The sequence below is a fragment of the Streptomyces sp. NPDC052496 genome (assembly GCF_040679095.1).
In the GTDB taxonomy this organism is placed as follows: Bacteria; Actinomycetota; Actinomycetes; order Streptomycetales; family Streptomycetaceae; genus Streptomyces.
The window spans coordinates 1-56,221 of sequence record NZ_JBFAUH010000022.1; the positions used below are offsets into that span (position 1 = coordinate 1).

Below are 56,221 nucleotides of genomic sequence, written 5' to 3' on the forward strand. Positions count from 1 at the left end.
CGTGGGCGCGGCGCGCGGCCGTACCGTCAGGCCCTACCGCCTCACCGGCCCCCGCTCCCCGCCTTCCCGAACCAGTCGAGGCACAGCACCAGCGCGTCGTCCATCGACTCCGCGTCGCGGTATTCGGTCAGGTCGCGCAGGACGGCCCGGGGGACGCTCGCGGCGGGGAGCAGGCTGGTGGCGTGGATGGCGCGGGCGAGGGCGTGCTCGCCGTATTCCTCGCCGGGCGGTGAGACCGCCGCGTACACGCCGTCGCTGACGAACAGCAGCCGGTCGCCGGGGAGCACCTCGAACTCCTGGGCCACGTACTGCGTCTCCTCGAACATGCCGAGCGGCAGCTGCGGTTCCAGGGGGACGCGGTCGATGCTGCGGCCGCGGCGCCGCCACAGCTGCGGGGAGCCGGCGTCCACGACCTCGACCCGGCCGGTCGCGAGGTGGAAGCGGAGCAGCAGCGTGGAGACGTAGGAGGAGCCGCGGTACTGCCCGTAGAGGGCCTGGTCGGCGAGGGCCGCCTGGTCCGCGATGCCGATGCCGGCGCGGCGGGCGTTGCGCAGCGCGTTGACCGCGAGGTGGGAGAGGACCGACGCCTCGACGCCGGTGCCCATGCCGTTGGTGACGGCGAGGGTCAGCTCGTCCGCGTCGGCGGCCCAGTCGTAATTGTCGCCGTGGATCGCGTAGGCCGGCTCCAGCTGGGCGCCGATGGCGTACTCCTCGGCCACGCAGGCCCGCGCGGGCAGCAGCTGCCACTGCATCTCGGCGGCCAGGGTGAGCCGGGTCGTACGGCGGGCCCGCTGGTAGACGTCGGTGTCACGCTCGGCGACGAAGATCTCGTGGCCGAGCAGGTCCGCCGCGTGGGCCAGGTTATCGGCGACCCCGGGCAGATTGCGTGCGGCGGGCAGCCGGACGGTCAGGATGCCCAGGCGTTCGCCGCGGACCGTCACCGGCAGGTGGTGGTCGACGGCATTGCCCTGGTCGGCCTGTCGCTCGTGCCGTTCCTGGCTGCCGAAGGCGCGTCCCTCCGGGGTGTTGGAGATGGACAGTGCGCCCGCGGGGTCCTCGCCGAGCGAGGAGAACGGCCTGAGCACCGTACCGCCGTAGTCCGCGAGGAACAGATCCACGGAGGTGGCTCCGTAGGCCGCGGTGAGCGCTGCGCGCAGCGCGTCCACCAAGGCGTGCGGCGCCGCCGCGCGGACCGCTCTTTCCACATCACAGCTCAGGGTCACGGTCTCTCAAACATTCTTATTCCGGTGGATTTCGACATGGCCGGGCTGACGCGGGCGGCCGGAGGGTGACAGAGTGGTCGTGTGTCCCGTTTCCCCGGCCAGTCGTACCCACGCGAGCAGGTGACCGAGGCGACCCTTGCCGCTTCCGAGCTGCTGGAGGTGCTGTGGGGCCGTGGCCAGGAGACGGCACGCTCGGCGCAGGTCTCGCCGTCCCAGTTGCGGGCTCTTCTGGTGATCGAGGAACACGAGGGTACTAACCTGCGCACACTCGCCGCTGAGCTCGGCTCGCGGCCGCCCGCGGTGAGCCGGCTGTGCGACCGCCTGGAGGCCATGGGCCTGGCCGAGCGATGTCCGAGCGCGACGAGCCGGCGGGAGGTCGAGCTGCGGCTGAGCCTGCGCGGCCGGGCGTTCCTGGAGGAGTACCGGGCGGCCCGTACGGGCGAGGTGGCGGCCATCGTGGCGCGGATGGATCCGGCGCAGGTCGCCGATCTGGCGTCGGGCCTGGCCGCGTTCCGCAGGGCGGCAGCGGTGCACCGCGCGGCCAAGGGCGACCGTCCGGTCCCCGGGCGCCGCTCGCTCGACGCGGACAGCGCGTGAAGTCATGCAGGCCCCGCTTCTCGATCCGAAGTCACTCCGGGCAGAGCCGTGTTGCTCAGTGACGGGGACAAGATTGTTGCCTTTCTGCAATATTGTCAAACGGCAACAATCGCTTCTATTGTTGATCATCCGATCCGGCCGGACAGCCGTCCGTGACCGGCCACCGAACCCGTAACCGTTGAGGATCACCGTGCAGTCACCGCCGAGCCCAGACCGGCCGACGCAGGTCGTGGTGCGGGAGGGCCACCGTGCCGAGGACGCGGTGGTCGTCACCGTCACCGGCCCGCTCGACATCGACACCGTCGCACCCCTGGAGGACGCCCTCCGGGAGGCGGGCGGCAACGGGACCGGAGCGGGCGGAGGTGACACGCGGCCGGTCGTCGTCGACCTGTCCCAGGTGGACTTCGCCGACTCCACGACCGTCAATGTGCTGCTCCAGCGGCACGCCGCGCTCGGCACCCGGCTGCGCCTGGCCGCGCCCTCGCCCGGGCTGCGCCGCCTCTTCGACCTGACCGGCCTCGAAGGGGTGCTCCCGCTGTACGAGACGGTGGGCGAGGCGGCGGCAGCCGACGGTGTGGCGGGCGCGGGGAAGTAGCCGTACGGCGGGCTGCCGGGGCCGCGCGTCTCAGCCGGCCGCGGCGGTCTCCGCGAGTTTCCGGAATTCCCCGAGGTCGTAGTTGGCCAGGGTGGAGTCCAGATTCGTCAGGGCACCCAGCTGCTCCACAAAACCTTCCGGCGAGTACTCTATTTGCAGCGTGACACGGCTTGAGGTGTCACTGAGCCGGTGGAAGGTGACGACGCCCGCGTGATGGACGCCCTCCGTGGTTTTCCAGGCGATGCGGTCCTGCGGTTTCACTTCTGTGAGTTCCGCCACGAAATTCTTGTCCGCGCCCGGCAGCGAGAGCTGCCAGGCGAAATGCGTGTCGTCCAGGCGCTCGACCAGCCGCACGTGGCTCAAGAACTTCGGCCAGTTCGTGACGTCCGACCACAGTGCCCAGCTCACCGCGACGGGAGCCTTGATGTCCACACTCTCCAGCAGCGAGGACGACATGGCGTATTCCTCCTTGATCTCGTGAGCGGTGACGAGCGGACCCCCGTCCCCCCGGCCGCGTACGGCCGTATTCACGGGTGCTCCGCTTTCCCGGCCGGCCGTGTCGCCGGCCGGCCCGAGGTTGCCCTTGTACCCCGTGCCGAACGGGGTATCCGGTCCGTGGGGCAGTGCTTACGAGCGGCCCGCCGGAGCCCGTGATCAGGCCGAAGGGGAACCCTCGGTTCCCTGTACGCCGAGGTGATTGCGCCGTTGCCTGGCGGGCAAGCTGCCTACTTGTACGCCTTATGGTCCAACGGGAAACGAGGTGAGCCCGATGAGCAGCGCCACGGCCCCGCACAGGGTTTCCGCTGCGCCCTCGCTGCTGGTGACGCTGGAGAACGCCCCCGAGGCGGCAGCCGTCGCCCGGGACGCGGCCGGTGACTTCCTGAACAGCCTGGGACCGCCGCCGGGCCGGGACGCCTCCGACGCCGTCGTACTGATCGTCTCCGAGCTGGTCACCAACGCCGTCCGGCACACCCGTACCCGCACCTGCACCCTGAGCCTGGCGGCCGGGCCCGGCACCCTCACGGTGGCCGTGGCCGACGCCAGCCACCGGCCGCCGCGCGAGCGCGACCCGGACGTACGCGGCGAGGGCGGCGGCTTCGGCTGGCCGATGGTCCGCCGCCTCGCCGTCTCCACCTCCGTGGAGATCACCTCCCAGGGCAAGACCGTCACCGCCGTCGTCGCCCGGGAGGGCGAGCGCTCAGCCTGAGCGCGGCGACAGCCGGACGGCCAGGGCGAGCGTGTCGTCGGAGTGCAGGATGACGGTGTGCATGTCCTCGGCGATGGCGCCGGGGATCTCCCCGATGGGCCGGTTCCGGTGCCGCCTGGCGCTCTCCGCGAGCCGCTGCTCGCCCTCCCGGGGATCCCGACGGCTCTCGGTCAGGCCGTCCGTGTACAGGACGAGCAGGTCCCCCTCGTCCAGCTTCGCGTGCAGCAGGCGCTCGCTGCCGGGGAACGGATAGCCGACCCCGCGCCCCCTGACCTCCAGATACTCCTCCCCGCCGGCGGCCCGTACGACCAGGGCCGGAGGATGGCTGCCGTTGGCGAGCAGCAGGTCCCCGCTGACCGGGTCGATCCGCGCCAGCAGCACGGTGGCCATCAGCTCCGGGTCCAGCGGTGCGAGGATCTCGTCCGTCCGGGCCACGATGGACTTCAGCGGATGGCCCTCCAGAGCCAGCGTCCGGACGGCGTGCGTGACGTTCAGCGCACTGCGCGTACTGCGTACCCCGTGCCCGAGCGCGTCGACGACGGTGATGTGGACCGTCCCGTCCGGCAGCGTGAACCAGTCGTAGAAGTCGCCTCCGGTGGGCGCGTCGGTACCGGCCGGCGCGTAGTGCACGGCGAGTTCCAGCCCGTCCACCGCGATCGGCGGCGGGCGCAGCGCGTCCTCCAGCTCACGCAGGATGTGCCCGTGGGCCGTACGCAGCTGCTCGTCGCGCTCCTCCAGCTGCACGTAGAGCGCCAGCACCCCGCTGTTCGTCTCCGCCAGCTCGTGCGTCAGCCGGCGCTGGTCGGCGGCCAGGGAGTCCACCCGGGCCAGGGCGACCCGCAGCTCCTCCTCCAGCAGACGGTTCTCGGTGGCCGGATCGTTCGCCGGGGCGTCCCCGTGGCCGTTGGACGCGCCCGTCGGCAGGGGAGCGGTGGCATGCCCCCGCGTCCGGCCGCTGCCGCCCGTCGTCCCGCCGTCCGGCAGCCGGCCCGAGGGGATCCGGACCTCCGGTGTCCCGGCCGGGAGCGGTACGTGCCAGGTGGCCGCCTCGGGCGACACCTCGGCGGGGAGCAGCAGGGTGGCTCCGGCGGGCGGCGTGAGTACGGGGGCGGGAGTACGCAGGGTGACGGCCAGGAAACCGGACCCGGCGGGCGCGGCGGAGGCGTCGGCCGGGCCGTCCGCCGCCGGTGCGGGGCCCGAGCCGCCGGCGGCGTCCGAAGCGCCCTGGCCAGCGGTGGGCACGGTGTCCCCGCCGCCCGAGCGGGCCGCGGGGAGCCCGGCAGCGGCGGCACCGGTCCGGCCGTCCTGGCCACGGCCGTCAGGGGAAGCGGCCCCGCCGGAAGCACCGTCCGGGGAACCGGAGCCCGGCTCCCCGGCGTCCTGAAGACCGACCGCGCCGTCGGTGGTGCTGACAGGTTCCGCGCCGGACCGGCCGGAGCCACGGGGCCCAGCGTCCGAGGAGGAACGATCCGCCGCACACGTACGGGACGACTCCAGCGTGACTCCGTACCCGGCCCGTATCACCGTGTCCGCCAGCGTGCTCACGGACAGCACGAGGCGCGCGCGGGTCTCGACGGGCAGGGCGTTGGCCGCGCCCAGCCGGCGCACGGCGTGGCGCAGCGGCGGCAGCGCATGGAAGGTGTGACGTCTCACGAGAGTCTCTGGTGAAGGTTGGCGGTCAGTACGGTCGCGTCGTCCCGGCTGCGGCGGTGGCCGTGCACGAGGGCCGTGGCCAGCAGCGGCGCGGGCAGACGCACGAGGAAGGGGTCCGGGCTGTACGCCCAGCGGTGGTCGATGCCGTCGGTGTGCAACAGGGCGGTGTAACGCGGCTCCCACGGGATCTCGCGGACCAGCGGCCGCGGCATCTCCAGCCCCGCCACACCGGGCTGGCCGGTCATGCGGTTCTGGACGTCCTGCCGCGTGAGGGTCAGACACCGCACGTTGCCGATACCGCAGTACTGTGCGCGCCCGGCGTGCAGCCGCAGCAGCCCGACGGCCGCGCCCCGGCTGCGCCGCAGCGCGCGGTGCACGGTGGTCAGCAGCCCGGGCAGCGGCTGGTCCGGCACCCTGGCGAAGGTGCGCAGCGCCAGCTGCGCCGCCTCGGCGGCCTCCGGGCCGTGCCCGAGGCCGTCGACCACGATCGCGGTCAGCCCCTGCTCGGTCTCGGTGACCGCGCAGGCGTCGCCGCTGACCTCTTCCCGCTCGGCGGGCAGACAGACGGCGCCGACCGCCCGGCGGGCGGCGTCCGCGTCCTCGGGCGGCGTGAGCCGGGCGCAGGCCACGGTGCCGCCGGGCTCGTGGGTACGGACGGTGAAGCTGGTCGCTATGCGGTTGACCCCGCCGATACCGGCGCCGAGCGTCTCGGTCGTCGTGTACCCGTCGGCCAGGCAGCGCTGGAACTCCCGCATGCCCGGTCCCCGGTCAGCGGCGATGATCTCCACGCCGGTGCCCAGCGGCAGGGCCTGGACGTACAGCGCCCCGTCGACCGCGTGCTTGGCGAGGTTGCTGCCCAGTTCGGACGCGATCACCGCGGCCTGGTCGGGCAGCGCCCCCTGGAGCCCGCAGCGCTGCGCCACCGACCGCGCGGTCTGCGCGGCCAGGTGCACGGCGCTGTAGTGGTCGACGGGGATGTACGCCGTCGGATGTACGGCGAGGGGCAGGGTCAACGGTCGGCCCACCGCGTCACGGTCACCGTCGTGCCGCCGCCCTCCTGGGTACGGATCTCGAACTCGTCCATCAGGCGCTGCGCGCCGCCCAGCCCGTGCCCGAGACCCGCGCCGGTGGTGTAGCCGTCGGTGAGCGCCGCGTCGATGTCGGCGATGCCGGGGCCGGAGTCCTCGACCGTCAGCCGCAGGCCCACGGCGCCGGGCCGGGTCGGGTACTCGATCCGTATGGTTCCGCCACCTCCGTGGATGTAGGCGTTGCGGGCCAGCTCGCTGGCGGCCGTGACCACCCGTGTCTGGTCGACGATGCTGAAGCCGACCGTGAGGGTGGCGTCCCGCACCGCGTGCCGGATCGCGAGGAGGTCCTGTTCGCTGCGTACGGTGAGCACCGTGGGCTCGGTCGGCAGGCCGGCCTGTTCCCTGCTGTCACCGCTCAGCGTCGTGGTACCGGTGGCGCCGGTACCGCCGAATTCACCAAGTCCCGTCATCTAGAACCTCTCCTGAGGGACGGGGACTCTGATGCCAGCCCAGGGCCGCCATGCCGTGTTCCGTGTTCAGGGCGGTCTCCACTCCGGCCAGGCGCAGTCCCAGTTCGGCCAGGGTCATGGCCACCGGCGGACGCATGCCCGCGACGATCACCCGGGCACCCAGCAGCCGGGCCATCGTGGTCAGTTCCATCAGCGTGCGCGCCACGAAGGAGTCGATGATCTCCAGGCGGGAGATGTCGATGAGCACACCGCGGGCCCGGTCGGCCGTGATGCGGGTCGTCAGCTCCTCGGTGAAGGCGACCACCGTGGCGTCGTCCAGCTCGTTGAGCAGCCCGGTGACCAGGACGTCGCCCAGCCTGAGAATGGGCACGCCGGCCGAGGGCCGGGCCGTCATCGCTTCTCCCGCGCGCCCGTGGACGTATGGGCGGACGCCTCGTCGGTCAGCTTGACGGCGGCGGCCAGCGCGTCGGCGAGGGTGGTGCGGGTCAGGATGGTCGACAGGTCGATGCCGAGCTGGGCGATGGTCTGCGCGATGGACGGCCGGATGCCGCTGATCACACAGTCCGCGCCCATCAGCCGTACCGCGTTGACGGTCTGCATCAGGTGCTGGGCGACCGCGGTGTCCACGGTCGGCACGCCGGTGATGTCGATGATGGCGACCAGCGCCTCGTGCTCCTGGATGGCCGCCAGGAGGTTCTCCATCACCACCTGCGTACGGGTGGTGTCGAGCGTACCGATCAGTGGTACGGCCAGGACCTGGCGCCACAGCCGGACGACCGGCGTGGACACCTCCAGGAGCTGGCGGCTCTGCCGGCGGATGATCTCCTCGCGGCCTTCCACGTACGTCTCGAAGGAGAGCGCCCCGGCGCTGTCGAGCAGCCGGTTTATCAGTACGGCGGTGGTGAACAGCTCCTCGGTGTCCCGGGTCTGCCGCTGCACCGCCTCCAGGAGGGCTTCCTTGAGCGAGAGGATGGCCAGTGAGGTGACGGTCGGCATGGCGCCGTTCCGGGCTCTGCGCATGGAGAGATCGATCACAGCCTGGCGCAGCGGCCGGTCGGTGGCCACCACCCGGTTCGCCGGAACGTCACTCTCCAGGCCCCGCAGGAGGGCGCTCAGCAGCGCGTCCGCCTCCTCCCGCAGTTCGCTCTCGCTGACGATGTCGCGCATCTCGTCCTGCGCCAGCTGCAGCTGCACCCAGCGGTCGGAGACGGAGTCGGTCTCTGCGCGCAGCGCGCCGATGACACGCTCGCGTGCCGCGGCCTCGGTGGAACTCAACCCATGGTCCTTTCTTGGTGGTTGGCAGGAGCACAAGCGCGCGTCGTGTGCTGCTCGTGCGGTGTACATACAACCGCACGCGATCTTCGATTGCCGTCCGGCAAATGTTACCGAGGGCGGGCCAGGGCTTGTAGGCCGGACCACCGCGGCCCTCCCCCCCCCGTCCCTTCCCGAACGATCGTCCACCACCCTTACGAGCAACTGTTTCCCGCAGGCAAGGGTTGAACACCTAAGACTAGGGCAGGTGCACCTGACCGTACGTACTGTGAAGGGTGAAGACGTGACCATGCTTGCCGTGCAGGACAGTGCAGCGGGGACGACGACGGCCGAGCCGGCGGGGGCGGCGCCGCAGACGCCTGAGCTGCCCAAGGTCCCCGATGCGACCAAGGTGGCCCCCCGGGACGCGCGAGCGCTGTCGAAGCTGTTCCTCACCCGGCTGGCCGCCCTGGAGGAGGGGACGGCCGAGTACCAGTACGCGCGCAACACCCTCATCGAGATGAATCTCTCACTCGTGCGGTTCGCCGCCTCCCGCTTCCGCGGCCGGGGCCAGGACCAGGGGCACGCGGAGGACATCATCCAGGTCGGCACCATCGGTCTGATCAAGGCGATCGACCGGTTCGACCTCTCGCGCGAGGTGGAGTTCTCCACCTTCGCCGTTCCGTACATCGTGGGTGAGATCAAGCGTTTCTTCCGCGACTCCACCTGGGCCGTGCACGTCCCCCGCCGGGTGCAGGAGCTGCGGGTCGAGCTGTCCAGGGCGGGGGAGCGGCTCTCGGCCGACCTGGGACGCGAGCCCACCTCCGCCGAGCTGGCCGCCGATCTGAAGATCGGCGAGGACGAGGTCGTCGACGCGATCGCCGCCAGCAACGGCTACACGGCGGGTTCGCTGGACAGCACGGGCGACGGATCCGGCGCGGCCGGCGACAGCCGCGCCATCGCCGACGTCATGGGTGACGACGACCCGGCGATGGAGCTGGTCGAGAACCTGAACACGCTCGCCCCGCTCCTGCACGAGCTGGACGAACGGCGGCGCCGCATCATCGACATGCGCTTCGTCCAGGAGATGACCCAGGCTCAGATCGGTGCCGAGCTGGGCATCTCCCAGATGCACGTCTCGCGGCTGCTCGCCCGGACCCTGGAGCAGCTGCGGAAGGGGATGCTGGACCAGTAGCCGGACGCGGGCGGGCCAGGGTCACCGGCCCGCGCGGTGTGTCCGGCGGCCGGAACCGCCGTGTACGCGTCGTCACAATGGGGGTGAAAAGCCTCATTGTGCACGGTGTACCCACTGCGCACCCGCTCCGAACCGTCGTCACCGCCCTGGAGCGCTTCGGACAGACGTCCGTCCCTTCACCGGCGGACGCCGTGCCCCCGCGCCCCGCGCGACCGGTAGACGACGTACGGACGGAACACGTAACCGACGGGCGCGGTGAAGGCGTGGACGAGGCGGCTGAAGGGCCACAGCGCGAACAGCGCCATGCCCAGCAGGGCGTGGAGCTGGTGGACCAGCGGCGCGTGCGCCATCACCGGCACGTCCGGGCTGAAGGTGAACAGGGAGCGGAACCAGAGCGAGACCCCCTGACGGTAGTCGTAGGGATGATCACTCGTGGTCGTGGCGGTGGCGGCCAGCCCGGCCACCAGCGTGGCGAGGAGCAGCGGGTGCAGGACACGGTCGGTACGCAGTGAGGCGGCGCGTACCGCGGGCACCCGCAGCCGCCGGTGGACCAGCAGGGCCAGCCCCACCGTGGTGACCAGCCCGGCCACGCCGCCGACCGCGAGGGCGTTGGCGTGGTAGAGCCACTCGTGGATGTGCACGCGCTCGGTGAACGTCTCGGGGATGAGCAGACCGGTGAGGTGGCCCACGATGACGAAGAGCAGCCCGTAGTGGAACAGCGGCGAGCCGATGCGCAGCAGCGTGCTCTCGTGCAGCTGGCTGGAGCGGGTGGTGAAGCCGAAGCGGTCGTAGCGGTAGCGCCAGGCGGTGCCCGCGACGAGCAGGGTCACGACGAGGTAGGGCAGCACGCCCCACAGTGCGGTGTGCAGGTGGTTCACCGGCGGGCTCCTCGGGGCTCGGGGCCGGGAAACGGATCCAGGCCCACGGTCTCCACGGGCGGGGGCCCGGTACGGGCCAGCCGGCGGGCGGCGGCCCGGTCGGCGGGGCGCGGCCCGGGCAGGGTGCGGCAGACGGCGTCGAGGACGTCGCCGTACGGGCTGCGGTGGTCCTCCAGGGCGAGGCGCAGCAGCTCCAGGGCGGCCCGGTGCTCGTGCAGCAGACCACGGCCGGCCGTCGGGACGCGGGCGGCGAATTCCAGCATCAGGGGCAGGTGGTCGGGCAGTTCGTCCGGGGCCGGCTGCCAGCCGTCGGCGCGGTACCGCGCCTTGAGCCGGGCGAGGGCGGCGCCGCGCCGCCGGGTGTCGCCGTCGGTGTAGTACGTCAGGTGCAGGGTGCGGCGGGGGCTGCGGTCGAAGGTGGCGACGTACCGCGCGGCGAGGGCCAGCGTGGGCACGTCCTGTACGCGGGCGCAGAAGCGCAGCAGGGAGGCGGCCCGCCCGTCGGTCTCCGGCCGCAGGGCCGTGCGGACGCTCCGGAGCCGGGCGGGCCAGTCGGGTCCGGGGTAGGTGAGCAGCAGGGAAGCGGCCTGGTGGACCAGGGCGGTGTTCATGACTCTCCTCGGGGCGGCGCGGTGGTCATGCCTCTCCCCGCCGGCGGGGGAAGAGGCCGGCGGGGCGGCCGCGGCCGTTCCAGTTCAGGAGGTTCACCCGGTCCCGCAGCGAGGTGCCGGCGTGTTCGGCCGGCGGCGCCGCGGCGGGCGGGGCGTGGAAGCCCTCCGGGTCGTACATGCCCGGCGCCCCCTCGCCGTCCAGACTGCAACCGTCGTCCGTCCCGCCGGGGACACCGGCGGTGTAGCTCGTCGGGATGACGTAGCGCTCCTCGTACTTGGCCACCGCCAGCAGCCGGTACATGGCTTCCAGGGACGCGGTGGTCATACCCGCCGAGGCGGCGATCGCCGGATCCTGCTCCTCGCCGAGATTGGCGCGCCGCATGTGCGCGCGCATCGCGGCCAGCCGGCACAGGGCCGCCTCCACCGGCGCCGTGTCGCCCGCCGTGAACAGGTGGGCCAGGTACTCCTGCGGGATGCGCAGCGCGTCGATGGCGGCGAACAGCTTGGCCGGATCCTCACCGTCGTGCCCGGTCGCGGTCAGCGACTCCACCACCGGCGACAGCGGGGGCACGTACCAGACCATGGGCATCGTGCGGTACTCCGGGTGCAGCGGCAGCGCCACCCGGTACGTGCTGATCAGCGCGTACGTGGGGGAGTCGCGGGCTGCGGTGACCCAGTCGTGCGGGATGCCGGCGGCCTCGGCGGCGCGGGCGACCTCGGGGTCGGCGGGGTCGAGGAAGCAGGAGAGCTGGGCCTCGTACAGGTCCCGCTCGTCGGGGGTGGCGGCGGCCTCGCCGACCCGGTCGGCGTCGTAGAGGACGACACCGAGGTAGCGCAGCCGCCCGACGCATGTCTCGGAGCACACGGTGGGCTCGCCCGCCTCCAGGCGCGGGTAGCACAGCGTGCACTTCTCGGCCTTGCCCGTACGGTGGTTGAAGTACACCTTCTTGTACGGGCAGCCCGTCACGCACATCCGCCAGCCGCGGCAGCGGTCCTGGTCGACCAGGACGACGCCGTCCTCGATGCGCTTGTAGAGGGCCCCGGAAGGGCACACGGCCACGCACGACGGGTTGAGGCAGTGCTCACAGATCCGCGGCAGGTAGAACATGAACGCCTGCTCGTACTCCAGGCGCACCTGTTCGTTCATCTTCTTCAGCACGGGATCACCGGCGAGGTGCGCCGGCCCGCCACCGAGGTCGTCGTCCCAGTTGGGGCCGCCGGTGACGGCGGTGGGCCGGCCGTCGGTCAGGGAGCGGGGCGGCGCGGTCGGCACGTCGTCGCCGAGCGGCGCGCTGGTCAGGATGTCGTAGTCGTACGTCCACGGCTGGTAGTACGCGTCCAGCGTGGGCAGCCGGGGGTTGGCGAACAGCCGGGCCAGGCGGCGGGCCCGGCCGCCGCTGCGCGGCACGAGGCGGCCGTGCTTGCGCTGCCAGCCGCCCTGCCAGGTGTCCTGGTCCTCGTAGCCGCGCGGATAGCCCTGTCCCGGCCGGGTCTCGACGTTGTTGAACCACACGTACTCGGTGCCGGAACGGTTCGTCCAGGTCTGTTTGCAGGTGACCGAGCAGGTGTGGCACCCGATGCACTTGTCGAGGTTCATGACCATCGCGATCTGTGCCATGACGCGCATCAGTAGCTGACCTCCTGGGAGCGGCGGCGGATGGTGGTGACCGCGTCCCGCTGGTTGCCGGTGGGACCGTAGTAATTGGGGGCGAAGGACAGCTGGGCGTGGCCGCCGATGAGGTGGGTCGGCTTGATCAGCAGCCGGGTCAGCGCGTTGTGGACACCGCCGCGCCGTCCGGTGGTCTGCGACAGCGGCACGTTCACCAGCCGTTCCTGCACGTGGTACATGAACACCGTGCCGGGCGGCATCCGGTGCGAGACGACCGCCCGGGCCACGACCACACCGTTGGCGTTGACCGCCTCGATCCAGTCGTTGTCCGCCACCCCGACGGCCTCGGCGTCCGCCACGCTCAGCCAGATCACCGGACCGCCGCGGGCCAGGGTCTGCATCAGCAGGTTCTCCTGGTACTCGGAGTGGATGGACCACTTGGAGTGCGGCGTCACGTAGCGCACCGTCACCGAGCGCCCCTCGGACGCCCCGGACCGCGGCAGTTCGCCGAGCGCGGCCAGGTCCAGCGGCGGCCGGTAGACGGGCAGCTGCTCGCCGAACTCGGCGATCCACTCGTGGTCGAGGTAGAAGTGCTGGCGGCCGGTGAGCGTGTGCCAGGGCTTGCGGTGCTCGGTGTTGACGGTGAACGGCGCGTACCGGCGCTCGGGGCCCTCCTTGCCCGACCACTCGAAGCTCGCCGACACCTGCACCGGGCGGGCCTGGGTGTCGGAGAAGACGATGCGCCGCTCGGCGACCGAGGCGGCCAGCTCCGCCAGGCCGCTGTCCGCCCCGCAGCGGTCGGCGAGCGCGCGGAAGCCCTCGGCGGCCAGCCGGCCGTTGGTGGTGCCGGAGAGGGCGAGGATCGCCTCGCACAGCTTCACGTCCGTGTCGAGCAGCGGACGGCCGCGCGCCGCGCCGCCCGCCGCCGTACCGCAGCGCTTGCCGAGCCAGTCCTCCTCCGGGCCGGCCTGGACGGTGACGCCCTTGACGGTCATGCCCTGCTCCCGCGGCAGCGGGCCGAGGGCCGCCAGCCGGTCGGCGAGCGCGGTGTAGTCCCGCTCCACGAGCGTGTACCGCGGCGCCGTCGGCCCCGGCGGCGGCGCCTCTCCGGCTGCCGTGTCGTGCTGGAGGGCGGTGGCCACCAGGTCACAGGCGCCGTCCAGGCGACCGGCGGCCAGCCGGCTCACCTCCCGGGCCAGCCCGTGGAAGATCTCGAAGTCGGTACGGGCCTGCCAGGGCGGGCTGATCGCGGGCGAGAAGGCGTGCACGTACGGGTGCATGTCCGTGCTGGACAGGTCGTGCTTCTCGTACCAGGTCGCGGCCGGCAGCACGAGATCGGCGAACAAGGTGGTGGACGTCATACGGAAGTCCAGCGCCAGCAGCAGGTCGAGCTTGCCGCGCGGCGCCTCCGCACGCCAGGTCACGTCCCGCGGACGCGTCTCCGGAGGCACTTCCTCGGCGCTCGCGTTGTCGTCCGCGCCCAGCAGGTGGCCCAGGAAGTACTCGTTGCCCTTGGCCGAGGAGCCGATCAGGTTGGCCCGCCACACCGTCAGCACCCGTGGCCAGTTGGCCGGCGCGTCCGGGTCCTCGCAGGCGAAACCGAGCCGGCCGGCGGCCAGCTCGTCCGCGACCCACCGGCCGGGCTCCGCTTCCGCGCCCTCCTGGCGGACGCGCCGGCCCAGGTCCAGCGGGTTGGCGTCGAAGGTGGGGTACGACGGCATCCAGCCCCGGCGGGCCGAGCGGGCCACCAGGTCGGCGGTGTGCTGCCCGGCGAACAGGCCCCGGCCGGCCGGGGAGACGAGCGCGTCGGCCGGGGCCCGGTCGTGCCGCCACTGGCCGGTGTGCAGGTACCAGTACGGCGTACCGGCCATCTGCCGCGACGGACGGACCCAGTCGGCGGCCGTGGACAGCTGCTGCCAGCCCGCGTACGGGCGCACCTTCTCCTGGCCCACGTAATGCGCCCAGCCACCGCCGTTGACGCCCTGACACCCCGTGAGCAGCAACAGGGACAGAAAGGACCGGTAGATCGTGTCCGAATGGAACCAGTGGTTGGTGCCCGCGCCCATCACGATCATGCAGCGGCCCCGGGTCTGCTCCGCCGTGCGCGCGAACTCCCGCGCCGCCCGCACCGCGGCCCGCGCCGGCACCGAGGTGAGGGTCTCCTGCCAGGCCGGGGTGCACGGCACGGCCGCGTCCTCGTACGAGCCGGGCCACTGCCCGCCCAGACCGGCACGCCCCACCCCGTACTGGGCCAGCAGCAGATCGAAGACCGTGGTCACCAGCCGCCCGCCGACCCGCAGCGTCGGCACCTCCCGCTCCAGCGTGCCCCGTTCCTGGTCGAAGCGCGGCAGCACCACCCGCGCGGGGACCGCGTCCGGCCGCCCGTACAGGCTCAGCTGCGGATCGACCTCCCCCAGATCCAGGTTCCAGCGCCCCGCGCCGCCCGCGCGCCAGCGGTCGCCCAGCGTCCCGCCCGGCGCGACCGCGTCACCGGTGACCGCGTCGACGAGGACGGGCATCCACCGCCGGGCCTCGGCGTCGGCCTCCGCGGCGAGCCCGGTGTCCTGTGCCGTGACGAACGGTCCCGGCACCACCCGGGCCGCACCGCCGTCGCCGCCCGCCCCGTGCTCCTCCAGTCCGACGAGGAACGGCAGATCGGTGAAGCGCTTCACATAGTCCGTGAAGTACGGCACCTGCCGGTCCACGAAGCACTCGTGCAGGATCACGTGGCCCATCGCCATGGCCAGCGCCCCGTCCGTGCCCGGATGCGGGTGCAGCCACTCGTCGGCGAACTTCGTCGCGTCCGCGTAATCGGGGGAGACCACCACGACCTTCTGGCCCCGGTAGCGGGCCTCCGCCATCCAGTGCGCGTCCGGCGTACGGGTCACCGGTACGTTGGAACCCCACAGCATCAGGTACGCCGCGTCCCACCAGTCGCCCGACTCCGGAACGTCGGTCTGGTCGCCGAAGACCTGCGGCGAGGCGATCGGCAGGTCCGCGTACCAGTCGTAGAACGAGAGCATCGGCGCGCCGATCAGCGACATGAACCGGGCGCCGACCGCGTGCGAGGCCATCGACATCGCCGGGATCGGCGAGAACCCCGCGATCCGGTCCGGACCGTGCGCCAGCAGGGTGTGCACATGGGCGGCGGCCGCGATCTCCAGCGCCTCCTCCCAGCCCACCCGCACCAGCCCGCCCTTGCCGCGCGCCCGCTGGTAGCGCCGCCGCCGGTCCGGATCCCCGGTGACCTCCGCCCAGGCCGCCACCGGATCCCCGAGCCGGTCCCGCGCCTCCCGGTACATCTCCACCAGCACCCCGCGCGCATACGGGTGGCGTACCCGGGTGGGCGAGTAGGTGTACCAGGAGAAGGAAGCGCCGCGCGGGCAGCCCCGGGGCTCGTACTCCGGGCGGTCCGGACCCGTCGTCGGATAGTCCGTCGCCTGCGTCTCCCATGTGATGAGCCCGTCCTTGACATACACCTGCCACGAACAGGACCCCGTGCAATTCACTCCGTGGGTGGAACGCACCACCTTGTCATGGGCCCACCGCTCCCGGTAGGGCGCGTCATTCACGCTCTGATCCGTACGGTAGACCGCCCGCCCGTCCGCCGAAACCGGCGCCCGGGTCAGCAGCCGGCCGGCCGCCATGAGCCGCTCGGCCGCGTCCGCCGCAGCACGTTCCACCTTCGCCCTGCCACGCCACATACGAGGGCTCCTCCTGGGGCCGGGTGGCGGACTCGCTCGGCACGCCACTCCACGAAACGACCCTCAGATTCCTCCCGTCATGGGCGGACGCGGCATCACTTTTACGCCAGTTGGCAAGGTCGGGAAGTTATTTTCCCGCTGCTTTGCCGTGATTGCCCACGGAATAGCCGGACGACACGTTCGAGTGTTCGAAAGGAAGGCGAAGAGCGAAGAAAGGGAACGCGGCCCCCGGTTACGGCCGCTGCCCCTGAGCCGCTCCGGGGACCGCCCATCCGTCAGCACCCGGGGCTTCCATGTCACCGCTGTCCAGGGCCGCCACGTAATGGATGCGCTCCGGCCACCGGCCCGCCGGCACCGCGTAGGTGACCTTGCCGCGTGTGCATTCGCCGGCCCTGACCTGCGTTTCGACGGGGAAAGCGGGCTGCGGGAAAGCGTCGCCCACCCCCTCGGACGGCGACACGTCCGCACCGTCGTCGTACAGAAGATGCCAGTCGGATCCGGCCGCGGACACACTCCCGGATTCCGCGCACATCTCGACGTCGAGGACGGCCCGTACGGAACCGGCTTTCCCATCTCCCCCGAACTCCGATTCCCGGCCGGCCGACGAACCGCCGCCCGGGACCGGCTGTCGGTAACCGAGGACCTTTACCGTGCCGTGCCCGGAGCCGTCCTTACGCTGCCACACCATCGGACGGCCGAAAGAGAGGAGCCGGGGAGAGGCCGCCGCGTCCGACGGCGTGGCGGTCGCCTTCTTCGCGGGCACGCCGTCGGCGGGTGGCGGGGACGGGGCGGGGGTACGGGAACTGCAAGCGCTGACGGCGGTTATGAGCAGCACGGGTAACAGCAGGCTGGATCTGCGCATGACTCCTCCGGGAGTGGTGATCGGTATGAGACGCGTACGTCATCTTCACACCCCGGCTACCGCCGCACCGGCGGTCAGAGTTTCCCGTTCCGTTCCCGCGTCCGGGTGACGCGCAGGCGGCCCCGGAGTTTGTCCACGGGGCGGTACTTCTCGCGCTGTTCGCGGGACTCCCGGTCCAGTTCCTCGACCAGCCGCTGGGTGCGCTTCTCCACGTCCAGCTCGTCCAGGATGCGGTCGATCTCGGCCAGCAGCGCTCCGTGCAGCTGCCACTGGCGCGGGTGCTCCCGTACTCCGTCGAGGAGCAGGTGGGCGACGACATCACGGCTGGCGCGGCCCGCGGCGAGTTCTCTGGTGAGGCGCTCTTCCGCCTCCTCCGCGTTGGCGCCGACCTGTGTGGTGATGAGGACGGCGAAACTCTCGACCGCGCGGGCCATGTGCCGCAGGACCTCGTGCAGCGCGGCGCCGATGTGCGGGGCGAAGAGCGGTTCGTCGGTCCGGGCCTTGGCCAGGTCGGTCAGCGTGCGGCACAGCGTACGGAGGACCACCGCGGAGATTTCGAGGGTGTCCAGGCCGGTGCGCAGGACGACGCGGAAGAGCAGGCCCTCCTTGACGCGGGGGTTGAGCCGCAGACTGTCCTCCGCCTGCCGGAGGGCGGCGTCCACCTGCACGATGTCGTGGTCCAGCCGCCGCGCCTCGTGCAGCCGGGCCGCGGCCTCCGGTACGGGAGTGTGGCCGCGCACCTCGTCTCCGAGGCACACCAGCATCCGCCCCATGCGCCGCGCCAGCTCCTCGATGGCCTCGCCGGCGGGCTGCACCCACACCGGCGGCACGAACAGGACATTGAACAGCAGCCCCACGCCGGCGCCGATCAGCGTTTCCAGCACCCGGTCCCAGGCGGTCTCGGCCACCCGGGTCACGCCGAGCACCAGCATGGCGCTGATCGCCACCTCGGGGACGAACTCACCGGCCCGTACGAACCGGCCGATCACCAGCGAGGCAAGGATGATCAGGCCCAGGCTCCACCAGGTCAGGCCCACCAGGGCGCTGAACCCGATCGCGATCAGGACGCCGACCACCACGGCGTTCACCCGCCGCATGCCGGTGGTGATGGTCGCGTACAGGGTGACCTGTACGACCAGCAGCGCGGTGAGCGGTGCGGTCAGCGGTGCCGGTTCGCTGCTCATGAGCAGGGCGACGACGTAGGAGAGCACGGCGGCCACGGTCGACCGGACGGTCTGCACGACCACCGGCTCCCGGCGGCGCCGGATGAAATTCAGCCAAGGGTCAGTAACTACAGCCACTTCTGGCTTCTTCCCCCTCTTTCGCCCCACAGGCATCTCTGTACGAGAGGTCACCGGTCTGTACGCCCGGAATCTGTACGCCTGGGATCTGTACGCCTGGGAGCGGTGTCGGCGTCACGGGGGACGGCGGAGGAGGCTGGGGCGGCTCAGGTCGTCGGCGGCACCGGATGCAGTGCCGGGGCGGGCATGAGCATGGTGAATGACGCGGCGCTGAGGCCGGCCCGGGCGCGGTCGCGGCGGAGCGCGGGCAGCCTCGCCGGCCACTCCTCCACCCGTACCGAAGCCGCTCCCGGGCGGGCCGCGAACCGCGCGGTGAGGACCGTCCGCGCACCGTCGAGCGTCCCGAAGCCGGTCATCGGCAGCGGAATCCGGGGAAGTGACGGGCCCTTGGCCGACAGGCGCAGGACGGCGACGAGCCCCTGTCCGTCGGTCACGCGGACCCGTGGCCCCTCCCAGCGGAACTCCGCCAGCTGCTTGGGCACGCCCCAGATGCGGCGGCCGCCCCGCAGCGAGCGCTCGTCGTCGACCCAGATCCAGTGCACGTACACACCGGCCCGCAGCCCGCGGCGGGCGAGCGTGCCGACGATCAGTTCGTCATAGCTGAGTGTCCCCGCGCGGTACCGGATCACGAAAACGGTCAGGGAACGGACCGGCAGGGGAGACAGGTCCGGGGGCGGGGCCGGGGGTGACTCCGTGGCGAAGAGACCACCCCACAGGTGGCCTGTCAGGTGCCAGGGCGGCGGCGGGTACGGGCCTGACGGCCGGTACGGGCCCGGCGCCGCGCCGGAGCCGGCCGACGTCAGCCCTTGTCCCCTCCCGGCTCGTCCTCGCGCTCCCCTTCCGCCTGGGACGGGGTGGAGCGCGGTGCCTCCTCGCGCCCGCGCCCGCGCGCGTCGGCGCGCCGTTCCGCGGTGCGCGGTTCGTCGTCCCGCTCGCCCTCCGCCTGCGAGGGTGTCTGATCGCTCATGTGCCGTGCCTCCGGGGGTGCGACGTGACCGCTGTGGGCCGACGTGCTGATCGACGGACGTGTACGGCGGCCGTCTCCCCGGCCGGCCGGCACGGGAACGCCCGACGGCTGTCCGCGGTCCGCCGGGTACCCGTACCGATCATCCGTAAACCCGCGCATTCCGTCCGCGGCAGGGAGCGCCGGAACGCCCCGGCGGATCCGCTCGGGCGGATCCGCCTGGCTCCCGCGGGTCAGCCCTTCGACGCCACCGCCGCCAGCCGCTCGACGCCGGCGGCGAACTCGTCCGGCTGGAAGGACTGGAACGGCAGCCGCAGGAAGACCCTGCCCTCCGGCGGGGCCGCGTCACCCGGGTAGAACCCCGAACCCCGGGTCAGCTTCAGGCCCCCGGCCGCCGCGGCCTTCAGGAAGGTGGCCTCGTCCGTGGCGACGGGCAGGTGCACGCTCACGTAGTAGCCGCCGTTCGGTACGGCGAGCAGCGCGTCCTCGCCCAGCAGTTCGCGTACGGCCTTGACCGCGCCGTCGTGTCGGGGGCCGAGCAGTTCGCAGGTCCGCGCCACGTTCTCCTGGGCCAGACCCGCTTCCAGGGCCTGCGTGGCGACCGCCTGGAGCAGCGGGGCGGGCGAGAGGTAGGTCCCTCGGCGAGCGCGGCCAGGGAACCGAGCGTGGCGGGCTCGCCGATGACGTGACCGACCCGCAGTCCCGCGGGCTGAGGATCTTGCTCAGCGACCCCATCGTGAGCACCCGCCCGGCAGGCGCCAGCTCGAAGAACCCGGTGGGCGCCGTACCGCCGTACCGCAACTCCCGGTAGGGGATGTCCTCCAGGATCAGGAAGTCGTGGGTCTCGGCGAGCCGCACGAGGCGGCGGCGCTCGGCCTCGCTCATGGTGACGCCACTCGGGTTCTGGAAGTCCGGGATGACGTAGACGAGCGCGGGCACGCGGGTGGCCAGGCGCGTCTCCAGGGCGTCCAGGTCGAGGCCGTCGTGCTGGAGGGTGATGCCGGAGACCCGCCCGCCGTGCCGCTCGAAGATCTGCACCGCGCGGTCGTAGGTGGGCGCCTCCACGTACACGTCCTCGCGGTCGCCTGCCAGGAGATGCGCGGCGAGCAGGTCCAGCGCCTGGAGGCAGCCGTTGGTGACGAATATCTGGTCAGCGCCGGCCGAGTGGAAGGCCGCGAGCTGCTCCCGCAGCGCCGCGTCCCCCGTGTGGTTGCCGATCGGCGCCTACTGGAACAGCCGGCCCTCGCTGTCCCGCAGGACGGCGGCGGTGTGCTCGGCGAGCTGCCGCGAGGGGATCGCTTCCTGCGGAGGGATGCCGCGCGAGAAGTGGAACATCGTGGATCTCCGTTCTCGGAAAGTCGTGACTGCACGGGCAGGGCGGTTCCAGGAGCGGACGGCCGCACGGGGCGGCCGCGCTCGGCGGGGTGCCGCGATCACGCGGGGAGGGCAGGGCTCAGATCATGCCCTGGATGTCCTCCAGCGTCGGGACGACGCGCTGACGGGGCATCATGTGCTGCGTCCAGCCGGGGACGGAGCGTACGGAGTAGGAGCGGGGCAGCCAGCGGTCCCGGCCGTCATAGCGCGGGACGAACGCGCCGCGGCCGTGCGCCGCCACGTGGTTGTCGACCACGACCAGGTCGCCGGGCTTCAGCACGACGTTGTGGCAGACCGCCTCCAGGGCCTCGGCCAGGGCCTTCAGCGTCGCGGTCGCCTCGGCGCCGGCGGCGTGCGTGGTGTGCGAGTTGAAGCGCATGAACGGCCGGTCGTACGGTCCGAAGACCGCGGGGTGCGGGCCGGAGCGCGGCACCGGGCCGCTCCTGCCCCGGGTGAAGGACGCCGGGTAGGAGCTGTGGAACTGCGGGGTACGCAGGACGGCCACTTGCTCCTCGGACAGGTGCCGGACGGCCTCGCGCACCGAGGCGACACGGGTGGCCGCGACGCCCTCGTGGTCCTGGCGCAGGCACAGCAGCCCCAGGTAGTCGGGGCGCAACGGGTGGTGGACGTTCTCGGTGTGGAAGTCGAAGGCCACCGATCCGCTGTTCTCGATGCGCTGCTCCTCACCCGGCACGGCGTGCACGCAGGAGGAATCCCGAGTCGGCACCGCCCTCGGCGAATTCCAGCACTTGCCCGTACATGGAGTGGTTGGGAAGGTATGCCGGATTTATTCAATGCAGAGGTTGTAGAGGACATGTGAGGATCCTGTGATGGGCGCCGGAACTGCGGCAAGGGCGTCCGGCGGGGCGCTGCACGGTTCCGTCTCACCCACTGGGCACCATCGATGCGGCCGAGTTGGGGCCTCTGATTCACGCCACCCCGAGCGCATCACTTTTGGGCAGGACGTGAACAATCGGCCATTCAGGATGACCAGAAGCAGGCTCTGACCGGCCTTCAGCGCGAACCGGCCGCCCGCGGCCCGCACCGGATGCGGCGTTATGCTCAGCCGTGAGGGGTTGATCGGCTTCCTCCCCGCCCGTACCGGCGTGACGGCGTGCCGGCCGTCGTGGAGGAGGCGCCGCCGCCCTCCTCGACACCCTGCCCCAGGGCGCCGGTGACGACGTCGTACCGCCGGCCCGGTCCGCTCCCGCGGCCGGTGCCACGGTGGACGGCGGCACTGTCACGCCCCCATATCGCCCCTCCGGGCGGACGCCGGAGAACCGACCGTGAACGACACCTTCCGCCTGACCACCCGGCGCGCCGACGGCGACCTCGCCCTGGCCGCCCTCGCCGGCGACCTGGACCTGACCACCGCCTCCACCCTGCGCGCCGAAGCCCTGGACCTCATCGGACGGGGCCACCGCCACCTGGTCCTGGACCTGGAGGCCGTCGCCTTCTGCGACTCCTCCGGCTTCAACGCCCTGGTGGCGATCTGGCACAGCGCCAAGGAGGCCGGTGGCAGCCTCAGCCTGGCCGCCGTCTCCGGCCGGCTCGCCCGGCTGCTGAACATCACCGGCCTGGACACCCTGCTGCCGGCCTACCCCACCACGGCCGAAGCCCTCGCCGCGCACTGCCAGGGAGGCGGCACGGCCACCGCGTGAGCCGCCCCGGCGGCCGGCCGTCCCTGCCCGCTGACCGTCCCGCCCCTCCGGTCCGCCGTGACCTCCGCCGAGTTGAGTCGTTCAGTGGACGGGGGAATTGCACCGGAGCGCTGACCTGAAGGCGGGGCGGGGACCATGGCACGTACGCGTGGCGCATTCTTCAAGGTGTCCGCTGGAGTGGTGGCCGGGGCGGCGCTTCTGACCGGCGGGCCGGCTGCCGCCGTACCGGCACCGCGCAACGACACCCGACGCCTTTCCTGCGAAGGACCGGCGGTCACCTGCGTACGTGAAGCCCGCCGGACCCTGACCCGGGTACGTGACGAACTGGGCTGCGACCACCGCGCCCCCTTTCCCGTGATCTACGTCCATCTCGAACGCACCCTGGAAACGGCCGCAGCGAAACCGGATTCCTTCGACGAGCCCGACTGGCTGGCCGGAGATCTGAACACCGGATTCGTCAATCTGTATCTGGACGCGTATCACGCGGACCGGAAAGGGCGACCCGTTCCCCAGGCGTGGAAGACCGCTTTCGAGGCCGCCCGCACCGGCGAGGTGAACGCGGGCCAGGACGTCCTCCTCGGCGCCAACGCGCACATTCAGCGGGACATGCCCTACGTGCTGGCGGCTCTCGGGCTCACCCGCCCCGGCGGGGCGTCACGCAACGCCGATTACCGCCGTTTCCAGGCCGTTCTGGACCGGGCCTACGCACCCGCCGTCCAGGAGATCGCCCGCCGTTTCGACCCGGTGGTCGCCCTGGCCGACGCCCGGTGGAACCCCATCGCCGGTTACACCGCCGGCCGCCTTTTCCGAATGTGGCGGGAACAGGCGTGGGTCCATGCCCAGCAGCTCACCGCGGCCACCACCCCCGCCGCCCGGCGCGAGACCGAGCGGCGTATCGAGACGAACGCGGCCCGCTGGGCGCGGCTGCTGAACACCGTGCACGTACCCGGATACCGCGCGATGCGCGACACGTACTGCCGGACACATGCCCGTCCGAGGGGTCACGCCACTCCCACGACGGCCGGGTTGAAGCGTTCCGCGACATAGACCGGATAGCGGTCCGGGCTCCGGATCACGTATTCCTTGAAGGCGCACCGGCCGAAGTGCGGCGCCTCGGGCGTGTGCGCGACGCCGCACCGCAGCAGTTCGCGGTGGAGCGCGCGGCGCTCCTCACGCAGCCGCATCCCGAGGGGTGTGGGATCCGTCGGCGGCGGCAACTGGCCCGTCGCGGCCACCGCGGAGACGACACGGTTGCGGCTGACCGGCCGCCCTACGGGGTCGACCAGTTCGGACAGCCGCTCCAGGAGCCGGGGCATCCGCTCCGCCGCGAGGGCTCGGCGGATCGCGGGCGGCACCGCCGCCGTGTCCACCACCCGCTGGTCGACGACCCGTACCCGCAGGGGTACGTCGAGCAGCGCTTCCAGCATGACCGTCGTCGCGCCGTCCCCGGTCAGGAGGATGCGGGTGGCGGAAGGGAGCGCGGCCAGACCGTACCCGGCAGCGTCAGTGCCGGCGGCGTCAGTAGTAGAGGAGACCACGGGACCAGTCCTCGTCGGGGCCGAACAGGCTGCGGGGCTTGAGCACGTCGCCGGGTGCGGTCAGCACCTCGCGGGGCATCAGCGTGCCCGGCGGCACGGAGGTCACCGCGCAGTCCACGCCCAGGCGCGCCCGTACGGCGTCGGCCAGTTCGGCGCGGGCGGCCGCAGCGTACGCGTCCGCCACCTCCACCTCGGCGACGAGCCGCCGCGCCTCGGCCCGCGCGCGCCAGAACAGCACGCCGTACGCGGCGGGCAGGCGGAACACCAGCTCCTCCAGCTCGATCTGGGAGACGCGCCGCCCGGCGACCGTGAACGCCTGCGTCGCGCGGCCCGCGAGCTGGATGACGGGGAGCCAGCTGCCGCAGGGGCACGGCTCGTGGCTCAGGTGGACCTGGTCCTCCAGGTTGTACCGGAGCAGCGGCATGGCCTCGCGGTACAGCGGGGTGATGACGAGATCACCCGTACCGTCCGGAGAGAACTGCCCGGTGGCGGGGTCGAGGACCTCGGGTACGACGCGGTCGGCGTAGAAGTGCCGCCGGCCGAAGCGGCAGGCGGAGGCGAGCGGCCCGACCTCGGTGGCGCCGTAGTCCTCGACCACGGACGCGCCCCACAGCTCGCCCAGCCGCTCGCGGCGCGCATCGCTCAGCGGCTCGCCGCAGACCAGGAGCGCCCGCAGGCGCGGGAAGTCGGTGCAGGGGTCCAGCCCCGCGGCGCGGGCCGCCGCGGCCCAGATGAGCGGCTCGGTGGGGTTGGACCAGGTCAGGGTGGTACCGAGGTCGTGCAGCAGCCGGACGACACGGGCGTACGGGGTGGCGAAGCTGCGGCTGTCGGCGGGGATCACGGTCGCGCCCCGCATCCGGGCGCCGAAGTGCCCGATGTGCCCGGCCAGCACCATGGCGTACGGGATGCGCACCAGCAGGGTGTCGGCGGCGCCGATGCGGACCGGCATGCGGTTGAAGCGCTCGCCGACGTCCACCCAGTCGTCCTCGGTGCAGAACGAGGACGTCGCCCGGCCCGAACTCCCGCTGGACTCGTGGTAGGTGGCGACCCGCTCCCTCGGCACCGCCAGCATGCCGAAGGGATAGGCGGCGCGCAGATCGTCCTTGGTGGTCACCGGCACGTCGGCCAGGCTGCCGGGCATCGTCCCGCCCTGCTGGAGGCGGAACCGGTCGCGGTAGAAGGGGGAGTTCGCGGCCTGGCGCAGGGCCGTGCCGATACGTTCCCGCTGGAGCGCGTGGAGCTCCTCGAAGCCACTCCACTTCCGGGCTGCGGCCGGTCGCGTCAGAGCCATGATGCTGTCTGCCTCTCCTGTGATCCTGAGCGGTTGCCAGTGGGTGGGGGAGGGGGCGCGGGTACGGGAGTGAGTGCGGTGGGCCGCCCGTCGTCCAGCAGGGAGAGCGGCATGGCGGAGCGGAGCGCTTCGGTCCGGGAGCGGCGCAGCTCCTCGTCGGCCGCCGTCCGGCGCAGCGGGACGAGGGCTTCTTCGAGGCGCGCGGGGTCACGGGAGTCGAAGACGAGACGCTTCAGGCCGGTCGCCACCGGTGAGAACCGCGTGGCGAACGCCTCGCGGCTGACCTGGGCGTAACGGTCCAGCACGGCCTCATGGCACCGCCCGAGCAGGACGGCGGCCAGCGCCTCGCCCAGCGGGAAGGCGTCGTGCAGCCCGGCCGTCAGGCCCATGCCGCCGGTCGGGTTGGTGACGTGGGCCGCGTCGCCCGCGAGCAGGACCCGGCCCACGCGGAAGCGCGCGGCGGCCCGCTGGTGCGCGCGGTACGGGGCGTACGCGACGAGTTCGTGCTTCTCCGGCCCGGGCAGAGTGCGCGCGAAAAAGGCCGCCAGCCGTTGCGGCAGCGTTTCTTCCGGGAGGGCCGCGTCCTCCGTCCAGGCCACCCGCCACAGGTTTCCGGAGTCGATACGCACGACGATCGCGCCGTCGTCCGGGTCGATGACGAAATTCGCGTCGGCGTAACCGTGCGCCGCGAAGTCGTACCGGATGTCCGTGGCGACAAAGCGCTCCGGCCAGGTGAACCCCTCGAATTCGACACCGAGTGCTTTCCGTACGGTACTGCGGGCACCGTCCGCACCCACGGCCCAGGGCACTTCGAGCTGTTGGCGGCGCTCTCCGTGCCGGTATCCGACGTGGACCGACGCGCCGTTCTGCCGCACCGTGTCGACCGCGCAGCCGAACCTCACCTCGACGCCCGGGAAACGCAGCAGCCGGCCGAGGAGGATGCGGCTGAGTACGTCCTGCCGCAGGATCAGGTGGTACGCGGGGGCGGCCCCGGTAGGGGAATCCGGCAGGGAATGCCGGATGCGCTCGCCGGTGCGGCGCACCACGAAGTCGCGTGCGCGCAGCGGCATTCCCGCGCGCACGACGGCGTCGAGCACCTGGAGCCGCGCGAACCCCTCCAGCGTGTGGCTCTGGTGGACCAGGGCGCGGGAGGACGCGGCGATGTCCGGAGCACTTTCCAGGACCGTCACCCCGATGCCCGCGACCGCCAGCCCCAGGGCGGTGGTGAGCCCGACCGGCCCCGCTCCCACGACACACACGTCCGGACTTCTCGACCCGGATGACATAGGCATTCCTCCTGCCGTGCCGGGTGGCACGGACCATCGGTACGGGCATGAATGCGGCCGCCGTGCAGCGAGAACGCGCCAACTCGGCGCGGGTGCGGGGAGGGCGGAATTCCACCCGGTCCGCGCGCGGCCGTCGGAATGTCCGGAGTGCGGCCGACCGGCCGGCTCCCCGCGGCACACGGCAGCAAGAGGATCAACGAGCACAAGAAACCTACGGGGCGTTCCGCGGTAATCCAAGGTTCCGTTTTGACGGTTGGACAGCGGTGTGCGGACGGGAATCCGGCGCCCGGATTACGCGGTTCCGGACCCGACGGGCCATACCGCTGTCGGGCGCGCCGCGTGCGTCTCGTAACCTGCTCTACCGGAAGTCGCACCGGCACGCCGGTGAAGCAGCACGGTAACTGGGGGATCTGTATGTCCGCGTACGCACCACCGCCGAACGGCACGCCGCCCGGTCAAGGCGCACCCGGCCCCGGCCCGTACCCGCCCCCTCCGACTCCCTATGGCCGGCAGCCGGTGTACGGGCAACAGCCGGTCTACGGCCAGCAGCCGATGCCCGGGCCGCAGCCCGCGCCGGGACAGCAGTTCCCCAACGGTCAGCAGCCCCCGAACGGACAGCCCGGCTGGCTGCCCCCGACACCACCACCGGGCACGCCGATGTTCACGCCGACGGGGCCCCCGCGGCGCCCCTGGCTGCGGCCGCTCATCGCCGTCGGCATCCTGGCGGTCGCCGCGGCGGGGTTCTGGGGGCTGACCGCGCTGACCGACGACGGCAAGCCGCCATCAGAGGTCGCCGGCAAGGCCAAGATCGGGCAGTGCCTGGAGAACCGCGGCACCCACGACGACCCCGTGCTGTTCACCATCGGGTGCGAGCAGGACAAGGCCGACTACAAGCTCGAAGTCAACCCCGGGCCGAACGGCAAGTGCCCGCCGGAACTCGACGAGTACACCGAGCGGGGCCGCCACGTCGGGTACGTCAAGCTCTGCCTGTCCCGGCTGCACGATTGAGACGGCGGCCCCTCACGGAGCCGGCCCGCGTCCCGAGTACGGTCGGGCCCGTACGCCAGGCCGCGGTCAGCCCGTACACCAGGCCGCCGTCAGCCCGCGACGATGCGGAGATTCCCCCCGGGTGCCCCGCCACCACTTCCCCCCACGGTGAGGCCGCTCTGCCCGGTGGGCGCCGCCTGCGCCGGCGGCCCGGCGAGGGCCGCGGCCTCCGCGAAGCAGCGCCGGGCCTCGGCGTCCCGGCCGCCGAGGGTCTGCAACGCCTTGCCGCAGGTTTCGAGGAGCAGCGCCCGGCGCTCGTCCGACTGCTCGTCCGGGGCCAGCGCCAGCGCCTGACGGCAGTGGGCCAGCGCCTCGTCGGGGCGGCCGACCGTGAGGCAGTGGGCCGCCAGATGGTAGAGGGCCAGGGTCTCGGTGTGCGGGTGGCCGAGGGTGTGCGCCATCCGCGCGGCCATCTCCCGCCTGGTTCCGGCGCCGGACAGATCGCCGACGTGCTCCAGCGCGGCCGCCCAGTTGATCAGGGCGATCACCTGACCGCGGGGATCCCCGGCCCGTACGGCGAGGTCGGGGGCGCGGCACAGATGCTCCAGCGCCGCGGTGTGCTGCCCGTTCTCGGTGAGGACCCAGCCGAGCAGTGAGCACAGCCGGGACTCGGCGTCCGGGTCGCCGAGCGCGGTGGCCGCGGTCAGGGCGCGTTCGAGGGTGGGCTCCCAGCCGTCGTGCACCTGGCGCACGACCAGGGGCCACAGCTGGACGGCGATGCGCCAGGCCAGTTCCGGGTGCCCGGCGTCGGCCGCGGCGGCCACCGCGGCGGTGAGGTTGGCGCGCTCGGTGACGTACCAGGCCATCGCGGCGGCGCGGCCGGTGAAGACCGGCGGGGCGACGGGCGGGGACACGCCCGGGGGCAGCGTGGAGCACGGCTGGCTGCCGGGTTCGGCCGCCGCGGCGGCCGCCTGGGTGGCCGACAGGTAGTGCACCAGCAGCCGGTGCAGCCCCGCCGCGTCCGCCCGCCCCGCGCAGGAACGGGCGTACAGCCTGGTCAGGTCGTGCATCAGATACCGCTCGCCCGTCCACTCCTCGACGAGGTGCGCGGTGGCCAGCTCGTCCAGGGCGGCCCGTGCTCCGGCGGGCGGCAGGCCGCTGAGCGCGGCCGCGGCGCCGCTGTCGAGTTCGGACCCGACATGCAGCGCCAGCTGGCGGAAGAGCAGCGCGCCGGCCGGCGGCAGCTGCTGCACACTCAGGCGCAGCGTCGCCTCGACTCCCAGGTCCTCGCCGGCCAGCAGGGACAGCCGCCGGTGCTCGTCGACCAGGTCGTCCGCCATCGCGCGCAGCGACAGCCGGGGCCGGGCGGCGAGCCGGGCGGCGGCGAGCCGCAGCGCCAGGGGCAGGCCGTCGCACAGGGCGGACAGCTCCGCGGCGGCGACCGGCTCGGCGGCCACCCGCACGTCACCGATCACGGTACGCAGGACCCGTACACCGTCCGGCGGCGCCAGCCGCTCCAGCGGCAGCAGCCGGGCGCAGTCGGTGGCGGCCAGTCCTTCCAGCCGGTTGCGGCTGGTGACCAGCACGGTGGACCCGGGCGTGCCGGGCAGCAGCGGACGTACCTGCGCCGAGTCGCGGGCGTTGTCGAGCAGGACCAGGACGCGGCGGCCGGTGAGCAGCGAGCGGTACTGCTGTTCCGCGGCGCGCGCGTCCGCGGGCAGGCGCTCCTCGGGGACGCCGAGCGCCTGGAGGAAGTCGTGCAGCACTCCGGCCGGCTGCGGACCGGTGCCGTCCGGTTCCGTGGCGTGCAGGTCGGCGTACAGGACGCCGCCCGGGAAGTCACCGGCGTACGTGTATGCCCAGTGGACCGCCAGCGAGGTCTTGCCGACCCCGGCGGGTCCGGTGACCACGCACAGCGCCGGCGTGCCCGACTGCGCGGCCTCGCTGAGCCGCGCCAGCTCGTCCGTACGGCCCACGAAACCGGCCGGTGCGCGCGGGAGGAGACAGGGCGGCGGGGGCGTGGCTGCGACAGGGGGTGTCGGAGGCAGGGGCGGCGCGGTCGCCGATACGGCGGTCCGCCCCTGCGCCGGTACGTGCTCCGCCGCCCCTGCCGGGCGGCCGCCGGACGGCCGGGCGCGCAGAACGGCGAGGTACGCCTCGGAGAGCGCGGCCCCGGGGTCGACGCCCAGCTCCTGGGCGAGCAGACGTTGCGTACGGTGGTACAGGTCGATGGCGTCGGCCTGCCGGTCCGCGTCGTGCAGCGAGCGGACGGTGGCCGCGACCAACGACTCGCGCAGCGGATGGCGTTCGACGGCGGCCCGCAGCGGTACCAGGGCCTCCGGGCCCCGGCCGCACGCGTGCAGGGCCGCGGCGAAGTGTTCCAGCGCGGCGAGACGTTCCTCCACCAGCCGCTCGGCCGCCGCGGCCATCAGCGGTGTGTCGCCGGTCCCGCCGAGCACCCGGCCCCGCCACAGCCCGAGGGCCTCCCGCAGCAGGGCGGCCGGCTCCTCGCCCGGGGAGCCGGTGGTGGCCCGGCGCACGAGTTCCCGGAAGCGCCACACGTCCACCGCCTCCGGCGCGGCGTGCAGCGCGTAACCACCGCCCTCGGTGACCACGCAGGCCGTGGGGGCCGTGTGCAGCAGCCCGCGCAGGGCCGACACATGGCCGTACACGATGGTCCGGGCGTGGGTCGGCGGCCGGGTGTCCCACAGCGCCTCGATGATGCGCTCGGCACTCACCGGCGCGCCCTCGGCCAGCACCAGCAGCGCCAGCACGGCCCGGCGTTTGGGAGGCCCGATCGGCACCGGCACTTCCCCGGAGAAGGCCGACACCGGCCCGAGCAGCCGGAATTCCACAGCGTTCTCTCCCCTTGGCCGAGTCGGTACGGCGGCATGACGTACGCGATACGGCGATACGACGTTACGGCGGTACGACGTTACGGCGGAAATCTTACGAGGTCACAGGGGCGGGAGCGGACGGAAGAGGGCACCGGGACCGGAAATGGACCATGGGGTGTACGCAGGGGCGACACCACGCGAAGTGGAAAAGCGGGCGGCGCGCTTCGTTCCTCGGCTGTTTCCACGGCTCTTTCCCTGCTTCCTTCCTTGCCTCCTTCCCGGGTTTCTTCCTCGGCCTACCGGCCTGGGCGCTGAGGAATCAAGCCGTAGCGGTACCGGCGTTCTGTCACGTGCCCACCGCGATCCGTACGAAGGAACGGACGAGCGGACCGGGGCTGGTGCCGTTCCAGGCGATGACGAGCGGGCTGGGTGGCATGTCGGCCAGCGGCACCGTGGTGAGCCCGTCGGGCAGGGGGTGGCCCAGCGGCGTCAGCCCCACCGTCCCGCTCCACAGGACGGATTGGAGGCATTCGTGGGCCGTCCGTACGACCGGACCACTCCGGCGGGCGGTGGCCCGGCCGCTCCAGAACGCGGCCCATACGGGATCAGTGCCGTCCGGGAAGCGGAACCACGGGCGGTCGGCGAGGTCGTCGAGCCGCAGGCTCTCGCGCCCGGCGAGCGGGTCGTCGGCGCGCAGGACCACGCCGACCGGGTCCGAACGCAGGACGTGAGTGGTGAGCCCGGTGGTGTCGAACGGCGCGCGGGTCAGGGCCACATCGACCAGACCGGCGCGCAGTCCCGTGGTCGGATCGGTCAGGTCGGCCTCGCGGATGCGGACGTGCACGTGGGGGTGGCGGGCCCGGTAGGCGGCGGCGAGCCGGATGCCGGCCTGCTCGGCGCTGTCGGCCAGGGTGCCGACCGTCAAGGTGGCCGTACCCGCGGCGGCGGTGACCCGGGTACGTGCCTGGTCGGCCCGCGCCAGGAGCGTATGCGCCTCGTCCAGCAGTACCGTCCCGGCGGCAGTCAGGGCGACGCCGGCGGGGGAGCGTTCCAGCAGGACGCAGCCCAGATCGGCTTCCAGCTGCCGGATCGCCCGGCTCAGCGGGGGCTGGGTCATCCGCAGCCGTGCGGCGGCCCGGCCGAAGTGGAGTTCTTCGGCGACGGCCACGAAGTAGCGCAGCGTACGTAGCTCCATCCAGCCACGATACCCGCACGGTATCGGGCGGACAGGATCGGTGTTGGACGCCGCTGGGCGCCGGGCGGTGGACTCGACGCCGTACCGGATCCGCCGCCGCGGGGCCCGAGGGGCGTGGCGGAACGTATCGGCGGATCACGCATGCGCGCAGGCGCGCCGAGAGGGTGGGATGGTCGAGATGCCCGAGATGTTCGAGACAGCCGGGACAGATGTGGCAACCGGGGCGGCCGAGATGGTTGAACAGGCTTTGCCGGACCCCGTCGTCCGCGTCGCAGGGGCCCGGGAGATCGCCCGGGACGTGGTGGTCATCCCCGACGAGGGGGTGCCGCTCGTACCGAACATCGGGATCATCGGCGGCCGGGAGGCGGTCCTGGTCGTCGACACCGGCATGGGGATCCGGAACGCGGAGGCCGTACGGGAGTTCGCGGTCGAGTACGCGGGTGGGCGCGAGCTGTTCCTGACGACGACGCACTTCCACCCCGAGCACGCCTTCGGGGCGCAGGTCTTCGCCGGCGCGGCCACCTATCTGGTCAACCAGGACCAGGCCGCGGACCTGCGGGAGCGGGGGCCCGGCTACCTGGAGATGTTCCGGGGGCTCGGCGAGTCGGTCACCCGCCGACTGGAGGGAGTCGTTCCGCCGGATCCCGACCGCGTCTACGGCAGCGGTCACGATCTCGACCTGGGCGGCCGTGTGGTGCGGCTGCGGGCCACCGGACGGGCACACAGCCGGGGCGACCAGGTGGTCGAGGTGCCGGACGTGGACGTCCTGCTCACCGGAGACCTGGTGGAAGCGGGACAGTTCGCCATCTTTCCCTGGTTTCCACCGCACGACATGGACGTCTCCGGCACCCGCTGGCTCGCGGTCGTGCGACGGCTGGCGGCCCGCCGCCCCCGGACGGTGGTACCAGGACACGGTGCGGTCGGCGGCCCGGAACTCCTCGCCGACGTCCGCGACTACCTCGAACTGCTCCAGCAGGAGACGTGGGCACGCCGCGACGCGGCGCTCGGTGAGCGCATGATCGCCGACGAGGTCGCGGAGCTGATGATCCGGAGGCATCCGCACTGGGCCGGGCGGGAGTGGATCGAGAAGGGAGTGGGATGCCTGTGCGCCGAGCACGCGCTCGCTGAGCGTGATCCCGGGCACTGAGCACGTTCTCGCTGAGCGCGACCCGGGGCACGTTCTCGCTGAGCGTGATCCCGAGTGTTGAGGGAGGCCCCAGGCGCTGTGCACGCCCCCGGCACTGAGCCCGTACCTCCCGCGCGTCCCCGACTTGCCAGGGTCGGCGGGGAATTCCGGGCACTCCCGGGGCTTCCGTTCCCACGCCGGGGAGCAGCCCGCCCCGGCGCCGGGGCGAGCGCCGGCGATCAGCCATGACATCCTGTGATCTCGCTACGCGCGCCGGGCCGGCTCGGCGGATTACAAGGAAGATCGATGAGGCTCTGCTTCCTGGTGGAGGAACACTACCGGCACGACGGAATGCCCAATGAGGTGATCCGTCAGCTGAGATCCTGGGGGCACCAGGTGGACGTGCTGCGGCCGGGCGGTTCCCTGCTGCGCATGACCGAGGCGGTACGGGCGGGCTCGCACGACGCCTGGGTGCTCAAGACGGTCTCCGGCGGCCCCGGGCTGACCCTGCTCGAAGCGGCGGCCTCGGCCGGGATGACGACGGTCAACGACGCCCGGTCCATCCGGCGCGTACGGGACAAGGCGCTGGCCGCGGCGATCGGCCGCAGCCGTGGGCTCCCCATGCCGCCGACCTGGGCCGCGGCGCGGCCCGAACTGCTGGCGGAGATACCGGAGTCGCAGTACCCGCTGGTGGTCAAGCCCGCCGACGGCAGCTCCGGACGGGCCGTGCACCTGGTGCCGTCACCGGACCGGCTGGCCGCGCTGGCCCCCGAACTGGCGCGGGAGGGCCTGCTCATAGCCCAGCCGTACGTGGCCAACTCGGGCATCGACGTGAAGGTGTACTGCGTCGGCGGCGAGCTGTACGCCACCGAGCGCTGCTCCCCGCTGCACCCGGAACTCGGCGTACGGGAGCGCCGCGTGCCGCTGCCGGCCGAGGTGGCCGCGATCGCCGGGCAGGTCGGGGCGGTCTACGGCCTCGATCTGTACGGTGTGGACGTCCTGCTGGGGCCCGACGGCCCGGTGGTCGTCGACGTGAACGACTTCCCCAGCTTCCGGCAGGTCCCGGACGCGGTGGCGCGGGTGGCCCACGCCGTACTCGGCCTGGCCCGCGCGGGCCAGGCGCCCGCCCTGCCTCCGGTGCCGGCCCCGGTTTCGGCCCCCGTCCCCCTGCACATCCCCGCGGCCGCGGGAGAGAGCGCATGAGGATCGGCCTCATCACGGGCGATTCCGGCCATCCGCTGCTCGCCGCCACCACCGCCCTCCTCGCGCCCCGTCATCAGGTGGAGACGCTGGACCCGGACGAGGCCGACGCGGCTCCCGAGCGGCCCGCCGACATCTACCTGCTGAAGGCGCGTACGCCCCGGGCCCTCGCCCTCGCCCGCGCGCTGGAGAGCCGCGGCGTCCCCGTGGTGAACTCCGCCGCGGCGACCACGCTGTGCCAGGACCGTACGGCGATGGCGCGGCGCGCCCGGCACGCCGGCCTCCCGTTCGTCCCCACCCGTACCTTCAGCACGCTCGCGCAACTGGCCGACGGACCGGGCCTCTCCGGGTCCGTGGTGGTCAAGAGCCGGCACAGCCGCAAGCGGGACCTGGTGGCCCGCGTCGACAGCGAAGCGGACCTGCGCGAACTCGCCGCCGCGCGTCCGCAGGAGCCGGTCGTGGTCCAGGATTTCGTCCCGAACAGCGGCTGGGACCACAAGCTCTGGGCCGTCGACGGCCGGCTCTTCGCCGCCCTGCGCCGCTCCGAACTCGCGCCCGAAGGCCGGGGCCCCACCCGGCCGCTCGCCCTCGACGGCCTGCCGCCCGGCTGGGCGGACACGGTGCGCCGGGTCGGTGAGGTGTTCGCGCTGGACGTCTTCGGCGTGGACATCATCGACGCGGGCGACGGCGCACCGCTCATCGTGGACATCAACGCTTTTCCCGGCATCCGGGACCAGGCCGGCGCCCCGGAGGCCCTGGCAGCGCTGACACTGCGCCGCGCCACCAGGGCACCGGTCACTTGACGGTGTCGGTCACTTGACGGCGTCGGCCTTGCGGCGGCGTACGCTGACGACCGCGCCCGCGCCCACGGCCATCGCCACGCCGCCCACCAGGGCGATCGTCGGCAGTGCGGCGGATGTGCCGGTTGCGGCCAGTTCGCCGGTGCCGGCGGGCTCCTGCGCGCCGCCCTGCGTCTTCAGCCCGACCTGCGGCGTGTTGCCGCCCGCGCCACCGGCGCCGGGCCGGGCGCTCTCGCTGGGCTTGCCCGGCTTCTCCGGCTCACCGGGCTTCTCCGGCTCGCCGGGCTTGCTGTGCGCCGGGAGGATGCTGAAGTAGTACTCCCCGTGGTTCGAGCTGCCGCAGGCTCCGTCCTTGTCGGTGTACGCCCCCTCCATGATCACCCAGCCGAGGCCGGGCGTGGCCGTGGGGATCGCGCGGGCCCGCATCGGCAGGCTGACCGTGCTGTGCGCGCCGACGGAGAGATCGCTGAACTCCTCCTCGCTGATGGCGTCGTCGAAGCTCACCCACCGGCCCGTCCGCGGGTCGAGGATTTCCGCCTGCAGCTCCCAGTACGGGTACTCGACGGGCTCGAAGGAGTAGGCGAGCGGCGCCAGCCTGACCTTGTCCAGCGCCTTGTCGGAAGTGTTGGTGATCGTGATGGAGGAACGGCTCCAGCCGGCACCGGCGACGAACTCGGTCTGCAGCCCCTTGACGGCCATCCGCAGGCGCCCCGGCCCGACCTCGCACTGCTTGTCCGGCCGGTCGTCCTCGGACTTCGATCCGCCGGTCGTGGTGCCCGGTTCGGTCTTGGGGTCCTGTCCCGGCTGGGTGCCGGGTTCCTGGCCGGGCTTGGTCGTGGTGTCCTTGCCGGTGCCGGGCTCGGTGCCGTTCCCCGTACCGGGCTCGGTGCCGGAACCGGGGCCGGTGTCGTTCCCCGTACCGGGCTTCGGGTTCCCGCCGGTTCCGGTGGCCGGCTTTCCGGCCTCGGACGACCCGCCCGACTCCGTCGCCCCGTCCGGCTTCCCGGACGTGCCGTCGTCCTCCGGGGCGCCGTCCTGCTGCGACGTGGTGGTGTCTGCCGGCCGGCCCGGTGTTTCCGTGGCGAACGCGGCGGCGGGCGAGGCCAGCACGGCGGCGGGTGCGAGCACGGCCGCTGCCGCGGCAGCCGTGAGGGTCTGGCGGAACTTCATCGACGAGACCTTCCTGAGATGTCACCTGAGGCGTCAGGCATGTACGACTAGGTGACTCCTGATGAGGCAAAGGGTTGTACTGTGCCGCCTGTTGCGGACGCAGATCACCGTGCTGCCGGCCTCATCCCCAGGTGAGGGGGTCCAGGTGCAGGTAGAAGCGCTCCCGTTCGCGGTCGAGGGCGATCCCGTACCGGGCGGCGAACGCGTCCTCCGCCGCGGCCGCCCGCGCGTCGTCGTCCCAGACCTCCCGGGCGGTCGCGAACAGCAGGGCGAGGTCGGCGTACGGGTCGGCACGCCCGAGGCGGCCGAGGTCGATGAAGCCCGCCACGGTCAGGGTGCCGGGGTCGAGCACGATGTTGGGCAGGCACAGGTCGCCGTGGCAGACGACGGTCGTGGCAGCCTCCTGTGCGAGGCGGTGCCCGAGTTGCGGAGTGAGGCGCGCGAGCAGTTCGCCGGGGGGCGTCCCTTGCTGCTCGACGGGCAGGAATTCCGGGTTGACCGCTCCTCTGGCCACCACATCGCGAGCCACCGCGAACAGCCGGCCGAGATCACGCGTGTACGGGCACTGTGGCGCGGGCAGGCCGTGCAGCCGGCGTACGGCGTCCGCGATCGGCTCCCACGCCGCCCGGAGGGCCGACGCCGGTACCCGGTCGGCGGGGACGCCTTCGACGGCGGTGGTCACCATCGCGGCACCGTCGGCGGTCACGCGCCAGTCGAGCACGCGCGGGCACGGAACCTCCTGCCTGCCGAGCCAGTCGACACGGTCCCGCTCGGCCTCCAACGAGGCCGTGCGGCCGGCGGGCACGCACTTGGCGTACCGCTTCCCGTCCGCGGAACGGAAGACACTGGCCTCGGACTCCCCGTCCGTCACGGGCTCCCATCCGTCACCGTCGGCGGGCAGCAGGGTACGGAAGTCGTACGGCGCATCGTTCACGCCCGCCAACCTAACCACCGGGACCGGGCAGCCGCACCGCAATTCCTCACATGGCAACCCTGGTGTCATGATGGGGGAGTGAGTGAGGACAACGGCAGTCGGACGCCCGAGGATCCGGGTGACCGGTTCGTGGAGGTTTTCAACCTGGTGGGGCCGCTGTACCGGCGGGCCCAGCGCAAGGTGGAGCAGGACGCGCCCCTCGAGGGGCTGTCGGTGGGGGTGCGGGCCGTCCTCAACATGCTCCGCGAGCACGGGGCCATGACGGTGCCCCAGATGGGCCGGGCGCAGGCGCTGAGCCGTCAGTTCGTGCAGCGGATGACCAATGACGCGGCCGGCCTCGGCCTGGTCGAGTTCCTGCCCAACCCGGCGCACAAGAAGTCCTCGCTCATCGCCCTCACGGAGAAGGGCCGGGCCGCCATCACCGCCGTGATCGACCGCGAACGGGCAGCGCTGCGCCAGGCGGGCGCCGGCCTCACGGAGGACGAGATCACCGCCTGCATCCGGGTCCTCTCCCGCCTGCTGGCTTCCCTCGACGATGTGGAGGTGAACTGACGCCGGGCGGCCGTGAACGGGCGGCCCGTCGGGTGTGCGGCCCAGGCACCACCAATAATGACACCCTGGTTGTCACAACACTTCGAGTATGACACCTTGGTTGTCATGGATGACCTCTTCTGGCACGACTCCGGTCATGGCCGCCCTCTCGTCCTGCTGCACGGCGGCTTCCTCGATCACCGCATGTGGTCCCGTCAGATCCCGTACTTCGCCGAGCACTTCCGCGTCATCGCCCCGGACGCCCGCGGCCACGGCCGCTCCGCCAACGCGACCGGCCCGTTCCGTCCCGCCGACGACCTCGCCGGGCTGCTGCGCCGGCTGGACACCGGCCCGGTGGTCCTGGTGGGCCTCTCGATGGGGGCGGGCACCGCCGTCGACACGGCGCTGGAGTATCCCGAGCTGGTCAGCGCGCTGGTCGTCAGCGGCGCAGGCACCAGTGAGCCGTACTTCTCCGACCCCTGGACCACGCGGACCATGGCCGCCTGGCACACGGCGATGGCGGAAGGGGATCTGGACGCCAGTATCGAGGCGTTCCTCCTCCTCGGTGTGGGTCCGCACCGCGCTCTCGACGATGTCGACCCCGAGGTCGTGGGCGAACTCCGCGACATGGCCAGGGGCACCCTGCTCAAGCACAGCAGCGGCGAGCCCAACTTCATCGACCCGGTCCGTGACACCTGGGAGCGGGCCGCCGGCATCGAGATCCCCGTACTCGCCGTGAACGGCGGCATCGACGCGCCGGATCAGATCGAGATGGCCGAGTGCTTCGCCCGGACCGTCGAGAACGGTCGCGCGGTATCGATCGACGGTGCCGCGCATTACCCCAACATGGAGCGTCCTGACGAGTTCAACGAGATCGTAGGAGGCTTTCTGAAGGTCGCCTGACCAGCCTGAATGCTGCCAGTGGTCCTCTCCGTCACCGTGCCGAACTTGTTCGTCACGAACGCGTTCGTTACGGTGGCGGGGTGACTCCACGGAACCCTGCCCCGCGCAGCCGCCGTGAGCGGCCCGCCAAGCCCGCCCTGACCTACGAGGGCATCGTCGCCACCGCCGTCGCCCTGATGCGGTCCGAAGGGCTGCACCGGGTGACGATGCGCCGCCTGGCCCAGGAACTCGACACCGGCCCCGCCTCGCTGTACGTGTACGTGGCCGGCACGGCCGAGCTGCACGCCGCGGTCCTGGAGGAGCTGCTCGGGGAGGTCGACCTCTCCCCGGTCCGTACGTCCGGCGACTGGCGCGACCGGCTGGTGGCGCTCCTCGGCTCCTACACGCACACCCTCTTCCAGCACCCCGGCCTGGCCCAGTCCGCGCTGGTGGCCCGCCCTCGCGGGGCGAACTACCTGTCCCTGGTCGAGGCGGTCCTCGCCCTGCTGCACGAGGGCGGTGTCCCGGACGCGCAGGCCGCCTGGGGCGTCGACGTCCTGCTGCACGTGGCCACCGCCACCGCCGCCGAACAGGCCGTCCGCGACCGCGACGCCGCCGCCGAGGACGAGCACGAAGCGCTCGTGGGCGTACTGCGGCAGGCCGACCCCGCCACGTATCCGCGGATCGCCGTCCTCGGCGCCGACCTGTTCTCCGGGACCGGCGAAGAGCGGCTGGCGTGGATCTTCCGTCTGCTCATCAGCGGTATGGAGACGACTCCGCGGTGACGCTGAGGGGTGTTCCGTTCCCAGGCGACGGTCGCCTTCCGCCTGCGTCGCCGCCACATCAGCCATCCCGTCACCGAACGAGAGACCACCATGACCCTGAACACCCGTCCCACCCCCACCCCCACCCACCACCCCATCGCCATCGTCGGCGCGGGCCTCGGTGGCCTGGCCCTGGCCCGCGTCCTGCACGTACACGGCATCGAAGCGGTGATCTACGAGCGGGAAGCCGGCCGGCACGTCCGTACCCAGGGCGGGATGCTCGACATCCACGAGGACACCGGCCAGCAGGCCCTGCGCGCCGCGGGCCTGTACGACCGGTTCCGTACCCTCGTCCACCAGGGCGGCGAGGCCACGCGCGTCCTCGACCCGCAGGGCACCGTCCGGCTGCAGGAGGAGGACGAGGGCGACGGCACCCGCCCCGAGGTGGACCGCGGGCAACTTCGCGACCTGCTGCTGGACTCCCTGCCCGAGGGCACCGTCCGCTGGGGGAGCAAGGTCACCGGCGCGCGGGCGCTGGGCGGCGGCCGCCACGAGGTGACGCTCGCCGACGGCACCGCCTTCACCACCGGTCTGCTCGTCGGCGGCGACGGCGCCTGGTCGAAGATCCGGCCGCTGGTCTCACGGGCCGTCCCCGCCTACACCGGCATCTCCTTCGTCGAATCCGACCTGCTGGACGCCGACACCCGCCACCCGGACAGCGCCGCTCTGGTCGGCGGCGGCTCCTTCTTCTGCCTCGGGGACGAGCGCGGGATCCTCGCCCACCGTGAGTCCGACGGCAGCCTGCACCTCTACACGGCCCTCAAGACCGGCCCGGACTGGGCCGCCACCCTCCCCGGCCTGGACGCCGACACCGCCAAGAAGGCCGTCCTGGCCCACTTCGACGGCTGGGACGAGGGCCTGCGGGCGCTGATCGCCGACGCGGACGGCGCGCTGATCCCGCGCCCGATCCACGCCCTGCCCGTCGGCCACCGCTGGGACCGCGTCCCCGGTGTCACCCTGCTCGGTGACGCCGCCCACCTGATGTCCCCGTTCGCCGGTGAGGGCGCCAACCTGGCCCTTTTCGACGGTGCCGAACTCGGCCGGGCGATCGCCGCCCACCCCGACGCCATCGAGTCCGCTCTCGCCGCCTACGAAGAGGCGCTGTTCCCCCGCAGCGAGGCAGCTGCCGCGGAGTCCGCCGCCAACCTGGAGCTGATGTTCGGCGAGCAGGGCCTGGAGCGCCTGCTCGCCATGTTCGCCTCCCACCAGCAGTGAGGCGCTCGTACGGCGCCCGGCAGCGGCGCCGGAGCCGACCTGCGCGCCGCCCCCGGCACCAGCGGAGCCTCGGCCCTCCGTGGAGCCTCAGCCCTCCGTGAAGACGCCGTCCTCCGCGAACACCAACTTGGCGAAACGCTCGCCGATCCGGCGGTGGGCGGCGGCGTCCGGGTGCAGCTCGTCGGGGAGCGGCAGCTCGGCGAAGTCCCCCTCGCCGTACAGCTCGCGGCCGTCGAGGTGGTGCAGCTGCGGGTCCTCGGCCGCCCGCTGCGCCACGATGCGGGCCAGCTCCTCGCGGATGACGTTCAGGGTCAGCTTTCCGCTCGCGCGTTCCGCCGGGTCGCCCGCGGCCCGGAACCGCAGCTGTCCGGCGTCGAGGCCGGAGAAGTCCGGGACGCTGGGCCCCGGGGTGTCCTCGTGGATCGGGCACAGGAGGGGGGAGACGACCAGCAGCGGCGTGGTGGGGTGGCCCTCGCGGATGGTGTCCAGGAATCCGTGGACGGCGGGCCTGAAGGCTCGCAACCGCATCACGTCGGCGTTCACCAGATTGATGCCGATCTTGACGCTGATCAGGTCCGCGGGGGTGTCCCGCAGCGTACGGGCGGTGAACGGGTCGAGCAGGGCGCTGCCGCCCATCCCCAGATTGACGAGGTCCACGCCGCCCAGGGAGGCGGCCAGCGCGGGCCAGGTCGTGGTCGGGCTCGCGGCGTCGGAGCCGTGGCTGATCGAACTGCCGTGGTGCAGCCACACCCTGCGGCCCCGGTCCGGCGCGGGCTCGACGGGCGCGTCGGTGCGCAGGGCGAGGAGTTCGGTCGTCTCGTTGTGCGGCAGCCAGATCTCGACGTCCTTCGGGTCACCGGACAGGCCGGTGAAGCGCAGGGTGCCGGGCGGACCGGGCCGGAACTCGGCGCTCCCGGCGACCATGTCGATGGTCAGCGTGTTGCCGCCCGCCACGCTCGCCCGGCCGGCCAGTTGGCCGTCCACGACCAGGTCGTACACGCCGTCCGGACGGGGCGGAACGCCCACGTAGTCCCGCTTGGTGGGCCGGGTGACCAGCTCGACGGCGGTGGCCCGGGTACGGAAGACCAGCCGGACGCCGGAGGGCTGGGACTCGGCCATGGCCAGCTGTCCGTCGTCGCCCTGGGCGCGGGCCCAGGCGGGCAGCCGGTGCGGCAGCACGCCGTCCTCGGTGTGCTCCAGCTCCAGGGCGCCGCGCAGGAGTTCCGCGGTGATGGGTGTATCGGTCCAGTTGACGTCGGTGTGCATGGTCTCAACCTGTCGATCTGCGGGGTCTGTCAGGGCAGTTGGGGCGCGGGGGCGGGCCAGTTCCGCAGCAGGGCGTCGAGGGCGTCCAGCACCCGGGCCCAGGTCTCGTCGGAGTCGGGAGCGCTGTGGCTGAACCCGCCGCCCAGCTCCAAGCTGACGTAGCCGTGGAAGACGCTGCCCAGCAGCCGGACCGCATGGGTCTGGTCCGGCTCCGTCAGGTCGTAGCCACGCAGGATCGCCCGCGTCATCCGGGCGTGCCTGCCGCCGGCGCTGGCGGCGGCCGTCGCCGGATCGAGCCGCAGCTGCGCCGCCGCGTACCGGCCGGGGTGCTCCCGCGCGTAGTCCCGGTAGACGTTGGCCAGCGCGGCCAGGGCGTCCTTGCCCGCCCGTCCGGCCAGTGCGGCGGCACCCCGGTCGGCCAGCTCTTCCAGGGCGAGCAGGGCGATCCGGGTCTTGAGGTCGTGCGAGTTCTTGACGTGTGAGTACAGGCTCGCGACCTGCACGCCGAACCGCCGGGCGAGCGCCGAGACGGTCACCCCCTCGAATCCGGCCTCGTCGGCCAGCTCCGCACCGGCCTGAGCCAGCCGGTCCGCGGTGAGCCCTACGCGTGGTGCCATGACCTTCCTTCCGTCTGCCGAATATGAGTGTGCACCTGCCTATAGGCTTTAGGCAAGTGGGTGGCTCACTTAGGTTCCTGCCTACCGGCGCCGCGACCAGGAGGACCCCGCGGCGTTCGCCGGCCGGATCGGCACCGCGGCCACCGACGACGGTAGGGGGCCGGAGCCGGACCTCGGCCGGGCGCGGCTGGCGTACCTGCTGCGGGGCGACCTCCCGTTGCCCGTGCGGGCGGAGGTGTACGCGCTGCACCCGGCGGGCCTGGACGCGGGCTCGGTCGGCCTGCTGGCCGCCTCCGACCTCGTCACCTCGCTGGCCGCGGCCGAATGAACCGCCCCGGCGCCGGGTCCGCACCCGGCGCCTGCGGATCCGGCCCTGCCGTACCGGCTCAGTTCCAGCGGACCAGGAACTCCCGGTGCCTGTCCGAGCCGTCGACGGGCTGGTCCACGTCGGCGCCCTTCACCGGTTGCTGCGCCTTGCTGCCGAACTCCCTACGGAACCGCGCCCACTGCTTGTTCCGGCTGGGAGAGGAAAGTGAAGCCCTTGCCGTCGGCCTGGACAGGCGGACGCCTTCCTCCGCCAGGGTAGTTGGACACGGATCGTGCCCCCCGGCGGTGCCATACTGGTCGGCACATCCGGGCGTCGTGGGCGGCCCGGCCGGGCGGCCGCCAAGGTGCGGTCCGTCGCGGGAGGAGGCGGGGATGACCGCTGACGAAGACCCCGTCCCGCGGACGGTGTACGAAGTGGCCGCCGAGCTGGCGGCGGGACGGCTCACCGCACGGGAGCACGCGGCCCGTGCCTTGACACCCGGCCGGCTGTCCCGCGCCCGTGACCTGCGTGCCTTCATCAGCGTCGACCCGGCGGCCGTACGCGCCGACGCCGAGCGCGCCGACCGTCCGGAGGGACTCGAACGTACCGCCACCGAACTCACCGGTGCCGAACGTACCCCCACCGAACCTACCGCCACCCAACTCCCCTTGCGCGGCGTACTGCTGGCAGTCAAGGACAACATCGATGTCGCGGGGCTGCCCACCACCGGCGGAACACCGGCACTGCGCGGGCACCGCCCGGCACGCGACGCCACCGTGGTGCGGGCCCTGCGCGACGCGGGAGCGGTCGTCCTGGGCAAGGCCGCCATGCATGAACTCGCCTTCGGCGCGACCAGCGACAACCGCGCGTACGGCCGGGTACGCAACCCCTGGCGGCCCGACCGCATCGCGGGCGGCAGCAGCGGTGGCACCGCGGCGGCCGTGGCGGCCGGTCTCGTCACGGCCGGGCTCGGCACCGAGACCGGGTGCTCCGTGCGCCTGCCGGCCGCCCTGTGCGGGGTGGTGGGCTTCCGGCCGACGACCGGCCGCTATCCCGCTCAGGGCGTCCTGCCCCTGTCGTGGACCCGGGACACCGTCGGCGTCATGGCGCACACCGTCGAGGACGTCTGCCTCCTGGACGCCGTCATCAGCGGCACGCGCCTGCCCGGACCTCCGCACGCGGCAGCGCCGGCGCTGCGCGGCCTGCGCTTCGGTGCTCCACGGCACCCGTTCCGGAACGGCATGGCCCCGCAGCTGTGCGCGGCCCTGGACGCCCGGCTCGCCGAACTGGACGCCGCCGGGGTCACCATCGTCGAGGACGACCTGCCCGACGGGACGCAGGCCCACGTGGCGGCCGCCGGACTGCCCATCGCCCTGTACGAGGTCTCCCGCGCCCTCGACGGGTACCTCCGCGAGCACGGGCTGCCCCTGCGCTTCCCCGAGGTCGCCGCCCGGATCGCCGGCCCGGACGTCGCGGAACTCCTGCGCCCGCTGCCCGGTGGCGGCCCGACCGAGGACGTGTACGAGCAGGCGCTGACGGTCCACCGGCCCGCACTCGACGCCCTGTTGCACGCCCATCTCGCGGACCGGCGGCTCGACGCCCTCCTCCTGCCCACCGCCCCCGTGACCGCGCCGCGCCTGCTGCCCGGCGCACGCATCCTCCTCGCGGGCCGCCCGGTCCCGGCGTTCCCCGCCCTCCTGCGCAACACCGACCCGTCGAGCATCGTCGGCTGGCCCGCCGTCACCCTGCCCGCCGTCCGCGACGAGCAGGAGCTCCCCTTCGGCATCGACCTCCAGGCCCCACCGGGACGCGACCTGGCACTCCTGGAGATCGCGCGCGCCTGCGCCGCCCTGTGGCACCTGCCGCGCCGGGGCAGAGTGGCGCCCTGCCCGTACGGCGGCTGAACCCTCGCCGCATCACCGCGCCGGGCGCCCGGACAGGGGCAGAAGGACGAGCCCTTCGCAAGGGTGCAGGGGAAGCGCCGGCCCGCCTCAACGGTCAGCGCCGGCTGTCGCTACCCGGTCGCCCGGATCAAGTCCTCACATGCACCGGGATTTCTGCGGAATTCTCTTCACGGCACTGCCGAGATCGACCAGGACGTCCGATGCCGAAGGACCGGCGTCCGTCACCGTCACCTCGACGGCGGGGTCGCGTCCGTAAGTGACGAGGAGTTTCCGGCTGTCGCTGGAAGCGTCGCCGCGGAGCACCCAGTCCACGCCGTTCACGTTGACGCACGGGTCGGTGGTCGGCCGCGGGGGAGCCGTGCCGCAGCGGAGCACGACGGTCGCGTCTCCCCAGACGGCGACTCCTGCCCCGTTCGCTTCGACGCGGTTCTTTCCCAGGAGCTGGGCCGGGTAGTGCCGGGCGATGTCACCGCAGAGAGGGTGCCCCGCGTTCGGTGCGCTCCCGATGTCCGGTACGGGGGAGCGGAACGCGAAGGCGAGCGCCCCGGCCGCGGCGAGAGCGGTGCCGCCCACCGCCCCGGCGATGACGAGCGTCTTTCTCGACGGTGGAACCACTTCTCGCTGCGCCTTCTTCGGTCGGACAGCGGCATGTGCCGCGCCGGACCACATTAATCCTGTTCAGCGTGAAGGTCGCATAAGGGCCCCGGGAAAAAGGGTTTGAGTGAGGCGGCGCTCCGCCGCTACTGTCGCGGTGGACCGCGCAACGACGTATGGAGGTGAGCCCCGTGAACGCAGTTACCCGTGGGTGCTCCCTCAACCCGTCACGGTCCGGCGGCTGACATCCGGTGTCGCCAGGAGCGCCTGACATCGAGGCATTCCTGGAGGAGAAGCCGATGAACACAAATGTCTTCCCATCCGGCAGGAGCGGGCACGCGGTGGTGATCACGCGTGTCGCGGACCGGCAATGGCATGCGCTGGAGGACGACCTGGTGGTCGGCCGCGGACATGCGGAGCACCGGCCCGACGGACGCTTGTTCGTCAGTGTCGACGCCTGGCACGACGCCGCCTTCGACCGGCTCGCCGAGGCGATGCTCGCGCACCTGCCGGCGCCGCTGTACACGGTGGCCGACGAAGCCGACACCGAGCTGACGGCCGGCTGGCGGCGGGCCGGGTTCACGGTCCGGCGCCGCGAGTGGGAGTACGCCGTGCCGACCGACCCGCGGGTCACCGGGCTGGGCGAGGTCCTGCCGCCTTCGGGCGTGACGATCGTGCCCGCGGGCCAGACGGACGAGGGCCTGCTGCGGGCGGTGGACCGCGCGATCCGTGCCGAGGTCGAGGCGGCCGTCGGGTGGCAGTCGATGCCCGCGGAGGTGATACCCCGCCCCGAAGGCGACACCCTCGTCGACCCGTCGAAGTACGCGGTGGCCGCGGCGCCGGACCGCTACCTGGGCCTGATCCGGGTGGTGGCGGTGAGCCGGCCACGCATCGGACTGGTCGCGGTCCGGGCCGGCGAGCAGCGCCGCGGCATCGCGCGGGCGCTGCTGGCGCACGCGTTGGGGACGCTGCACCGCTCCGGGGCCACCGCAGCCTGGGCCGAGGTCCACGAGTCCGGCCGAGCGGCCGCGGCGCTGTTCGAGGGCGTCGGCGCCCGGCCGGTGAGCAGCAACCTGGAGCTGGTGCGATGACGCAGCACAAGAACGTCATCGAGGTCGAGGGCAAGGTCGTCGAGTGCCTGCGCAGCGCCATGTTCACCGTGGAGCTCGACAACGGCCACCAGGTGCTCGCGCACATCAGCGGGAAGATCCGCAAGAACTACATCAAGATCGTGCTGGCGGACCGGGTGCTGGTGGAGCTTCCGCCGTACGACCTGACGCGCGGTCGGATCGTGTTCCGGTACCGGAACTAGTGATCTGAGTCACGCCGTGCGCGCAGGCGGCCGGACCGGTTCGGGCAGCAGTCGCGCGAGCTGCTGCGCCACGTCGACGAGGGTGCGGTCCGCCAGGTACGGGCCGATGACCTGGACGGCCAGTGGCAGCCCGGCGGCGGTCTGCCCGGCCGGGACGACCACGGCCGGCAGGCCCACCAGGCTCGCCAGGTTGAGCCAGCTCGTCTGGTCGAAGAACGGGCGCTGCGCGCCGTCGACCGTGATGTGGCGCTGCGGCGGCGGGGTGCCGGTCAGGTCGGCGACGGCCGCCGTCGGCGTGGCCGGGGTGACCAGGACGTCGTGTCCGGCGAAGTACGCGGCCCACTTCTCCCGGAGCTGGTGCCGCGCCTCGTCGGCGACGCACCAGTCCCGGTGCCGCATCGTCCGGGAGCGCAGGAACAGGCCGGCGGGGTCGTCGGCGGGGATCCGCTCCGCGGCGGCCACGTCGGCGGCGAACGCGCTGTCCGGAGTGGTGGCGGACCCCGTGGCGAACAGGAGGCGCTGGAAGAGGTCGTTGCTCTCGGCGAAGTCGACGGGCCGGGTGGCGTCGTCGATGCTCGCGCCGGCGGAGCGCAGGAGCGTGGTGACCTGTTCGAGGAGCGCGCGGGTGTCGGTGTCGACGCGGCAGAAGGCGTCGTCGGCCCAGACGCCGACGCGGTACCGGGCCAGGTCGCTCTCGGCGGGGGCCGGGAGGTCGATCCGCCATCCGGCCCGGTCGGCGGGGGCCGGTGCGGCGAGGACGTCCAGCAGGAGGCCGAGGTCGCCGGCCGTACGGGCGATCGGACCGAGGGTGAGCATGTCGCCGCTGGTGGCCCAGCCGGGCAGGCGGGGAATGTGGCCGCGGGTGGGGACGACGGGCAGGGCGCCGCGCGAGGTCCGCAGGGCGTACACGCCGCAGTAGGTGGCCGGCAGGCGAAGCGATCCGGCGAGGTCGGAGCCGACTTCGAGGCTGGTGAGGCCGGTGGCGACGGCGGCGGCCGCGCCGCCGGAGGAGCCGCCCGCGGTCCTGGTCCGGTCGTACGGGTTGTCCGTCCTCCCGAAGAGCGGGTTCGACGTCTGGATGTCCTGGCACATGACCGGCACGTTCGTCTTGCCGACGAGGACGGCGCCGGCGGCGCGCAGGAGGGCGACGGCGTCGGCGTCCCGGTCCGGCAGGTGGCCGGCGAGATCGGGGGAGCCGCTGGTCGTACGCATCCCCTCGGTCTCCAGCGCGTCCTTGACCGTCATGGGGAGACCGTGCAACGGCCCGAGGGGCTCGCCGGTCTCGGCGAGGTGCCGGTCGGCCCGGTCGGCGGCGGTGCGCGCGGCGTCGGCGTCGAGGGTCACGACGGCGTTGACGTGGGGGTTGGTCTGGGCGATGTGCTGGAGGTACTGCTCCAGGAGGTCGCGGCTGCTGATGTCACGACGGCGCAGTGCGGCGACCTGGTCGCGGGCGGGCGCCAGGTGGAGCGCTTCGAGGCCGGCCTGCCGGGAGCCGGGCCCGGGCCGGGCAGAGGCGGGGGCGGTCGCGGCGGCCGGGGTGGCGATGCCGGGGGAGGCGGTGGGCTGGGGGCGGCGGGGGATCACGTACAAGCTCCTGGTGCGGTGGGGGAGTCGGGAGTGCCGGTGCGCGGGCCGGGGCGGAGGGCGTCCCGGGGTCCGGCGCCGGGGTCCGGCAACCGGGCGGGCGCCCCGCGGTCAGGAGGGCTGCTGCCCCGCATCGGGCTCCAGTACCGGGCGGGCGTCCAGGTTGTCCCGCAGCCGGCGCAGTACCGAGAGCGCGATGTGCAGGTCCTGGGGCGGGATGCCCCCGGCCAGATGCTCCAGCCAGCGTTGTTCCAGGGGGCGCAGGCCGTCCAGGGCCTGCCGTCCGGCCGGGGTGAGTTCGACCAGCGGACTGCGCTGGTCCTGTGGGTTGGGGCGGGTCGTCAGGACGCCCTCGGCGCGCAGGCGGTCGACGGTCTGCTGGACGGCCTGCCGCCGCAGCCCCCGTTCGCGGGCCAGGCGGGCCACCGTGGAGGGGCCGTCCAGCAGCAGCCCGGCCACCTGCCAGCGCGCCGAGGTGAGCCCTGCGTGGCCGGAGAGCCAGTCCCCTTCGCGCAGCAGCCGGCCGTTGACCGCGAAGACCTCGGCGGTCACCTCGATCAGCGCGTCCACGTCCACGTCCACGTCAGGGGGTGAGGAATCCATGGCCACAGCGTAGATCCCCGGGTACGGGCGGGTGCCCGGGCCTCCTGGAAGCGGCTTGCCGGAGCGTGCCCCCGGGCGGGAACGACAAGAACTTGTCGAAATCCGTTCCGGTGATTACGCTCGGCGTCCGGCCGGGGCGCCGACCGCGGACAGGGTGTGCGGACGGCGCCGTGACCACCGGCCCGGAGAGTGAGGAACCGTGTCATCCGCGCATCCCGGCATCGCCGACGAGGCGGCGCAGGCCGGCGGGGCGTTCACGCACCGGCAGATCCTGACGGCCATGTCGGGGCTGCTGCTGGCCGTCTTTCTCGCGGCACTGGACCAGACGGTCGTCGCCACCGCGATGCGGACCGTCGCGGACGACCTGCACGGCCAGACCGAGCAGGCCTGGGCCACGACGGCGTACCTCATCGCCTCCGTGCTGGCGATGCCGTTCTACGGCAAGCTCTCCGACCTCTACGGGCGCAAGCCGATGTACCTCGTCGCGATCGCCGTCTTCGTCGCCGGGTCGGTCCTGTGCGGTACGGCCGGCTCGATGGCGCAACTCGCCCTGTACCGGGCGGTCCAGGGGCTGGGCGGCGGCGGGCTGATGTCCCTGCCCACCGCGGTCGTCGCCGACCTGGCCCCGGTGCGCGAGCGCGGCCGCTACTTCGCCTTCCTGCAGCTGGCCTGGGTGGCGGCGAGCGTCGTGGGCCCGCTGGCGGGTGGCGCCTTCGCGGAGGCCGGCCAGGTGTTCGGCGTGGCCGGCTGGCGCTGGGTGTTCCTGCTGAACGTGCCACTGGGACTGCTGGCCCTGGTCACCGTACGCAGGGCTCTCGACCTGCCGCACGAGCGCCGGAAGCACCGGATGGACGTGCTGGGCGCCGTCGCGCTGGCACTGTTCCTGGTGCCGCTGCTGATCGTGGCCGAACAGGGGCGGACCTGGGGCTGGGGCGCGCCCGCCTCCCTCGCCCTCTTCGGCCTGGCCGCCGCCGGACTGGCGCTGTTCGTTCCCGTCGAACTGCGCCGCGGCGACGAGGCCGTACTGCCGCTCCGGCTCTTCCGGCGCGGCGGCATCGCCCTGTGCTCGGCGGTCAACTTCACGATCGGCGTGGGCATCTTCGGTACGGTGACCACCCTGCCGCTGTTCCTCCAGCTCGTGCAGGGACGGACACCGACCGAGGCGGGGCTGGTGGTGATCCCGTTCATGGTGGGCACCATCGCCTCCCAGGTGGTGTCCGGCAGACTCATCGCCGCCTCGGGCCGGTTCAAGAAGCTCGCCGTCGTCGGCCTCGGCTCGATGGCCGGAGCGCTGCTGACCCTCGCCACCGCCGGCTCCGCGACCCCGATGTGGGGCATCGCCCTGACCGTGACCTGGCTGGGCGCCGGCATCGGACTGTCCCAGACCGTCATCACCCTGGCCATGCAGAACGCGGCGCCCAAGAGCCAACTCGGCGTGGCCAACGGCGCGTCCGGCCTGTGCCGGCAGATCGGCGGCTCCACCGGCATCGCGGTCCTGTTCTCCGTGATGTTCGCGGTGGCGCTCGGCCGCCTCGCCGACCTGCTGCGCTCCGGCCGCTTCGCGGGCGTCCTCGCGGACCCGGCGGTCACCGGCGATCCCGCCAACCACCGCTTCCTGGCGATGGCCGGGTCCGGCCGGGACACGGGCATCGACCTCGACGACACCTCCTTGCTGCACGGCATCGACGCCAGGCTGGCGCAGGCGGTCACGGAGTCCTTCGCGCACGGCTTCCACATCATGTTCCTGGCCGCCGGAGCCGTGCTGCTGGCCGGCTTCGTCCTCACCTGGTTCCTGCGCGAACTCGACGACGGCGCCCCGACACCGGAGCGCGCGCTGCGGGTGGTGAAATAACGGCGGGCGCGCTCGCCCGTCACCCGGACGGCCGAGTGGGCGAGCCCGTGAAGTGTCGGGGAAGGGACGATGGGCACCCAGGAGGGAACCGTCCCCGTCCGCTGCTCCGGGAGCCCATCGTGACCTGTTCCGACCGACGTGACCTCGGCCTGCTGCTCCTCCGCGTCGGCACCGGCGGAGTGCTGGCCGCACACGGCGCGCAGAAGCTCTTCGGCTGGTTCGGCGGCGGTGGGATCGAGGGGACCGGCCAGTTCATGGAGTCCGTCGGCTACGTTCCGGGCAAGGCCAACGCCACGGTCGCGGGGCTCACGGAGGCCGGCAGCGGCGTACTGCTGGCGCTCGGCCTGGCCACCCCGGCCGCCGGCGCGGCCGCGGCGGGCGCGATGGCGGGCGCCGCCGCCGTCCACGCCCCGAACGGGTTCTTCGCGCAGAGCGGCGGCTACGAGCACCCGGCCTTCCTCGGCCTGACGACGACCGCGCTCGGCATCACGGGCCCCGGCCGGATCTCCCTGGACCACGCACTCGGCCACTCCGTCAACCGCGGCTGGATGGTCCCGGCGGCGCTCGCGGCGACGGCAGCGGCCACGGCACTGGTGGTGGGCGCCCGCAACAAGCGGGCACGGCAGCTGTCGGAGGAGGAGTGAGCGCCGTGGCGCCGGTACCGTACGGAGGACCGGCCGACGGTACGGCGTAGCAGCCGACGCCCCCTCGGGGACGGTGGCGCCCGCCGGTGTCAGCTCCCGTACTGCTTCGTGCCGGGGTGCTCGACGAGCAGGATGTGGGCGCTCTCCTCGGCGACGGGGCGGTGCCGTACCCCCTTGGGCACGACGAACAGTTCACCCGCCTTCAGCACCACCGGTTCCCGGCCCTCCAGTTCGATCCGGAAGGTGCCGTCCCAGCACAGGAACATCTCGTCCTCGTCGTGGTGGTGCCAGGGAAAGCTGCCTTCCAGCCGGGCGAGGCGGACGGCGGTGGTGTCGTTCACCCTCGCCAGGGTGTGCTGCTGGAAGGGCCCGGGAAGTGCCGCGATGGCGTCGGGGACCGATACCGGGGCGAGGTGGCGCAGGTCTTCGTGGTGGGTGGTCATGCCGTGATCCTCGCCGCCGGCGGGGCCGGTTCACAGAGCCAATACCCCAAAATTGGTCCGCCTGATGAACCGATCCGCACCTCCCGCCACCGGAAGAACCCGACCATGCCCATGAGCCCGGCCGAGCCGGCCGACCGCCTGGGCCGCTGGTCGGCCGGCCGCGGCCCGCTGTACCTGCTGCTCGCCGCGCGCCTGCGGCGCCTCGTCGACGAGGGTGAGCTGCCACCGGGTACGGCGCTGCCGCCCGACCGGGTCCTGGCGGCCACGCTCGCCGTCGGCCGGGGCACGGTCGTCGCCGCGTACGAACAGCTGCGCCGGGAAGGCCGGATCACCCGGCGCCAGGGCAGCGGCACCCGCGTCGCCGGGCCGCCCCGTACCGCACCGCAGGAGAGCACCGGAGCGCCGGTCTTCCTGCACCTCCTGGAACCGCGCGACGACGACACGATCCTCCTGGCGTGCGCCGCCCCCACCGCGCCACCGCCCATCCTGCGCGCCGCGTACGAGCGGGCCCTGTCCCGGCTGGCCACGGTCGAGGACGACATCGGCTACCACCCGTCAGGCCACCCGGAACTGCGCCGCGCCGTCGCCCGCCACTACGCGCGGCGCGGCGTGCCGACCGACCCCGGACAGATCCTGGTCACCAACGGCGGCCAGCAGGCCCTCTCCCTGCTCGCCCGTGCCTTCGTCCAGCCCGGCGGCACGGTGCTGGCCGAAGCGCCGACCTACCCCGGTGCCCTGGAGGCCTTCCGCGAACACGCCGTGCACCTGCGGACCCTTCCCGTCGGGCTGGACGGCTTCGCGGCGGCGACCCGTTCCCCGGCGCGCCGCCCGGACCTCGCCTATCTGGTGACCACCCACCACAATCCGACCGGAGCGGTACTGCCGCAGCTGGCGCGCCGGCGGCTCGCCGCGGCGGCCGCTGACGCGGACATCCCGCTCATCGACGACGAAGTACTGGCCGATCTCGCCTTCCCCGGGCACCACATGCCCTCGCCGCTCGCCGCGTTCGGCACACCGGTCATCTCCGTCGGCTCGCTCAGCAAGAGCGTCTGGCGCGGGCTGCGCGTCGGCTGGGTCCGGGCCGCCCGGCCCGTGGCCGACCGCCTGGCCCGGCTGCGCGCGGTGCACGACCTCGGCGGGAACCTGCCCGCTCAACTGGCCGCCGCCGAACTCCTCCCGGACCTCGAAGAACACTGCCGGGAAGCGTCGGCCGACCGCCGGGCCCGCCACGACCACCTACGGGCGCAGCTCGCACGGCAGTTGCCGGAATGGGACGCCCCGGCCGTCACCGGCGGAACGACCCTGTGGGTGCGCCTGCCGCACGGCGACGGGGACTCCTTCGCGCAGATCCGCCGCTGCGCACCCCGGCGCCGGTACGGCCCTGCGCCACGGCGTCGTCGTGCTGCCCGGCAGGGGACTGGACGCCTCAGGGGGCAGCAGGCAGTACCTGCGCATCCACTTCCAGGCCGGCACCGACCGGCTGACCGAGGCAGTACGCCGGCTGGCGTCGGCGTGGCGCGACCACCGCGGCGGACCCGGGCGGGGCGTCCCGGCGCCCCGGTCACTGGCGGTCTGACTCCGGCCCCGCGGCCGGTACTTCGGAGTCCGGTACGCGGGTGAGATGGAAGTAGAAATCCTCCGGATCCCCCTTCTTGTCCATCACGCACAGCAGGACGTCGTCGGTCAGCCGCCGGAAGTGATCGATGACGGGCAGCTGGTCGTAGACCATCGCGGCGGACTGCTTGCCGCGGTGCACGACCTCACGCAGCGACGCGAGCCCCATCTCGGTGTACGAGTACACCGTCCCGTCCTCGTCACGGCAGAGCAGCGGCTCCACATGATCGGCGTCGACGAACCGCTTGCCGTACCACCGCATCTTCGCCAGCAGCGCGGCGTTCTCGCCGGCGTCCTCGAACGCGCCACCCCGCCACGTGCCGATCAGGAACGCGGTGTCGACCGGCTCCAGCCGGTCGAAGAGGTCCGCGAGCCGCGTGCTGTCGTACGTGCTTCCGGACGCGACGGCGTCCAGGACTTCCTGCTCGATACCCATGGGCGGGGCCTTCCTCGGCTGGGGGACGGGCGGGGTACGCGTGGTACTGCCCGGCAGGGGAGGGGCGGCCGCCCGGCCGGGCCGTACGGGGTCGAAGCGGTGGTACATCCGCGCATGCCAGAGCACCACCCGCTCCAGTGCCACCGCCGAACCGTACCCGGCCCTGCTGAGCGGAGCCAGGGCCCGCCGGCAGGTGTCCAGCCCCGCCGCGGCACGCTCGTACGCGGTGTGCCCGGTCAGGCCGAGAGCCAGGACGTCGGGTTTTCCCTCGGCCCGCTCCCTGCGGTGGCCGCGGAGATCGTTGAGCAGCCGGACCGCGATCGCCGCCTCGCGCAGCGCGGCGCGCAGCACCGGCAGGCGCCGGGGCAGGTCCGGCTCGTCCAGCAGCGTCCACAGGGCGGTGACCTGCTGTTCGACACCGATGCTCCAGGCGCCGTGCCGCAGGTAGTCGGTCAGCCCGGGCGCCGCGCCGCCGGTGGCCGCCGCCCGCGCCGCCTCGTGTTCGTGCCGCATGCCGATCAGTGTCTGATGCATGCTTTCCCGCCAGACGGCGACGAGTTCGGGCCGCCCGCTTCCGGCCACCTCCCCGGCGATCTCGGCCAGAGCGCGCGCCACGGGGTCGTCGCCGTCGGCGCCGTGCCCGTCGAGGATGCGGTGCCAGCCCTGGACGCGGGCCGTGGGCCAGTCCGGTGCCGCGGGCCGGTCCGGTGCCGTGGGAGCGGCCGTCTCCGGCGCGTCCAGGACGTTGTCGATCGCCATCAGCCAGGCCGTCAGCCGGGACATCAGCAGACAGGTCGCGGGCGGCAGCCACGGGGTGAAGAACGCCGTCTGGAGGCACATGAGGGGGACCAGCGCGGGGGCCATGGGCAGTCCGAGCCTTTTGAGCCAGATTTCCAGACGTGGCATGTTCTGCAACGCGGCGGAGCATGTGTCCGCCATGGAGACGATCTCCCGGGGAGGGTGGCCGGCGGGGCGCGAGGTGTCCACCCCGTCAGGCTACGTCCCGCGCGTCCGGGCCCGGTCCGCCGACCCGTACCGCCCACCGCGCTGAACGCGCGGAAGCACGCAGCACGAGCGGGACCACGCAGAAATCGAGGCACGATGTCAGCAGGACGAGCGTTACCGCACCAACCGGCCGCCCGCTTGTCGCCCACGCTCGCCCCACGGGTGACCCGCGCCCTCACCCTCGCCACCCGGCACACCCTCACCACGCAGCACGACAACGGCTCATGGCTCGCCACTCCCGCCCCTCGCATCACCGAAACCGCACTGTGCACACTGGCCCTCGCGCGCTCCCCGCACCCTGGCGCGGACCGCGCCGCCGAGCGCGGCAGGGCGTGGCTCGCCGCCGGGGCCGCCCCGCAGGACCACCACCCGGTGGCCCGGGCCGTGGAGACCGCCCTGCTGTCCCTGGCCCTCGGCAGCGGCGGTCCCGTCGACGTGAGTCACCCCGCCTTCGAGGACCCGGCGCTCTCGGCCCGGGCCCGGCTCCTCCAGGCCCTCGCCCTGCACTCCGGCCGGACGGTCCACGGCAGCACCGGCCCGGACGCGCTGCGCGCCCGGCTGGCCGCCGCGGTCGCCGCCCGGGGACGGCTCAAGCGCTGGTCCCGGGTGGAACTCTGGTCCGCCCATGCCCTGGTGGCGGCTCACTTCGGGGATCTGACGGCCGTCCGGCACGCCGTCCGTACGATCGCCGACCAGCAGTCCCCTTCGGGCGACTTCTTCGGCAACCCGGTCACCACGGCGCTCGCGGCGCTCGCGCTCCAGACCGCCGCCCCCGGCTCCGCCGCGGCCCGCCGCTGTACGGAACACCTGCTCAGGAGCCAGCACGCGGACGGTACGTGGCGTTTCTCCACCAGCGACGTCTGGGACACCGCGCTGACCGTGCGCGCCTTCCAAGGCGTGGCGGACTTCGACCGGCACGGGCTGCCCGCCGCCGTCGCGTTCCTGGTCACGGCGCAGAACCCGGACGGCGGCTGGCCGTACCGCCTGGGTGTCGAGTCCGACAACGACACCACCGGGGCGGCCCTGATCGCCCTGCGCGGCGCAAGCGCGGGCGGTTCGAGGGCCGCGGGCGGCGCTGCCGGTGCGGCGATACGGGCCGGGGTGCGGCACTTGGCCCGGCAGCAGCGGGACGACGGCCTCTGGCGGACCTGGCAGTCCGCCGGAGACCCGCCCGTGGACGACGTGATCGCCCATGTCGTCACCGCGCTCGCCTGCCACTCCGGCCGGCACCGCGTCGACCTGTCCACGGCGCGCGCCTGGCTCACCCGGCGTTTCGAGGACCAAGGGCGCTGGTACGCCGGATGGTACCGGGGCCTCCCGTACGCCACGGCCGAAGTCCTGCCCGCCCTCGCGGACGGCCACCGAGCGGCCCGCGCGCTCGCCGAGACCCGTAACCCCGACGGGGGCTGGCCCGTCGAGCCAGGCGGCCCGAGCACGCCCGCCGCCACCGGCCTGGCCCTCGCCGCCCTGGAACGCGGCGGCCTCCGTGCCGCGGACCTCTGGGCGCCGGGGCTCGCCCACCTCGTGGAGACCCAGCGCGCCGACGGCACCTGGCCGGGCGTACCGCTCATGTACGGCCCGCGGCCCCTGCTCACGCACTTCCCCACGCACACCCACGCGTTCACCGTGGAGGGCCTTGCCGCCGGACAGCGCCGCCTCCGTGGCGGAGCGGGAGGCGATGGCCCCCGGCCGTACGAAGGCCAACTGACCTGCGGCCGTACGGGAGGAGGCGCGACATGAGCGGAACCGGTGCACGGCCGGCCGCGCGCCCGGGGCGTACCCCCGCCGAAGCGCCCGTCCCGCCCGGCCGGATGCCGCTGGCGGGGCACGCCCCACGGCTCGACCGGGACGCCCTGCGCTTCGTCCGCGGACAACGGCACCACGGACCGGTCACGAAGATCTACATCGGCCCGCGCCCGGTCCACCTCGTCAACTCCGCCGAGCTGGTACGGGAACTGCTGACCGCGCAGGCCCGTTCCTTCGACAAGGGCGCCATGTTCGACGCCCTGCGCGTCCCGCTCGGTGACGGGCTGATCACGGC

The 56,221-nt window shown here is 73.0% G+C and carries 53 protein-coding genes and 1 pseudogene (1 of these 54 cut by a window edge); 22 read left to right on the plus strand and 32 right to left on the minus strand.

Annotated features, from left to right (window positions below; genetic code table 11):
- Positions 1–41 precede the first annotated feature (41 nt).
- On the minus strand, positions 42–1,205 hold the full coding sequence (locus AB0L45_RS26815) for a PP2C family protein-serine/threonine phosphatase (RefSeq protein ID WP_365844214.1): 1,164 nt from the start codon (positions 1,203–1,205) through the stop codon (positions 42–44).
- A 99-nt stretch (positions 1,206–1,304) separates the two neighbouring features.
- On the opposite strand from AB0L45_RS26815, the gene AB0L45_RS26820 reads away from it, so the two are divergent.
- Positions 1,305–1,820 (plus strand): MarR family transcriptional regulator, encoded by a 516-nt coding sequence (locus tag AB0L45_RS26820; RefSeq protein WP_365844216.1) that lies wholly within the window; start codon positions 1,305–1,307, stop codon positions 1,818–1,820.
- 262 nt (positions 1,821–2,082) lie between these two features.
- The gene (locus tag AB0L45_RS26825; RefSeq protein ID WP_365844499.1) at positions 2,083–2,415 is read left to right on the plus strand and encodes an STAS domain-containing protein; all 333 of its coding nucleotides are present in this window, start codon (positions 2,083–2,085) and stop codon (positions 2,413–2,415) included.
- 30 nt (positions 2,416–2,445) lie between these two features.
- Here AB0L45_RS26825 and AB0L45_RS26830 read toward each other — a convergent pair whose 3' ends face one another.
- Positions 2,446–2,871 (minus strand): SRPBCC family protein, encoded by a 426-nt coding sequence (locus AB0L45_RS26830; protein ID WP_365844218.1) that lies wholly within the window; start codon positions 2,869–2,871, stop codon positions 2,446–2,448.
- A 313-nt stretch (positions 2,872–3,184) separates the two neighbouring features.
- On the opposite strand from AB0L45_RS26830, the gene AB0L45_RS26835 reads away from it, so the two are divergent.
- Positions 3,185–3,622 (plus strand): ATP-binding protein, encoded by a 438-nt coding sequence (locus AB0L45_RS26835; RefSeq protein WP_365844220.1) that lies wholly within the window; start codon positions 3,185–3,187, stop codon positions 3,620–3,622.
- On the opposite strand, the gene AB0L45_RS26840 is transcribed toward AB0L45_RS26835, so the two are convergent.
- From AB0L45_RS26840 to AB0L45_RS26860, 5 genes are read right to left on the minus strand one after another with little or no spacing between them, the layout of a single operon-like run.
- Complete coding sequence (locus tag AB0L45_RS26840) at positions 3,614–5,275, minus strand: PP2C family protein-serine/threonine phosphatase (protein WP_365844222.1); 1,662 nt, start codon at positions 5,273–5,275, stop codon at positions 3,614–3,616. The genes AB0L45_RS26835 and AB0L45_RS26840 overlap by 9 nt on opposite strands.
- Positions 5,272–6,300: a SpoIIE family protein phosphatase gene (locus AB0L45_RS26845; protein ID WP_365844224.1), complete on the minus strand. Its 1,029-nt coding sequence runs from the start codon at positions 6,298–6,300 to the stop codon at positions 5,272–5,274. Before AB0L45_RS26845 ends, AB0L45_RS26840 begins: the two co-directional genes overlap by 4 nt.
- On the minus strand, positions 6,285–6,773 hold the full coding sequence (locus AB0L45_RS26850; protein WP_365844226.1) for an ATP-binding protein: 489 nt from the start codon (positions 6,771–6,773) through the stop codon (positions 6,285–6,287). Before AB0L45_RS26850 ends, AB0L45_RS26845 begins: the two co-directional genes overlap by 16 nt.
- The gene (locus AB0L45_RS26855; protein WP_365844228.1) at positions 6,757–7,167 is read right to left on the minus strand and encodes an STAS domain-containing protein; all 411 of its coding nucleotides are present in this window, start codon (positions 7,165–7,167) and stop codon (positions 6,757–6,759) included. The genes AB0L45_RS26850 and AB0L45_RS26855 overlap by 17 nt, the downstream gene beginning before the upstream one ends.
- Positions 7,164–8,048, minus strand: coding sequence for an STAS domain-containing protein (locus tag AB0L45_RS26860; RefSeq protein ID WP_365844230.1), 885 nt, complete (start codon positions 8,046–8,048; stop codon positions 7,164–7,166). The genes AB0L45_RS26855 and AB0L45_RS26860 overlap by 4 nt, the downstream gene beginning before the upstream one ends.
- A 286-nt stretch (positions 8,049–8,334) precedes the next feature.
- Between AB0L45_RS26860 and AB0L45_RS26865 the strand changes: the two genes are divergently transcribed.
- Positions 8,335–9,219 (plus strand): RNA polymerase sigma factor SigF, encoded by an 885-nt coding sequence (locus tag AB0L45_RS26865; RefSeq protein WP_365844501.1) that lies wholly within the window; start codon positions 8,335–8,337, stop codon positions 9,217–9,219.
- Between the two features lie 176 nt (positions 9,220–9,395).
- On the opposite strand, the gene narI is transcribed toward AB0L45_RS26865, so the two are convergent.
- From narI to AB0L45_RS26920, 11 genes and pseudogenes are all read right to left on the minus strand, one after another.
- Positions 9,396–10,097, minus strand: a complete 702-nt coding sequence (narI, locus tag AB0L45_RS26870) for a respiratory nitrate reductase subunit gamma (RefSeq protein WP_365844232.1) — start codon at positions 10,095–10,097, stop codon at positions 9,396–9,398.
- Positions 10,094–10,708 (minus strand): nitrate reductase molybdenum cofactor assembly chaperone, encoded by a 615-nt coding sequence (gene narJ, locus AB0L45_RS26875; RefSeq protein WP_365844234.1) that lies wholly within the window; start codon positions 10,706–10,708, stop codon positions 10,094–10,096. The genes narI and narJ overlap by 4 nt, the downstream gene beginning before the upstream one ends.
- Before the next feature lie 25 nt (positions 10,709–10,733).
- On the minus strand, positions 10,734–12,335 hold the full coding sequence (gene narH, locus AB0L45_RS26880) for a nitrate reductase subunit beta (RefSeq protein ID WP_365844236.1): 1,602 nt from the start codon (positions 12,333–12,335) through the stop codon (positions 10,734–10,736).
- Entirely contained in the window at positions 12,335–16,021 is a 3,687-nt protein-coding gene (locus AB0L45_RS26885) for a nitrate reductase subunit alpha (RefSeq protein ID WP_365844238.1), read from the minus strand. Before AB0L45_RS26885 ends, narH begins: the two co-directional genes overlap by 1 nt.
- Before the next feature lie 232 nt (positions 16,022–16,253).
- Positions 16,254–16,883, minus strand: coding sequence for a hypothetical protein (locus AB0L45_RS26890; protein WP_365844240.1), 630 nt, complete (start codon positions 16,881–16,883; stop codon positions 16,254–16,256).
- A 74-nt stretch (positions 16,884–16,957) separates the two neighbouring features.
- On the minus strand, positions 16,958–18,184 hold the full coding sequence (locus AB0L45_RS26895) for an aromatic acid exporter family protein (RefSeq protein ID WP_365844242.1): 1,227 nt from the start codon (positions 18,182–18,184) through the stop codon (positions 16,958–16,960).
- Between the two features lie 146 nt (positions 18,185–18,330).
- Entirely contained in the window at positions 18,331–18,987 is a 657-nt protein-coding gene (locus AB0L45_RS26900) for an acetoacetate decarboxylase family protein (RefSeq protein ID WP_365844503.1), read from the minus strand.
- Positions 18,984–19,151 carry a hypothetical protein gene (locus AB0L45_RS26905; protein WP_365844244.1) on the minus strand — a complete coding sequence of 56 codons (168 nt, stop codon included), beginning with the start codon at positions 19,149–19,151 and terminating at the stop codon, positions 18,984–18,986. Before AB0L45_RS26905 ends, AB0L45_RS26900 begins: the two co-directional genes overlap by 4 nt.
- Before the next feature lie 230 nt (positions 19,152–19,381).
- Positions 19,382–19,708 carry a hypothetical protein gene (locus AB0L45_RS26910; protein ID WP_365844246.1) on the minus strand — a complete coding sequence of 109 codons (327 nt, stop codon included), beginning with the start codon at positions 19,706–19,708 and terminating at the stop codon, positions 19,382–19,384.
- 211 nt (positions 19,709–19,919) lie between these two features.
- Positions 19,920–20,366, minus strand: a pseudogene (locus AB0L45_RS26915) (aminotransferase class I/II-fold pyridoxal phosphate-dependent enzyme); the annotation flags it as partial.
- Positions 20,367–20,601: 235 nt separating this feature from the next.
- A complete protein-coding gene (locus AB0L45_RS26920; protein ID WP_365844248.1) occupies positions 20,602–21,225 on the minus strand; it encodes a TauD/TfdA family dioxygenase in 624 nt (207 codons plus the stop codon).
- Positions 21,226–21,808: 583 nt separating this feature from the next.
- On the opposite strand from AB0L45_RS26920, the gene AB0L45_RS26925 reads away from it, so the two are divergent.
- Entirely contained in the window at positions 21,809–22,183 is a 375-nt protein-coding gene (locus AB0L45_RS26925; RefSeq protein WP_365844250.1) for an STAS domain-containing protein, read from the plus strand.
- Positions 22,184–22,318: 135 nt separating this feature from the next.
- On the plus strand, positions 22,319–23,230 hold the full coding sequence (locus AB0L45_RS26930; RefSeq protein ID WP_365844252.1) for a DUF5995 family protein: 912 nt from the start codon (positions 22,319–22,321) through the stop codon (positions 23,228–23,230).
- Here the strand turns inward: AB0L45_RS26930 and AB0L45_RS26935 are convergent.
- The 3 genes from AB0L45_RS26935 to AB0L45_RS26945 are packed head-to-tail and all read right to left on the minus strand — an operon-like array spanning position 23,185 to position 26,271.
- A complete protein-coding gene (locus tag AB0L45_RS26935; protein ID WP_365844254.1) occupies positions 23,185–23,721 on the minus strand; it encodes a hypothetical protein in 537 nt (178 codons plus the stop codon). The two genes, AB0L45_RS26930 and AB0L45_RS26935, sit on opposite strands and share 46 nt — an antisense overlap.
- Positions 23,702–25,012, minus strand: coding sequence for an AMP-binding protein (locus tag AB0L45_RS26940; protein ID WP_365844256.1), 1,311 nt, complete (start codon positions 25,010–25,012; stop codon positions 23,702–23,704). The genes AB0L45_RS26935 and AB0L45_RS26940 overlap by 20 nt, the downstream gene beginning before the upstream one ends.
- Positions 25,003–26,271 carry an FAD-dependent oxidoreductase gene (locus AB0L45_RS26945; RefSeq protein ID WP_365844258.1) on the minus strand — a complete coding sequence of 423 codons (1,269 nt, stop codon included), beginning with the start codon at positions 26,269–26,271 and terminating at the stop codon, positions 25,003–25,005. Before AB0L45_RS26945 ends, AB0L45_RS26940 begins: the two co-directional genes overlap by 10 nt.
- Before the next feature lie 543 nt (positions 26,272–26,814).
- On the opposite strand from AB0L45_RS26945, the gene AB0L45_RS26950 reads away from it, so the two are divergent.
- The gene (locus AB0L45_RS26950) at positions 26,815–27,306 is read left to right on the plus strand and encodes a hypothetical protein (protein ID WP_365844260.1); all 492 of its coding nucleotides are present in this window, start codon (positions 26,815–26,817) and stop codon (positions 27,304–27,306) included.
- Between the two features lie 89 nt (positions 27,307–27,395).
- Here AB0L45_RS26950 and AB0L45_RS26955 read toward each other — a convergent pair whose 3' ends face one another.
- Positions 27,396–30,140 (minus strand): BTAD domain-containing putative transcriptional regulator, encoded by a 2,745-nt coding sequence (locus AB0L45_RS26955; protein WP_365844262.1) that lies wholly within the window; start codon positions 30,138–30,140, stop codon positions 27,396–27,398.
- 328 nt (positions 30,141–30,468) lie between these two features.
- The gene (locus AB0L45_RS26960; protein ID WP_365844264.1) at positions 30,469–31,317 is read right to left on the minus strand and encodes a LysR substrate-binding domain-containing protein; all 849 of its coding nucleotides are present in this window, start codon (positions 31,315–31,317) and stop codon (positions 30,469–30,471) included.
- A 232-nt stretch (positions 31,318–31,549) separates the two neighbouring features.
- Between AB0L45_RS26960 and AB0L45_RS26965 the strand changes: the two genes are divergently transcribed.
- From AB0L45_RS26965 to AB0L45_RS26975, 3 genes are all read left to right on the plus strand, one after another.
- On the plus strand, positions 31,550–32,464 hold the full coding sequence (locus tag AB0L45_RS26965; protein ID WP_365844266.1) for an MBL fold metallo-hydrolase: 915 nt from the start codon (positions 31,550–31,552) through the stop codon (positions 32,462–32,464).
- A gap of 285 nt (positions 32,465–32,749) precedes the next feature.
- Positions 32,750–33,646, plus strand: coding sequence for a hypothetical protein (locus AB0L45_RS26970; protein WP_365844268.1), 897 nt, complete (start codon positions 32,750–32,752; stop codon positions 33,644–33,646).
- The gene (locus tag AB0L45_RS26975; RefSeq protein ID WP_365844271.1) at positions 33,643–34,446 is read left to right on the plus strand and encodes an alpha-L-glutamate ligase; all 804 of its coding nucleotides are present in this window, start codon (positions 33,643–33,645) and stop codon (positions 34,444–34,446) included. The genes AB0L45_RS26970 and AB0L45_RS26975 overlap by 4 nt, the downstream gene beginning before the upstream one ends.
- 9 nt (positions 34,447–34,455) lie before the next feature.
- On the opposite strand, the gene AB0L45_RS26980 is transcribed toward AB0L45_RS26975, so the two are convergent.
- Complete coding sequence (locus tag AB0L45_RS26980) at positions 34,456–35,613, minus strand: LPXTG cell wall anchor domain-containing protein (RefSeq protein WP_365844273.1); 1,158 nt, start codon at positions 35,611–35,613, stop codon at positions 34,456–34,458.
- A 121-nt stretch (positions 35,614–35,734) separates the two neighbouring features.
- A complete protein-coding gene (locus AB0L45_RS26985) occupies positions 35,735–36,547 on the minus strand; it encodes an APH(3'') family aminoglycoside O-phosphotransferase (protein WP_365844275.1) in 813 nt (270 codons plus the stop codon).
- A 78-nt stretch (positions 36,548–36,625) separates the two neighbouring features.
- Between AB0L45_RS26985 and AB0L45_RS26990 the strand changes: the two genes are divergently transcribed.
- The 4 genes from AB0L45_RS26990 to AB0L45_RS27005 all read left to right on the plus strand — a co-directional run bounded on the left by AB0L45_RS26990 (position 36,626) and on the right by AB0L45_RS27005 (position 39,999).
- On the plus strand, positions 36,626–37,099 hold the full coding sequence (locus AB0L45_RS26990; protein WP_365844277.1) for a MarR family transcriptional regulator: 474 nt from the start codon (positions 36,626–36,628) through the stop codon (positions 37,097–37,099).
- 105 nt (positions 37,100–37,204) lie between these two features.
- Positions 37,205–37,981, plus strand: coding sequence for an alpha/beta hydrolase (locus AB0L45_RS26995; RefSeq protein WP_365844279.1), 777 nt, complete (start codon positions 37,205–37,207; stop codon positions 37,979–37,981).
- Between the two features lie 80 nt (positions 37,982–38,061).
- Positions 38,062–38,745, plus strand: a complete 684-nt coding sequence (locus AB0L45_RS27000) for a TetR/AcrR family transcriptional regulator (RefSeq protein ID WP_365844281.1) — start codon at positions 38,062–38,064, stop codon at positions 38,743–38,745.
- Positions 38,746–38,835: 90 nt separating this feature from the next.
- On the plus strand, positions 38,836–39,999 hold the full coding sequence (locus AB0L45_RS27005) for an NAD(P)/FAD-dependent oxidoreductase (RefSeq protein ID WP_365844505.1): 1,164 nt from the start codon (positions 38,836–38,838) through the stop codon (positions 39,997–39,999).
- An 87-nt stretch (positions 40,000–40,086) separates the two neighbouring features.
- On the opposite strand, the gene AB0L45_RS27010 is transcribed toward AB0L45_RS27005, so the two are convergent.
- Both AB0L45_RS27010 and AB0L45_RS27015 read right to left on the minus strand, forming a co-directional pair.
- Entirely contained in the window at positions 40,087–41,265 is a 1,179-nt protein-coding gene (locus AB0L45_RS27010; RefSeq protein WP_365844283.1) for a GDSL-type esterase/lipase family protein, read from the minus strand.
- A 29-nt stretch (positions 41,266–41,294) separates the two neighbouring features.
- Positions 41,295–41,882 carry a WHG domain-containing protein gene (locus AB0L45_RS27015; protein WP_365844285.1) on the minus strand — a complete coding sequence of 196 codons (588 nt, stop codon included), beginning with the start codon at positions 41,880–41,882 and terminating at the stop codon, positions 41,295–41,297.
- Positions 41,883–42,581: 699 nt separating this feature from the next.
- On the opposite strand from AB0L45_RS27015, the gene AB0L45_RS27020 reads away from it, so the two are divergent.
- Positions 42,582–44,093, plus strand: coding sequence for an amidase family protein (locus tag AB0L45_RS27020; protein WP_365844287.1), 1,512 nt, complete (start codon positions 42,582–42,584; stop codon positions 44,091–44,093).
- 135 nt (positions 44,094–44,228) lie between these two features.
- Here the strand turns inward: AB0L45_RS27020 and AB0L45_RS27025 are convergent, their stop codons facing one another.
- Positions 44,229–44,708: a DUF3515 family protein gene (locus AB0L45_RS27025; protein ID WP_365844289.1), complete on the minus strand. Its 480-nt coding sequence runs from the start codon at positions 44,706–44,708 to the stop codon at positions 44,229–44,231.
- A gap of 278 nt (positions 44,709–44,986) precedes the next feature.
- Between AB0L45_RS27025 and AB0L45_RS27030 the strand changes: the two genes are divergently transcribed.
- Both AB0L45_RS27030 and infA read left to right on the plus strand, forming a co-directional pair.
- On the plus strand, positions 44,987–45,778 hold the full coding sequence (locus AB0L45_RS27030; protein WP_365844291.1) for a GNAT family N-acetyltransferase: 792 nt from the start codon (positions 44,987–44,989) through the stop codon (positions 45,776–45,778).
- Entirely contained in the window at positions 45,775–45,999 is a 225-nt protein-coding gene (gene infA, locus AB0L45_RS27035; protein WP_365844293.1) for a translation initiation factor IF-1, read from the plus strand. Before AB0L45_RS27030 ends, infA begins: the two co-directional genes overlap by 4 nt.
- Positions 46,000–46,008: 9 nt before the next feature.
- On the opposite strand, the gene AB0L45_RS27040 is transcribed toward infA, so the two are convergent.
- Together AB0L45_RS27040 and AB0L45_RS27045 are read right to left on the minus strand one after the other, a co-directional pair.
- Entirely contained in the window at positions 46,009–47,583 is a 1,575-nt protein-coding gene (locus AB0L45_RS27040; RefSeq protein WP_365844295.1) for an amidase, read from the minus strand.
- Positions 47,584–47,694: 111 nt separating this feature from the next.
- Entirely contained in the window at positions 47,695–48,186 is a 492-nt protein-coding gene (locus AB0L45_RS27045) for a MarR family winged helix-turn-helix transcriptional regulator (protein WP_365844297.1), read from the minus strand.
- Positions 48,187–48,385: 199 nt separating this feature from the next.
- Here AB0L45_RS27045 and otr(B) point away from each other — a divergent pair, with 199 nt between their 5' ends.
- Positions 48,386–50,038, plus strand: coding sequence for an oxytetracycline resistance efflux MFS transporter OtrB (gene otr(B), locus AB0L45_RS27050; protein ID WP_365844299.1), 1,653 nt, complete (start codon positions 48,386–48,388; stop codon positions 50,036–50,038).
- A 119-nt stretch (positions 50,039–50,157) separates the two neighbouring features.
- Positions 50,158–50,682, plus strand: coding sequence for a DoxX family protein (locus tag AB0L45_RS27055; protein ID WP_365844301.1), 525 nt, complete (start codon positions 50,158–50,160; stop codon positions 50,680–50,682).
- Between the two features lie 89 nt (positions 50,683–50,771).
- Here the strand turns inward: AB0L45_RS27055 and AB0L45_RS27060 are convergent, their stop codons facing one another.
- On the minus strand, positions 50,772–51,125 hold the full coding sequence (locus tag AB0L45_RS27060) for a cupin domain-containing protein (RefSeq protein ID WP_365844303.1): 354 nt from the start codon (positions 51,123–51,125) through the stop codon (positions 50,772–50,774).
- 105 nt (positions 51,126–51,230) lie between these two features.
- Here AB0L45_RS27060 and AB0L45_RS27065 point away from each other — a divergent pair, with 105 nt between their 5' ends.
- Complete coding sequence (locus AB0L45_RS27065; RefSeq protein ID WP_365844305.1) at positions 51,231–52,745, plus strand: PLP-dependent aminotransferase family protein; 1,515 nt, start codon at positions 51,231–51,233, stop codon at positions 52,743–52,745.
- Here AB0L45_RS27065 and AB0L45_RS27070 read toward each other — a convergent pair.
- Complete coding sequence (locus AB0L45_RS27070) at positions 52,687–54,081, minus strand: DUF4334 domain-containing protein (RefSeq protein ID WP_365844307.1); 1,395 nt, start codon at positions 54,079–54,081, stop codon at positions 52,687–52,689. The genes AB0L45_RS27065 and AB0L45_RS27070 overlap by 59 nt on opposite strands.
- A gap of 261 nt (positions 54,082–54,342) precedes the next feature.
- On the opposite strand from AB0L45_RS27070, the gene AB0L45_RS27075 reads away from it, so the two are divergent.
- Together AB0L45_RS27075 and AB0L45_RS27080 are read left to right on the plus strand one after the other, a co-directional pair.
- Positions 54,343–55,920, plus strand: coding sequence for a prenyltransferase/squalene oxidase repeat-containing protein (locus AB0L45_RS27075; RefSeq protein WP_365844309.1), 1,578 nt, complete (start codon positions 54,343–54,345; stop codon positions 55,918–55,920).
- Positions 55,917–56,221, plus strand: the start of a protein-coding gene (locus AB0L45_RS27080) for a cytochrome P450 (protein ID WP_365844311.1). Its footprint extends 1,123 nt past the window's final position; the window shows 305 of its 1,428 coding nt (coding positions 1–305); the start codon lies at positions 55,917–55,919; its stop codon lies beyond the right edge, outside the window. The genes AB0L45_RS27075 and AB0L45_RS27080 overlap by 4 nt, the downstream gene beginning before the upstream one ends.

Excerpts from the sequence above, each read along its gene's own strand:
- AB0L45_RS26830 (WP_365844218.1), bottom strand. The coding sequence starts at position 2,871 with ATGTCGTCCTCGCTGCTGGAGAGTGTGGACATCAAGGCTCCCGTCGCG.
- AB0L45_RS26835 (WP_365844220.1), top strand. The coding sequence starts at position 3,185 with ATGAGCAGCGCCACGGCCCCGCACAGGGTTTCCGCTGCGCCCTCGCTG.
- AB0L45_RS26850 (WP_365844226.1), bottom strand. The coding sequence starts at position 6,773 with ATGACGGGACTTGGTGAATTCGGCGGTACCGGCGCCACCGGTACCACG.
- AB0L45_RS26855 (WP_365844228.1), bottom strand. The coding sequence starts at position 7,167 with ATGACGGCCCGGCCCTCGGCCGGCGTGCCCATTCTCAGGCTGGGCGAC.
- AB0L45_RS26865 (WP_365844501.1), top strand. The coding sequence starts at position 8,335 with ATGCTTGCCGTGCAGGACAGTGCAGCGGGGACGACGACGGCCGAGCCG.
- narJ (WP_365844234.1), bottom strand. The coding sequence starts at position 10,708 with ATGAACACCGCCCTGGTCCACCAGGCCGCTTCCCTGCTGCTCACCTAC.
- narH (WP_365844236.1), bottom strand. The coding sequence starts at position 12,335 with ATGCGCGTCATGGCACAGATCGCGATGGTCATGAACCTCGACAAGTGC.
- AB0L45_RS26885 (WP_365844238.1), bottom strand. The coding sequence starts at position 16,021 with ATGTGGCGTGGCAGGGCGAAGGTGGAACGTGCTGCGGCGGACGCGGCC.
- AB0L45_RS26890 (WP_365844240.1), bottom strand. The coding sequence starts at position 16,883 with ATGCGCAGATCCAGCCTGCTGTTACCCGTGCTGCTCATAACCGCCGTC.
- AB0L45_RS26905 (WP_365844244.1), bottom strand. The coding sequence starts at position 19,151 with ATGAGCGATCAGACACCCTCGCAGGCGGAGGGCGAGCGGGACGACGAA.
- AB0L45_RS26930 (WP_365844252.1), top strand. The coding sequence starts at position 22,319 with ATGGCACGTACGCGTGGCGCATTCTTCAAGGTGTCCGCTGGAGTGGTG.
- AB0L45_RS26940 (WP_365844256.1), bottom strand. The coding sequence starts at position 25,012 with ATGGCTCTGACGCGACCGGCCGCAGCCCGGAAGTGGAGTGGCTTCGAG.
- AB0L45_RS26960 (WP_365844264.1), bottom strand. The coding sequence starts at position 31,317 with ATGGAGCTACGTACGCTGCGCTACTTCGTGGCCGTCGCCGAAGAACTC.
- AB0L45_RS26965 (WP_365844266.1), top strand. The coding sequence starts at position 31,550 with ATGGTTGAACAGGCTTTGCCGGACCCCGTCGTCCGCGTCGCAGGGGCC.
- AB0L45_RS26970 (WP_365844268.1), top strand. The coding sequence starts at position 32,750 with ATGAGGCTCTGCTTCCTGGTGGAGGAACACTACCGGCACGACGGAATG.
- AB0L45_RS26975 (WP_365844271.1), top strand. The coding sequence starts at position 33,643 with ATGAGGATCGGCCTCATCACGGGCGATTCCGGCCATCCGCTGCTCGCC.
- AB0L45_RS26980 (WP_365844273.1), bottom strand. The coding sequence starts at position 35,613 with ATGAAGTTCCGCCAGACCCTCACGGCTGCCGCGGCAGCGGCCGTGCTC.
- AB0L45_RS26995 (WP_365844279.1), top strand. The coding sequence starts at position 37,205 with ATGGATGACCTCTTCTGGCACGACTCCGGTCATGGCCGCCCTCTCGTC.
- AB0L45_RS27005 (WP_365844505.1), top strand. The coding sequence starts at position 38,836 with ATGACCCTGAACACCCGTCCCACCCCCACCCCCACCCACCACCCCATC.
- AB0L45_RS27010 (WP_365844283.1), bottom strand. The coding sequence starts at position 41,265 with ATGCACACCGACGTCAACTGGACCGATACACCCATCACCGCGGAACTC.
- AB0L45_RS27015 (WP_365844285.1), bottom strand. The coding sequence starts at position 41,882 with ATGGCACCACGCGTAGGGCTCACCGCGGACCGGCTGGCTCAGGCCGGT.
- AB0L45_RS27020 (WP_365844287.1), top strand. The coding sequence starts at position 42,582 with ATGACCGCTGACGAAGACCCCGTCCCGCGGACGGTGTACGAAGTGGCC.
- AB0L45_RS27030 (WP_365844291.1), top strand. The coding sequence starts at position 44,987 with ATGAACACAAATGTCTTCCCATCCGGCAGGAGCGGGCACGCGGTGGTG.
- infA (WP_365844293.1), top strand. The coding sequence starts at position 45,775 with ATGACGCAGCACAAGAACGTCATCGAGGTCGAGGGCAAGGTCGTCGAG.
- AB0L45_RS27045 (WP_365844297.1), bottom strand. The coding sequence starts at position 48,186 with ATGGATTCCTCACCCCCTGACGTGGACGTGGACGTGGACGCGCTGATC.
- AB0L45_RS27060 (WP_365844303.1), bottom strand. The coding sequence starts at position 51,125 with ATGACCACCCACCACGAAGACCTGCGCCACCTCGCCCCGGTATCGGTC.
- AB0L45_RS27065 (WP_365844305.1), top strand. The coding sequence starts at position 51,231 with ATGCCCATGAGCCCGGCCGAGCCGGCCGACCGCCTGGGCCGCTGGTCG.
- AB0L45_RS27070 (WP_365844307.1), bottom strand. The coding sequence starts at position 54,081 with ATGCCACGTCTGGAAATCTGGCTCAAAAGGCTCGGACTGCCCATGGCC.